Source organism: Lentzea alba, assembly GCF_047445655.1.
In the GTDB taxonomy this organism is placed as follows: Bacteria; Actinomycetota; Actinomycetes; order Mycobacteriales; family Pseudonocardiaceae; genus Lentzea; species Lentzea alba_A.
Genome location: NZ_JAJAEG010000012.1, coordinates 197,213 through 254,883, shown reverse-complemented (window position 1 = coordinate 254,883; position 57,671 = coordinate 197,213). Strand labels below are relative to the sequence as shown.

The following is a 57,671-nucleotide window of genomic DNA, read 5'->3' as shown; positions in this document are numbered from 1 at the left end:
GGCGGACCTGGTCGCGCAGATCGTCGGCGGCACGGCGATCAAGACCACCGAGACCTTCACCAAGGCGCTGGGCGGCGTGCTGTTCATCGACGAGGCGTACACGCTCACCTCGCAGGGCAAGGGCGTTGGGCACGACTTCGGCCGGGAGGCCGTCGACACCCTGGTGAAGCTCATGGAGGACCACCGCGACGACGCGGTGGTGATCGTCGCGGGCTACTCGCCGGAGATGAACGCGTTCCTGCAGTCCAACCCCGGCCTCGCGTCGCGGTTCACGCGCACCATCGAGTTCGAGAACTACACCACCGACGAGCTGGTGACGATCGTCGAGCAGATGTGCTCCAGCCACCAGTACCAGGTGCCGGAGGAGACCAGGAACGCCCTGACCATCCACTTCGGACAGATGGCGCGCGGGGACGACTTCGGCAACGGCCGGACCGCGCGCAAGGTGTTCGAGGAGATGGTGGACCGGCAGGCGTTCCGCCTCGCGAACGAGCCGGACGCGGACGACCAGAGCCTGTCCCTCCTGCTGGCCGCCGACGTGCCGGGAGGCGTCACGCTCGGCGACGACACCGCCCTGGCATCGCTGCGGTCGCGACTGGACGCGATGATCGGCCTGTCCGGCGTGAAGGAGGCGATCAACGACCTGGTGAACCTGATCGCCACCGCACGGCAGCGGCGGCAGGCCGGACTGCCGGTGCCCGCGATCAGCAACCACCTCGTGTTCGCCGGCGCGCCGGGCACCGGCAAGACGACGGTGGCCCGGCTCTACGGAGAGCTGCTCGCCGCTCTCGGCGTGCTGCAGAAGGGTCATCTGGTCGAGGTGGCGCGCGCGGACCTGGTCGGCAGGTACATCGGGCACACCGCGCACCTCACCGCGGAAGCGTTCGAGAACGCGCGCGGCGGCGTGTTGTTCATCGACGAGGCCTACGCCCTGACGCCGGAGAACAGCCACGGCGGCGACTTCGGCCAGGAGGCCGTCGACACGCTCGTGAAGCTGATGGAGGACCACCGCGACGACACCGTTGTCATCGTCGCGGGCTACTCCGCGGAGATGCGGAACTTCCTGAAGTCCAACCCCGGACTGGAGTCCAGGTTCTCCCGGCACATCGAGTTCGAGAACTACAGCACCGACGACCTGGTGACGATCACCCATCGGATGGCCACCACGAACGGGTACGAGTGCACGCCGGAAACCGTTGCCGCGCTGCGGGAGCACTTCGGCGGCGTCGTGCGCGACGCGACGTTCGGCAACGCCCGCTACGCCCGGCAGGTGATGGAGAAGATGATGACCCGCCAGGCGGGACGACTGAGCAGGACGGGCGCGCCGACGGTCGACGACCTGCGCCTCCTGCTGCCTCCGGACCTGCCCTGACCTTTGTCCCGCAAGGCTTGCCGCTGCGTGCCGGGCGGCACGGACGAGCAGGGCCGGCGCACCGGCCTGACCTGCCCCGGCCGTGCCGCGCGACGACCTGCTGCCACCACCGGATCTCCCCCGATCTTGTCCCGCAAGGGTTTGCCACCGGTGGCCAGTCGAGACGGCCGGCACGACGCGCGCCTCCGCTCGTGGCAGGATGTGGCCCTCACATCGATGACATGGTGTCCAGGGTCAGCACCTTGCCGCGGGAGGAGCTCAGCTGCGTGGGTGCGACTGCGTTCGGCGACTTCCTCCGCTTCTACCGGCTGCGTGCCGAGCTGACGCAGGAGGAGCTCGCGGAGCGGACCGGCGTCAGCGTGCGCGCGATCAGCGACATGGAGCGCGGCCGGGCGAGATGTCCTCAGCGGCGGACGGTGGAGTTGCTGGCAGGTGGGCTCGCCCTGCCGGCGGACGAGGCGGCGGAGTTCGCCGAGCTGGCTCGCGCGGGACGGCGACCGGCGCCCGCCGAGGACCACGCCGAGCTTCCCCAGGCAGGTACCGCGTGCATGTTGCCGCCGGTGCTGACCCAGCTCACCGGGCGGGAACAGGAACAGCGGGCGCTGGACGGGTTCGCGCTGGAGGCGGAGTCGTCGGCGAGCTTGCAGGTCACGGTGATCCACGGCCCGCCGGGCGCGGGCAAGACGGCGCTGGCCCTCGATGCGGGGCACCGGCTGGCCGGACGGTTCAGCGGCGGCTGCCTGTTCCTCGACCTGCACGGCATGGACGAGCCGATGCCACCGCACTGCGCGGTGCAACGGCTGCTGCGCGGGTTCGGGGTGGACGAGCGGAGGATCCCCGCGGACCCGGACGAGCGGCTCGCTCTCTACCGGTCGTTGCTGCACCAGCGGCCCGTGCTGATGGTGCTGGACAACGCCGCGAACGAAGCACAGGTCCGGCCCCTGCTGGCCACCAGCCCCGGGTCGATGGTGGTGGTGACGAGCCGCAACACGCTGGTCGGGCTGGACTCGCACCACCGGGTCGACCTGGGCCTCCTCGACGTCGACCGCGCGGTCGAACTGCTCGGCGTGGTCGCCGGTGTGCGACGGGTGGAGGCGGAACCGCAGGCCGCGAGGCGGGTGGCGATGTCGTGCGGCGGCGTGCCGCTGGCGCTGCTGATCGCGGGCAACCGGCTGGCGAGCCGGGCGCAGTGGACGATCGAGCACCTGGCGGACCAGCTCGCCGACGAGGGGCGCCGGCTGTCCGTCCTGACGGCGGGCGACCTGCAGGTGCGGGCCGCGTTCGAGATCTCCTACCACCAGCTGCACCCCGCGGCGGCGACGGTGTTCCGCCGGCTGGCGCTGGTGCCCGGTGACGATGCCTCCGTCGAACTGGCCGCGGTCCTGTCCGGACAGTCGGCCGACCGGGCGGAGACGGCGCTGGAGGAGCTGGCCGACGCCAGCCTGATCGGGCTCGGCGAGACCCCCGGCCGCTACACCAGGCACGACCTGCTGAGGGTGTTCGCCCGGGAACGGCTTGAGCTGGACGAGCAGCCGGAGGATGTGCGTGCCGCCTCGGTGCGAATGCGTGACTGGCTGCTCGCGGTCGCGACGAAGGCCGCTCTGCACTTCGACCACGACCGCGAGGAGGTCACCGCCGAGATCGACGGGCCGGACCCGGTGCGGGACCGCGACTCCGCGAACCGCTGGCTGACCGCCGAGCTGCCGAGCTGGCTCGGGGCACTGCGGACCGCGGCCGCGTGCGGCGAGCACCGGAAGGTGCTGGACCTGGCACAGGCTCTGCACTGGTACTCGGACCTGCGCGGCACCGGAGCGCTGTGGCGCGAGGTGTTCACCGCGGGCGCCGCCGCCGCGAAGGCGCTGGGCGACGTCCGGGCGGAGGCCGAGCAGCTCAACTACGTGACGTGGGCGCTTTACACCCTGTGCGGGAGCCCGGTCGAGGCGCTGGAGACGCACCACCTCGCCGTGGCGGCGGCGAACCAGGTCGGCGACGAGCTGCTGGAGGCGTGGGCCGTGTACTACCGGTCGGCCATCGAACGACGCCTGACCTCACCCCGGGAGGGCGCGCCGTTCGCCAGGAGGGCCATCGAGCTGTTCGAGCGGGTGGGCTACGCGCTCGGCCACAACCTCGCGCTGTCCCTGCTGGGCTCGCTCCTGCACTCGGCGGGCGAGTTCGACGAGGCCGTGGCGGCGAGCCGGCGCAGCGTCGCCCACTTCCGCGCTTCGGCCGCCGCTCCCGGCAACGAGGAGCTGCTGTCGATGGTCCTCTCACGACTCGCCGACAGCCTCGCGGCGTCGGGTGACGTGCCGGCCGCACTGGACCTGCTGGACGAGGCCGAAGCGTTGTTCCGCAAGCACGAGGTGAGCGCCGGGGTGGCGCGCGTGCGGCATCTTCGCGGGCGTGCGCTGATCAAGGCGGGCCGTCTCGCCGAGGCCAGGGAGCACCTGGTGGCCGCGCTGAGGGAGGAGCGCCTGTCCGAGGCCAGGGTGGACACCATGGTCATGCTCGCGGAACTGGCCGACGAGAGCGGCGACACCGCGCAGGCCCGGGAACATCGCGTGCGTGCGCTCGCCGAATGCGGGCGGTACGACACGCCGGAGATCCGTGGCATCGCCTGCCGGCTGGCCGACCAGCTGGGTCTCGCCGTGTCGGAATCGGCCTGACCGCACCGATTCCGGCTCCGGCTACCCGCACTCGGCCGAACCTGGAGATCACGCCGGCACGAGTGCCCAGACCGTCTCGTCGCTGCGCCCACCGTGGAACGGCTGCTGTTCCAGGATCGAGGCGGTGCCGTTGTGGACCTGCCGCACCGCCAGCCCGCTGGCCCGGTTCACCAGTCCGTACCGCAGGTCGGCGCTCCGGACGAGAGCCCACTCCTGTGTGGAGGATGAGCTGTACGGCAGGTTCACGAACAGTTCCGGCAGGACCAGTGAGCGGAGCATCAGGCCCGCAGGGGAATACGAGAAGATGAGGGCCGTTGTCATTCGCGCCTGCATGAACGGCGCGTGCTCCGACTGGAAGTGACAACGGTCAGCTGATCCACAGCGGATCGCCGCGGTCGAAGCCCTCGGGACGGCACCTCGCCGGTTCCGAGTGCTTCACCCGGCCGCTCACCACCCGGCCGCGGTCACCCCGCGGCCTGCCAGTGCCTCAGTCATGGCGATCGTCGCCTTGTGCACACGGGACTTCATCGTTCCCACCGGCACGCCGACCGCCGCGGCCGCGCACTGCCGGGTGGAGTCGAGCCGGTAGACCTGCTCCAGGGCTTGGCGCTGCAACGGCGTCAGCTTCGCCAGGGTCTCGTCGACGAGGCACCGTTCGATGACCTCGTCAGCGAAGTCGGTGTCACCGGGCAACAGGTCGAAGTCGTCGTCACCGAACACGACCGGCCGGGCCTTGTCCCGGCGGGCGAGGTCGACGATCAGGTTGCGCGCCACGGTGAACAGCCACGGCCGTGCCGCGAAGCCTTTCGTCGCCAGCAACGTCTCGCTGTTGCGCCAAGCGCGGAACATGCACTCCTGCACCACGTCCTCCGCGCGGTGCGGATCACCCGGCAGCAGGCGGCGGGTGAACCTCAGCAGCGGCGCGCGGTGCTCGACGTGCAACTCGACCAGGAACGCGTTCACGGAAACGGCCGGGACGCGGTCCGCCGGCACGGTCACGGGGCCCGCATGGGTGGCGGCTGCCCTGGGTGCCACGGTGACCTCCCTACTTCGACGGGTCCATTGGGGATGCCACAAGTTGCAATGCCGGGGGTGCCCACGGCCAGGCACAAGGACCGGCAGAACCTCGGCCGGCCGGGTTCTGCCAGTCCTCCCGCATGGCCGCGGGAGGGCGTCCGGGATTGCATCGGCACTGGAGATTTGGGGAGGTGACGAGGTGATCGACGGCTGCTCCACGACGTTCTTCGCCTTCGCCGAGGAACGTCCGGGCAACGGGTGGCGGCGGCACGTCGGCCGGCAGTGGCCACGGTTCAGGCCCGAGATCGCGGACGACCTGATGGCGGTGTCGTGGCGGATGGCCGTGCTGGACCTGGAGCTCCCCCACCTGGCGCCGATCTGCGCCGAGCTGACCAGGGAGGCTGGACTGCACGACCGCACGCTCTCCGCGCTCCTCACCCACGTGGATCCGCCTCCGGCCGTGGTGGGCGGCAGGCAGGGCACCGCAGGACGAGCGCTGGTGCGCAACCTGGAGCTCGGCCTGGACCGGTACGAGTCGACGCTGTGGCTGAGCAGGCTCGGCTCGCGCCGCGTGCTGGGCACCACCTCGGGCCTGTGGGGCCTGCTGGACGGGATGAACGAGAACGGGCTGGCGGTGTCGCTCACGTCCGGCGCGACACTCCGGCACGACGTGGGCCTCAGCGGGCCGATCCTGGTGCGGCACCTGCTGGAGCAGTGCACCACCGTCGCCGAGGTCGACCTGGCGATGCGTAGCTGGCGAACGGCGACCACGCACGACCTCGCCGTGCTGGACGCGGAAGGCAACCGGACCGCCTACCGCGTGGCGCCGCGCACCCCCACCCGGCGCGGCCTGACCCAGCACTGGGCCACGACGACCGAGGGCGTGGCCGCGATGCGGCGCCCACCCCGCTTCCGGACCGACTACGCCATCGGCGGCGGCACGCTCCACACGGCCGTCTACCGCCCTGCCGAGGGCACGGCGACGTTCCTGTGGCCTGGTGGGTCCAGGACCTGGGGGTTCGACGACTTCGAGCCCGCCGAGATCGTGATCGAGTACGGGCCGGACTGACCCGCGGAGCGGCAGGGTCGCGGCAGATCCACGTGCCCGCTTGGTCCACTGTGGACGGACTGGCCGCCGAGCGGTCCAGCGGACTGGGTGAGGACGGGAGGGATCCCGTCGGCCCGGTGCGCGCGTTCCGCACGCGGCTAGCCCACGGCAGCCACCAGTCGCTTGGCCTGCACGACAGCCTTGCTGGAGCCCTTGCGCGCCGCCACACCGGCAAGTCCGTCGATGTCGCCACCCGGCTTGAGCTGCTGGGCCAGTTCGACGGCGAGCTCGATCAGGTCAGCGACCCTGTTGTGCGTCCACAACCTCGGCAACGCGGCCACCAGGAGGTCCCAGATCTGCCGAGGTGCGCCGGAACGAGCGACGTCGCGCAGGCCCGGCACGATCCGGTTCAGCGCCAGCTCGCCGCGAGAGAGCAGCAGGCCGACCACGACGCCGAGCGCCTTGCCGTCGAGCTGGTCGCGTGCCGCGAGGGTGAGCAGGGCGTCGACGGCGTGGGCGCGGTTGACCGTGAGCTCGGCGCCGAGCCCGTAGGCGAGCGCCAGGTCCATGCCGACGCCGATCGGGCCGTCCGCCTCGGCGAGCATCGGCAGCAGCGGGCCGTCGGACCCCTTCGAGTCACGCCGGTGAGCGAGGTGCGGCACGAAGTGGGCGGCGACGACCTCGCGTTGCGCCGGCAGCACCGCGGGCCACCACTCGATCATCGCGCCCCACTCGTCGTGGCCGTGCCAGAGGTGTTCCGGCTCCAGCAGGCCGGGCGTGGCCGTCACGAGCAGCCGGTGCTCCGTGGTCGAGGCCTGGTAGAAGCTTTCGGGGGTGGTGCGCGTGCGTTCGACCAGCGTGACCACCGGGTCGGTCCGGTCCTGCAGCCACTCGCGCAGCAGCCGTCCCACGTTGCCCTTCAGCGACGCGAACGCCTCGGGGGTCACGTCGCGCGGCAGCCGGTGGTAGGCCTGTTTCAAGTCGCGCGGCCACGGTTCCCAGCCGTCCGCGTCGGCCTTGGCCAGGCGTTCGAGCAGCACGACGGGGTCGAGCAGGCCGGACAGCTCGGTCGGGGTGGAGACCAGGGCCGGGCGCGGCGAGCCGACCAGGCCTTTCGTGATCTCGTGCAGACGTTTGGCGAGCTGTTCGCCGACTGAGCCGGCTTCGGCCCGTTTGAGCTGCTTGAGCCACGTGCGCGCGGACTCCAGCACGGATCCGACCGGGCCGGTCACCCGCGGTCGCGCGGAGGCGTTGGCGATGATCGCCATGAACTCCGACCGTGCATCGCGCTGCGCGTGTTCGGAGTAGTACTTGTAGGCGCCGCGGTTGAGGATCCACGGGTACTTGTCGTAGATCGGCTGGAACGCCTTGGCGATCGCTTCCCGGTCCTGCCAGGCGAACCGGACGATCGCCTCGATGATCCGTTCCGCGGTGACGGCCTCGATGTGGGCGCTGTTGCGGCCGAACAGCGACCGCACCTCGCGCGTCAGCTCGTCGATCGTGGCGATCGGCTCCGGCCACGGTCTGCTGACGAACGGGGCGAGGGTGACAGCGTCGTCCCTCGTCGTCGTGGCGCCGAGCTGTGCCGCGAGGTCGGCGGGCAGCTGTTCGGCCAGCGCCAGGACCTCGGCGGGGTCGCTGATCTTCGTCAGGTGCTTGGCCACCAGCTTGACCGCCTGGCCGCGCAGGTCGTCGGACTCGTGCGCGAACAGTTCGGCGGCGGTCAGCACCACTTCGCCGGGGTTCGTCCTCGCGTGCTTGCCGAGCCAGGTCAGCTGGGCGCGGATCAGCTTCTTCTCGGTGCGTCCGAAGACCCAGCGGCTCGCGTCGCACAACAGATCGAGGTCGAGCTTTCCCGCCTCGTCCAGCCGCTTCAGCTGGTTCTGGGCGAGCGTGGCGACGGTCGAGCGCGAGTCGGGCAGCATCGCGACGTAGTCCCGCGCGTGATCGGCCATCTCGTCCATCGTCACCTGCAGAACTTCGTGCAGCGCGAGGAAACCTTCCATCTCCCTCGCGCCGCCGCCCTGCTGGAGCCGGGCGAGACAGCCGTCGAGGAGGACGGTGCGATCTGCCCGGTCGCGCAGCAGCAACCGCCACTCGCGGACGTTCGCGAAGATCACGCCCGAGCCCACGACCTCCAGCATGCGAGGAATCAGCACCTCGAAGGCGGGCGGGAAGTTCACGTGCCCGCCGCGTTCCATGAAGTGCAGCAGGAAGCCGTCGGTGTCCGGTGGGTTGTCGCCGCAGAACGCGACGATCACCCTGAGCAGGTCCTGCCGCCGCGTCTCGCGGGTCGGCATCTTGGCCGCCAGCCGCGTGACGAGGTCGGGCAGCCACGGGAGGTCGCGGTGCCGCAGCAGACCGATCACCAGGGCGATCCCGTCCTCCGGGCTCGTCCGGTGGTACCAGATCTGGTATCTGATGAGCCACGGCGCGAGCGTCGAGGCGTTCGGCAGCAGTCCGGCACCGGCGATCGCGAGCGCCTCGCGGTGGTGCCAGCTGTTGTCGCCCGCGCGATGCTGCTTCTCGTACGCGACAAGCTCTTTCGCGAGACCCTTGCGTTCCTGCGGGCTGAGCGGTTCGAGCGCTCGCGCCAGGGCGCCGTGCAGGTCCGCCTCGATCAGCGCCCGGATGTGGTCGAACGTCACGCCTTGCTCCTGACCATGTCCACTGCCAGCACGTGCTTGCACTTGCCACGCCCGCCCCGGTACTCGGCCCACCACTGGCAGGTGCACGCGTTGCCGCTCACCCGGTGTTCACCGACCAAGGCGGTGTCGCCGTCCCAGCTGACCGCATTCTGCTCCACGAGTGCTTTCGCGTTGCGCAGCCTCGGGTTCATCGCCTGGACGTCCGTGCCCTCGTACGGCAGTTCGCGGTGGAAGTACGAGGCCTCCGCCAGGTCGTAGCCCACTCGCCCGGCCGTGCCGAGCTGTGCCAGTGCGTCCCTGACCCGTTGAGTGGTGAGCCCGGATCGTTCGGCGAGATCAGCGATGTCCACCCGTGGCTCGAAGTCGAGGAGGGCGCCGACGAGCTCGGCGTCGGTGTCCGCGTCTCCGGCGGCCAGGCCGTCGAGGACCGCACCCTCACCGGACAGGCCGCGGTTGACCTCCGGCGAGAGTGTGAGCGTCAGTCGTTGGGCGCCGAGGTCGATCTCCCAGCCGCTCGCGACCGGCTTGCCGTCGGCAGGCGGGCCGTAGAGGCGCACGGCTTTCGCGAAGCGCAGCAACGGGATGAGGGTTTCGAGACGGTTCGGGCCGGCGAGGCACACCGCGTTGGCCGAGGCCGTTCCGCTGAGCCGCAGCGACCTGCCGGACGGGACCGCCCACACTGCCGCGCGGCCCTTGGGCAGCGTCTTGAGGAACCGCTGCGCGTCCGCCGGGGAGAGCTCGGCTTTCAGGTCGAACCGCGAGGTCAGCACCTGGGTCTCGGCGAAGCCGCGCAACCAGCGGGGCGGCAGCGGCACCTTCTTCTCCACGACCGCGCCGTCGAGCGTGCCGAACTCGACCTGGTCCGGCCCGACGGTCAGGTGCAGCGGATCACCTTTGGTGACACGGGCGAGCGCGCGTCGAAGCGGTTCGTTGACGTCGACGTTGGTGGTGCCGCGGTCGTGCACCTCTCCGTCGAGCGCGTCGGAGAGCACGTCGAGCCGGGCGTAGACGCCGCAGCAGCCGGAGAACGACTCGAAGCGCAGCCGGTCGCCGTTGCAGGTGACGACGGGGTCGCGCAGCCGCTCGTTGGTCGGCTGGAAGTACCGCGCGCCGGCGACCTTCGCGATGGCGAGCAGGGCCGTGGCGGCCTGCTGCGAGTCACCGAGGAACCCGGTGAAGAAGCGCGGGTTCGGCGCCCGGCCGCCCGACGTCTGCAGGCCGAGGGCGCGCTTGGACTCGTCGAGACGCGAGTCCGCCACGTACGCGTACGAGTGCATCGGCACACTCTAGGGAACACACGTTCGACGTGCGGCGAAACGATCGAACCAGGTACGGGCGGAGGTAGGTCGACGAGGTGGAGTGGGAGATCCCCTGCGACACCGCGACCGTGCCGTGGATCGGCAAGCGCTCGACGCGGGCCGAGGTCCGCGCGTTCTACGCCGAGGACGTGCCGAAGTACCTGACGCCGAACCGCTTCGACGTCGACGCCACGCTGATCTCCGGCGAGTTGGCTGGTCGCTCAGGCCGTTCAGAGGTAGCGGCGCAGCAGGTCCTCCTCGGTCTCCCTCCGCACGATCGGCCTTGCCACGCCGTCGTTGACCGCGATGATCGGCGGGCGGCAGACCTGGTTGTAGTTCGAGGCCAACGCGTGGTGGTAGGCACCCGTCGCGGGCATCGCGAGCACGTCGCCCGCGTGCACGTCCGCTGGCAGCACGCCTTCCGCCAGCACGTCACCGGCCTCGCAGTGCCGTCCGACCACGGTGCACGGCTGGAGCTTGCCGCCGCGGCCGATCAGGCGGACCGCGTACTTGGCGCCGTACAGCGCGGGGCGCGGGTTGTCGCTCATGCCGCCGTCGACGGCCACGAAGGTTCGGTTTTCGCCGTGCTTGACCGCGCAGACCCGGTACAGCGTGACGCCGGCGTTCGCGACGATCGACCGTCCCGGCTCGATCAGGATTCGCGGGACGGGGACGCGGTGCAGCGCGCACTCGTAGTTGAGGGTGCCGCGGACCCGTTGTGCGAAGCCGAACAGGTCGAAGGTTGATTCCGTTGGCAGGTAGGGCGCGCAGAAGCCGCCGCCCAGGTCGAGCTGCTCGATGCGGACACCGCATTTCGCGATCAGGTCGACCATGCGCCGCACGGTCTCCTCGTAGGACGCGACGTGCCTGACCTGCGACCCGATGTGACAGTGCAGGCCGACGAGCCTGAGCGACGGCTGCTCGGCCACCCGCAGGATCGCCTCCAGGGCGGCGCCGGTTTTCAGTGAGAAGCCGAACTTCTGGTCCTCCACACCGGTCGCGATGGCCGCGTGGGTGTGCGCGTCGACGCCGGGCGTCACGCGGATCATGACTTCCTGGCCGTGCGTCGCCAGGGCGCCGAGCTGGGCGATCTCGTCGAACGAGTCGACCACGATCCGCGAGACGCCGTACTCCAGCGCGGCTTTGAGGTCTTCGCTGGTCTTCACGTTGCCGTGCATGACGATTCGCTTCGCCGGGAAGCCGGCTGTGCGGGCCAGCGCGAGCTCACCCGCGGAGGAGACGTCCAGCGACAGGCCTTCCTGCGCCATCCACCGGTAGACCTCGGGGCACGGCAACGACTTCCCCGCGAACACGACCTCGGCTTCCGGCAGCGCTATTGCGAACGCTCGGGCGCGACTGCGGACCGTTGCCTCGTCCAGCACCTGGCACGGCGTGCCGAACCGGGCCGCGAGCCGCGTGGCGGGGATTCCACCGATGACGAGGTCCGCGCCGGACAGGTGCGTTCCGTCCGGCCACAGACCCTCTTCCAGCACCGGCTCGGTGGAGCATCCGATGCTGGGCAGCAACTCCGCGAGTGTCATGACTCGATTGCACGCTCGCTGGACCTGGGTTCCCAGGGCTCGGACGAGACTCTGACACGCTGGGCGCCCACCTTGACGCGATCCTGACGATCTCGGTGGCGGTCGCCACACTCCGCCCTGGCTCAGTGCAGGCAGCACCCCAGCGGCGTCGCCGGTGCCTCGACCGACTCCCGCGCGGCTTCCTCGATCTCCGCCGGCTTCCCCAGCCAAGACAACAGATCTCGGCGCGTCAGATCCCCCACTGCCCCACCTTCCCCCGAAGTGTCCGCCTTCGACGCTACCGATCAGGGCGAGGTGGAGCAGTGGGGCTGACCCCAAGGATCTACGGCCGGGTCCACACCGCCACGTAGTCGACGGCCATCGAACGCCCCGGCACCGTCTGCGGAACCGGGGTCCCGCGCCCGGCCACGCCGTTCGGGAACGCGCCGCCCATCGCCACGTTCAGCAGGATGAAGTAGCCCTGGTGCGAGGTCATGTTGTTCCACGACGTCGCGTCCATCTGGTTCTGCCGCACGACGTGGTACTGCTGACCGTCGACGTACCAGCGCAACTGGTTCGGGCTGACCGAACGATCCCACTCGAAGCGGTAGGTGTGGAACGCCGACTGGCACGACGAACCAGGGCACGCACGCGACGCGCCGAGGCCGTTCGTCTCGTTGCACGGCCCGCCGGGGTTCACGCCGCAGTGCAGCACGCCCCAGACGCTGTTGATGCCGTTGACGTTCTCCATGACGTCGAACTCGCCGATGCTCGGCCAGTTCCAGTAGTTGCCGCGGTACGGCGCGCCCAACGCCCAGAACGCCGGCCAGTAGCCCAGCGCGGCGGTACCGGTGACGTTCGGCATCTGGATGCGGCCCTCGATGCGCAGGACGCCGCCCGCGGGTGCCTTGAAGTTCGAGCGGCGGGTCTCGATGCGGGCCGAGGTCCACTCGCCGTTGGCGGCGCGCAGCGGGACGATCCGCAGGTTGCCGGTGCCGTCGAGGCGCAGGTTGGCGCGGTCGTTGGTGTAGCGCTGGATCTCGCCGGTGCCCCAGTTGCCGGGGCCGCCGGGGTAGCCGTGCCCGGTGTCGACGATCCAGTTGTTGGCGTTCGGGGCGGAGTTGTTGGGGCCGTTGAAATCGTCCGACCAGGCCAGCGTCCAGCCGGGCGGGGTGGGCGGGACCGCTGCCTGGGCGACGCCGGAGAGCGGCAGGACCAGCAACAGCCCGAGCAGGGCGTACCGCAGTTTTCGAGCCACGACGATGACCTCTCTGTCACGATCGTGCGGCGGCGGACCTCTATGGAAGCGCTCTCACAGGATCACGTCAACCGGTCAGAGCTCCAACCGGTAACCCATTCCCGGTTCGGTGATCAGATGCCGCGGGTGCGCCGGGTCGACTTCCAGCTTGCGCCGCAGTTGAGCGAAGTAAACCCGCAGGTACTGGGACTCGTTGACGTGCATCGGCCCCCACACCTCCTGCAGCAGCTGCTTCTGCGAAACGAGACGGCCCGGATTGCGCGCCAGGATCTCCACGAGCCCCCACTCGGTGGGCGTCAGGTGCACCTCGCGACCGTCCCGGCGCACCTTCTTCACCGCGAGGTCCACGACGAACGACGACGTCTCGACCACCGGATCCCCGACCTCACGAGCCAACCCACGGCGCACGGCCGCACGCAACCGGGCCAGCAGCTCGTCCATCCCGAACGGCTTGGTCACGTAGTCGTCAGCGCCCGCGTCCAGCGCCTCGACCTTGGCCGAGGAGTCCGTGCGGGCGGACAGCACGATGATCGGGATCGTCGACCAGCCGCGCAGGCCCGCGATCACGTCCACGCCGTCGATGTCCGGCAGGCCGAGGTCCAGCACCACCACGTCCGGCTTGCCCTCCACCGCGACGCCCAGCGCGGATCTGCCGTCGTAGGCCGTCATCACGTCGTATCCCCGCGCGCTGAGGTTGATCCTCAACGCGCGGACGATCTGCGGTTCGTCATCGACCACCAAAACGGACGTCATGCTGAACTCTCCTCATGAGCGGGCAACGAGATCACGACCGTGAGCCCGCCACCCGGTGTGTCTTCCACGCTGATCTCACCGCCCATGGCGGCGGTGAAGCCCTTCGCGACGCTCAGCCCGAGCCCGACGCCGGGTGTGGCGTCGCGGTCACCGAGTCGTTGGAACGGCGCGAAAACCTTGTCCCCGGCCTTCTTCGGCAACCCGCGCCCGTGGTCCACGATCCGCAGCTCCACGAACGAACCGTGCCGGCTGGCGCGGATCGCGACCGGTGACGGGCTGCCGTGCCGCAACGCGTTGTCGACCACGTTCGCGATCACGCGCTCCAGCAGGCCCAGGTCCGCGAGCACCGGCGGCAGGTCCTCGTCCACCGACACCGTCACGTCTCCCGCGACACCGGCGAGCGCGCGAGCCACGACCTCGTAGTAGCCGACGGGCCGCAACACCGGCTCGACCGAACCGGTGGCCAGGCGGGACGAGTCCAGCAGGTTGTCCACCAGGCCGGTCAACCGGTCCGCGGACTCCTCCACCGTCTCCATCAGCTCCGCAACGTCCTCTGAGGACAGTGGCAGCGACGGGTCACGCAGACTCCCGATCGCCGCCTTGATCGACGTGAGCGGCGTGCGCAGGTCGTGGCCGACCGCCGACAGCAACGCGGTGCGCAGGTCCGCCGTCTCGGCTTTCCGTTGGGCGTCCAGGGCTTCCGCGGCCATCCGTTGCTGACGCAGGGCCACGAACGTCTGCCCGGCCGCCGCTTCGAGCACCCGCTGGTCACTCGCAGGGAGGACACGGCCGGTCAGCTTCAGCCGCACGTCGGCGGTGACCGTCACATCGGTCTCGGGCCCGAAGTCCCGCCCGGCGCACGCCACGTTCGTCCAAACCCCGTCCCGTCGCTCGACGAGCGCGACCGATTCGAGGCCGAAGTTCACCCGGATCTTCTCCAGCAGCCGGTCCAACGGGAACGGCGAGGCCAGCACCGTTCGCGCGTAGGAGGCGAGCAGCGCGGCCTCGGTCCGCGCCCGCGCGCCCTGTTCCGCCAGCCGCGCCGCGCGGTCCACGGTCAACGCCACCACGGTCGCCACGATCACCATGGCCACCAACGTGATCACGTTCTCCGGGCTCTGCACCACCAGGCTGTAGTACGGCTCGGTGAAGAAGTAGTTCAGCAGGCCGGCGCCGAGAACCGCGCAGAACAACGCGGGCCCCAGCCCGCCCGCGATCGCCACCACGCAGGTGACCAGCAGGAACGCCACCAGGTCCGTCGAGAAGTCGAGTTCGTCGCGCCACAGCATGCCCAGCAACGTCACCAGGACCGGCAACGCCAGCGACAGACCCCAGCCGGTCAGCCTGCGCCGCAACGACAGCGGCTCGTGGCCGGTCTTCCACCGCAGCCCGCGCCGCGACTCGTCGTGCGTGACCATGTGCACGTCGATCGCACCCGACTCCTGCACGACGGCCGCACCGATGCCCTCGTCGAACGCCCGCGCCACCCGTGACCTGCGCGAAGTCCCCAGCACGAGCTGGGTCGCGTTGACCCCGCGAGCGAACTCCAGCAACGCCGTCGGCACGTCGTCGCCCACCACCGAGTGGAAGGACGCCCCGACGTCCGCGGTGATCTTGCGCGACCGGGCGATGTGCTCGGGAGTCGCGCCGGTCAGCCCGTCGCCGCGCAGCACGTGCACGACCAGCAGCTCGGCCCCGGCCCGCACCGCGATCCGGCGCGCCCGGCGGATCAACGTCTCGCTCTCCGGCCCGCCGGTGATCGCGACGACGACCCGTTCCCTGGTCTCCCAGGTGTCGGTGATCTCCTTCTCGCTGCGATACCGCTGCAGCGCCACGTCGACCTGGTCGGCCACCCACAGCAACGCCAGCTCGCGCAACGCCGTGAGGTTGCCGATCCGGAAGTAGTTGCCCAGCGCGGCATCGATCTTGTGCGCGGCGTAGATGTTGCCGTGCGCCAGGCGCCGCCGCAGTGCTTCAGGGGTGACGTCGACCAGCTCGACCTGTTCGGCGCGGCGGACCACCTCGTCGGGCACGGTTTCCCGTTGCCGCGCACCGGTGATCCGCTCCACCACGTCGTTGAGCGACTCCAGGTGCTGGACGTTGACCGTGGACAGGACGTCGATGCCCGCTTCGAGCAGCTCCTCGACGTCCTGCCAGCGCTTCTCGTTGCGCGAACCCGGCACGTTGGTGTGCGCGAGCTCGTCGACCACCGCGACCTCGGGCTTGCGCGCCAGGATCGCGTCAACGTCCATTTCGGACACGTCGAGGTCGCGGTGCCGCATCATCCTGCGCGGCACCACTTCCAGGCCTTCGAGCAACGAGGCGGTCTTCTCGCGGTCGTGGGTCTCGACGAGCCCCACGACCACTTCGGTGCCGCGCTCCCGGCGCCGGTGGGCCTCGCCGAGCATGGCGAAGGTCTTGCCGACGCCGGGAGCGGCGCCGAGGTAGATCCTCAGCTCACCCCGGCGACCGTCAACTGGCGCTGTCGATGGCACGGTTCAGCGCCGTCACGTTGACGGTGGTGGTGAAGGTGCCTTCGGTGCCGGCAGCGACCAGCTCCCGCACCTTCTCCACGGACAGCCCGGACGCGCGCGCCACGCGGGGCACCTGCAACGCCGCGTAAGCCGGGCTGATGTGCGGGTCGAGACCGGAAGCCGAGGCCGTGACGGCGTCCTGCGGCACCTGGTCCTCGGCAACGCCCTCGCGCTGGGCGATCTGCGCACGCCGCTCGTTGACGATCTTGGTGTAGTCCTCGTTGAGCTCGCCCTTGTTCGAGCCACCGGACGCGGGCAACGTCGCAACGGACGGCCGTGGCACGAAGTACTTGTCGCCCTCGCGCACGACCGCCACCAGCGTCGTGTCCGTAGCCTCGGCGTTGGCGTGCAGGCCCGGAAGCCTCGACACGCCCCACACCGCCATCGGGTACAGCACTCCGAGGATGACCGTGAGCGCGAGCAGGATCCGCAGACCCGCCCACGACTGCTTCAGAAAGTTGTCCATTGTCAGCCGATCCCGGGGATGAGTCGCACGAGCAGGTCGATCAGCCAGATCCCGGCGAACGGCGTCACGACGCCGCCGAGGCCGTAGATCAGCAGGTTGCGCCGCAACAGCGCGCTTGCACTGGACGGCCGGTAGCGGACGCCCTTCAACGCCAACGGGATCAGCGCCACGATGATCAGCGCGTTGAAGATCACCGCCGACAGGATCGCCGACTGCGGCGTGGCCAGGTGCATGATGTTGAGCTTGTCCAGCGCCGGGTAGATCGCCGCGAACATGGCCGGCAGGATCGCGAAGTACTTCGCCAGGTCGTTGGCCACGGAGAACGTCGTCAGCGCACCGCGGGTGATCAGCAGCTGCTTGCCGATCTCCACGATCTCGATGAGCTTGGTCGGGTCCGAGTCGAGGTCGACCATGTTGCCGGCCTCCTTCGCGGCCGACGTGCCGGTGTTCATCGCGACGCCGACGTCCGCCTGCGCGAGCGCCGGTGCGTCGTTCGTGCCGTCACCGGTCATCGCGACCAGCCGGCCGCCCTCCTGTTCCTTGCGGATCAGGGCCATCTTGTCTTCAGGCTTGGCCTCGGCGAGGAAGTCGTCGACGCCGGCCTCCTCCGCGATGGCCTTGGCGGTCAACGGGTTGTCGCCGGTGACCATGACCGTCCGGATGCCCATCGCGCGCAGCTCGGCGAAGCGTTCCTTCATGCCGGGCTTCACGACATCTGAAAGCCGGATGATGCCGAGCACCTTGCCGTTCTCCGCGACGACGAGCGGCGTGCCGCCCTGCGCGCTGATCTCGTCCACGATCTCGCGGGCGGTGTCGGTCAGCTCGAACGCGGACGCCGCGCCCTTGCGGATGATCCGGTCGCCCAGGTCGATGCCGCTCATCCTGGTCTGTGCGGTGAACGGCACGAACTCGCCGGTCTTCTCGTGCTCGGACGCGGGCCGCCCGCCCGCGAGCTCCAGGATGCTGCGGCCTTCCGGGGTGTCGTCGGCCAGGCTGGCCAGCCGGGCGGCCGCCACGAGCTCCTCCTGCGACGTCGGCCCGACCGCGATGAACTCGGTCGCGCGCCGGTTGCCCCAGGTGATCGTGCCGGTCTTGTCCAGCAGCAACGTGTCGATGTCACCGGCCGCCTCGACCGCCTTGCCGGACGTCGCCAGCACGTTGCGCTGCACCAGCCGGTCCATGCCCGCGATGCCGATCGCACTGAGCAGCGCGCCGATCGTGGTGGGGATCAGGCACACCAGCAGCGCGGTCAGCACGACCACCGACTGCTCGCCACCCGAGTAGATCGCGAACGGCTGCAGCGCCACGACGGCCAGCAGGAAGATGATCGTCAGTGTGGACAGCAGGATCGTCAACGCGATCTCGTTCGGCGTCTTCTGCCTCTCGGCGCCTTCGACGAGAGCGATCATCCGGTCCACAAAGGACTCACCGGGCTTCGTCGTGATCTTGACGACGATCCGGTCGGACAACACGGTCGTGCCACCCGTGACGGCACAGCGGTCACCGCCGGACTCCCGGATGACGGGCGCGGACTCGCCGGTGATCGCCGACTCGTCGACCGTCGCGATGCCCTCGATCACGTCGCCGTCGCCGGGGATGACCTCACCGGCCTCGACGACGACCAGGTCACCGATCTTGAGCTCGACACCGGGCACCACGGCACCGTTGACGAGCCGCGCGACGGCGTCCTTCTTGGTCTTGCGGAGCGAGTCCGCCTGCGCCTTGCCACGGCCCTCCGCCACGGCCTCCGCGAGGTTCGCGAACAACACGGTGAACCACAGCCACAGCGCCACCGCGACGGTGAACACGCTCGGCTCGGTCGCCGCGAACACGGTGACCAGCAGCGACCCCATCCAGACGACGAACATGACGGGGCTGCGCAACTGGTGGCGCGGGTGCAGCTTCCGCACCGCCTCGGGAATCGCGGCGGCGATGCCAGGTTTCGTGGTCACTGCAGTGCCTCCGCGATGGGACCGAGAGCGAGAGCGGGAACGAAGGTGAGCGCGGCGACCAGGACGATCGAGCCGGTGAGCAGCGTCGCGAACAGCGGCCCGGTCGTGGGCAGCGTGCCCGCCGTGACCGGCACCTTCTTCTGCGCCGCAAGGAATCCGGCCAGCGCCAGCACCGCGATGATCGGGATGAACCGGCCGAACAGCATGCACAGCCCCAGCGACGACTGGAACCAGTCGCTCGTCACCGTGATACCGGCGAACGCACTTCCGTTGTTGTTCGAGGCCGACGCGTACGCGTAAAGGATCTCCGACAGGCCGTGCGCACCTGGGTTGTTGAGTGCCGCTTGTGTGCTCGGCAGGATCGCCGCGATCCCCGCACCGATCAGCAACACCGTCGGCATCGCGAGGATCGACACCGCGGCGGCCGTGACCTCCTTGCGCCCCAGCTTCTTGCCCAGGTACTCGGGCGTGCGGCCGACCATCAGCCCCGCCAGGAACATCGCGATGATCGCCATCACCAGAATGCTGTAGATGCCCGTGCCGACCCCGCCCGGCGTCATCTCGCCGAACAGCATGTTCAGCAACGCGCCGCCGCCACCGAGCCCGGTGTAGCTGTCGTGCAACGAGTTGACCGCGCCGGTCGAAGTGCCGGTCGTGGCGTCCGCGAAGATCGCGCTGCCGGCGACGTCGAACCGGAGCTCCTTGCCCTCCAGCGGCCTGAGGCCACTCGCCTCCGCACCCCAGATGACCGCGAGCATGGCGGTCCAGATGCCGGCCATGACGCTCAGCAGCACGTACCCCTGCTTGTTCTGCCCGACCAGCCTGCCGAACGTGCGGGTGAGCGCGACCGGGATCACCAGGATCAGGAAGATCTCGATGAGGTTGGTCCACTCGTTCGGGTTCTCGAACGGGTGCGCCGAGTTCGCGTTCAGCACGCCGCCGCCGTTGGTGCCGAGCTCCTTGATGGCTTCCTGTGCCGCCACCGGAGCGTTCGCCACGGTCTGGCCGTCGACGTCCACTCCGGACTTGAGGCTCATCGTGACGCCGAGCGCGATCAGCACGATCGCTGCCGCGAACGCGATCGGCAGCAGAATCCTCAGCGTGCCTCGGGTGAGGTCGACCCAGAAGTTGCCGAGCCGATCGGTTTGGTGACGGGCGAAACCCCGGATGAGGGCGATGGCCACCGCGAGCCCGACCGCCGCCGACACGAAGTTCTGCACCGTCAGGCCGATCATCTGAACCGCGTGTCCCATGACGGCTTCCGGCACGTACGACTGCCAGTTCGTGTTGGCCACGAAGCTGATCGCCGTGTTGAAGGCCATGCCGGGCGGGACGTTGCCGCGGTCGAAGTTGAACGGTAAGAGCGTTTGCGCGCGTTGGACGACGTACAGGAACACGATGCCGACGAACGAGAAGCCCAGCACGCCGTACGCGTAGGTGCTCCACTTCTGCTCGGCGTCCGGGTCGATCCGCGCGAACCGGTAGATGGCTTTCTCCAGCTTCGAGTGGTTCTTGTTCTGGAACACCCGAGCCATGTGGTCGCCGAGGGGCCGGTACACGACCGCCAGGGCCGCGACGAGGATGCCGACCTGCAGCAGGCCGGCCACGAGAGGTGACATCAGAACTTCTCCGGCCTGACGAGTGCGATGAACAGGTAAACGATCAGCCCGAGCGCGATCACGCCGGCGACGGCGTTCGCGACAAGTCCCGTGCTCACAACTTCTCCAGTCCGCGCACCGTCAGGCCGAGCACGACGAAACTCCCGATCAGCAGCAACGCGTAGGCCAGGTCGGCCATGACGCCGCTCCCTTCAACGACAGGTTTTCTTGATGACGCTCGGAAGCGTGCAACAGGAAATGCCTGATCAGGCGGTGCCTGACAACGTCCTTACGGGCGGGGGCGCGGCTTTTACGCGTTCTTGAGGCCGGGGAGACCTGGGTCTCATCCGATAGGGCTCATCGCGGTGACCGTGTGTGAGATCGTCGGCCGGTGACGCAAGACGAAGTAGCCGACCAGATGCCTGTCGAGGGTCTGGTCCGGGTCGGGGTGGACGGCGTCGACGGCGCCGGCAAGACGACGTACTGCGACGAGCTGGCTTCGATCCTTCGCGCCCGTGGCCACACGGTGGTCCGAGCGTCCGTGGACGACTTCCACCACCCACGCGCTCACCGCTGGCAACGCGGCCGGACCTCGCCGGAGGGCTTCTTCCTGGACAGCTTCGACCACGAGCGGTTCACAGCCGACCTGCTCATCCCGTTCGCCGCCGGGCTGCCGTTCCGCCGCGCCAGCCACGACCTGGCCACGGACGCGTACGTCACGCCACCCGCCGAGTCCGTGCCAGCACCCGCGATCCTGCTGGTGGACGGCATCTTCCTGCACCGCGACGAGCTCGTGGAGCACTGGGACTTCTCGGTCTTCCTCGACGTCCCGTTCGAGGTGTCCGTGGCGCGCATGGGCAGGCGCGACGGCTCGCCGACCGATCCGGGCGATCCCCGCAACCGCCGTTACGTCGAGGGACAACGCCTCTACTTCGCGAAGTGCGACCCGGCCGCCCGAGCCACCCTCGTGATCGACAACAGCTGAACCGTATCCGCATTACACTGCTAACAGGATTACGGACGCTGGAGGATCATGCGGCTCACCCGCGCCCAAGCCCGGCAGCGCAACCACGACGCGCTCGTCGACGCGGCCATGGACGAGATGGCGGACAAGGGCTACGCGGCGGCACGGCTCGAGGACATCGCGGAACGGGCCGAGGTCACCACCGGCGCCATCTACTCGATCTTCGGCAGCAAGCAGAAGCTGATGGTCGCGGCCGCCGAGCGGCTCGCCGGTGACTTCGGTGCCGAGTTGGCGCCTCTGGAGGAAGCCGAGCTGTCGCTTCCCGAGGTGCTGCGGGGCGTTGCCACGGCCTACTACCGGGCGTTCGCCGGGCCTGAAGCGCGGCGGCGGTTGACGTTCGAGCTCGAACTCTTCGGCCTCCTGCTGCGCGACCCCGCGGCCGGCCGGAAGCTCGTCGACGCGATGCCCCAGCGGCCGGAGGACCTGATCGCCCGGCTGTTGACCGGCCGCCGGCTCACCGAACGCCCCAGGGCCGCGAAGACGACCGCCGACCAGGCACGGCGACTGGCCCCGGCCGTCGCCGCGCTGCTCAGCGGGCTCGTGCAACGGGCGGTCGTCGAACCGGACTCGGTGGACGAGGACTACTGCGCCGACGCGGCCGTCGCACTCGCCGCGCTCGTGGGCTGAGCCAGCCGCGACACCACGGCCAGAGCGGCCGCCATCTGCAGCGACACCAGTTGGCGCAGCGGAAAAGCCTCGCCTGCCACGGCGTTCTCACACCACTCGTCGAACAGGTCGTCGACCTCGTCCAGCGCCTCCCGCAGCGGCAACGGCACGGCGCGCTTCTCGGACTCCACGACCAGCTGCCTGCGCAAGACGCCGGCCGTGCGCAGCCGCAGCATGTCCACCACGCTCTCCGCGGCGAACACCTCGGCCGTCGAAGCGGTTCGCGTGCCCACCATCGCGGCGATCGCCTCGTGGGCCGTCGCCAACGACACCGCGTGGTCGAGGAAGTCGGCTGCGGCGGGCGGCATCGGCGACGGGACTCGCAGATGGGGCTGGATCCGCTGCCGCAGCCCGGTCAGCAGGGCCGCGTCTTCCCGCAACTGCTGCGCGGTCGCCCGCAACACCTCGGCGTAGGACTGCCCGGAGTCACCGGCGTCCGAAGCGCGCGGGTCGTGCCAGAACGGCACCTCGGTGATCAGCGTTGTGGTGCCGTACTTCTCGGCGTAGTGCGTGCTGGACCCACCGTGCCGCGCCTCGGATCCGTTCGCGTTGGCCGCGATGATCGCCTCCGCCGGCGGCATCAGGTAGACCGCCGGACCGGCCTGCGGCCACCCGAGCGTGTCGACCGACCCCAGCGAGAGCGGAACTCCCAGCCCGGCCGCGACCTGGGCGAGGTCGTCCGCCACTCCGGGCACGTCCTTGCTGAGGATGAAGAAGACGCCGCCGAAGTCCGCGTTGTGCAGGGAGTACTGGAAGTGCGGCCGCAGCTCGTCGATCACCCTGGCCAGCGCCTCGCTCTCGGGCAGGGTCGCGTCGAAGTAGGCCCGCTCGTCGAGCACCGGGAACGTCCACTCGGGCTGGTCGCACATCGCCGGCCGGTAGAACTCGCTGTGGTAGTGGCGGATCGTGTGCGGGCCGGCGAACCACCCTTCGTTCAGCCGGGTGCCGTCCGGGTCGATGCACGGGATGAAGTGCCAGGTGAAGTCGATGCCCTCACGCAGCTCCGGGGTCTCGGCGACCAGCCGCGCCAGGTACTGGACGGTCAACAGGCCGATCGGCTCGTTCGGATGCGGGCACCCGATCACCAACGCGTTGCGCGCGCCGTGGCCGACCGACAGCAACCGCAGCGGCTCGCCCTGCCGGGACGTGCCGATCCGGCGCACGCGACAGACCAGCGACTCCGCGACCAGGGCGTCCACGGCCGCGTTCAGCTCGTCAACGGTGCACACGCGGTCGATCTCCGGCACACGGGCCAGGTGGTCGGCGAACTCCATGACGGCCTCCGTAATCCGACTACTTCCGTAATCAGATTATCCAACCTCAGGAGGTCGGCGCGGTCAGCTCGTTCAGCACCCGATCCCGCAACCACACCGCGAACTCATCGGCGGGCAACGGCTTGCTCAAGCAGTACCCCTGCACGATGTCGCACCCCAGAGCCGCCAGAGCGGTCCAGGTCTCCTCGTCCTCCACACCCTCCGCGACAACCTCCAGCTCCAGGTTGTGCGCCAACCCGAGCAACGACCGCGTGATCGCACCGCTGGAAGAATCCGAACGCATGTTGGTGGTGAACGACCGGTCGATCTTCATCTCGTGCACCGGCATAGTGCGCAGGTAGGCGATCGACGAGTACCCGGTGCCGAAGTCGTCGATCGACAACCGCACCCCCAACGCGCGCAACCGCACCAGCACATCACTGGCCCGCACCGGATCCGCGATGATCGCCGACTCGGTGATCTCCAGCGTCAGCACGTCCGCGGTCCGGCCGTGGCGCTCCAGAAGAGCCGAAACCTGCTCGGGGAACGTCGAGTCGTGCAGGCACTGGGCACCGACGTTCACCGAGATCGGCACGTCCCAGCCGCTCAGCTGCCACGCGCGGCACTGAGCCAGCGCATGATCCAGCACGTACTGCGTCAAAGGCTCGATCAGGCCGGTTTCCTCGGCCGCCGGGATGAAGCGGTCCGGGCCGAGCAGCCCGAGCCGCGGGTGCTGCCAGCGGCACAGGACCTCGGCGCCGCAGACGGTGCCGCTGCGCAGGTCTGCCTTGGGTTGGTAGTGCAGCACGAGTTCGCCGTGGTCGATGGCTCGGCGCAGCTCGCTGATCACGGTGAGCTGGGCTGCGTTGGCCGAGTCGAGGCCCGGCTCGTAGACGGCGGTGCCCTGGCGGGCGCGCTTGGCCGCGTACATGGCGATGTCGGCGTGTTTCAAAAGCTCGTGGGCGTCCAAGGAGTCTGTCGGGTACATGGCGACGCCGATGCTGCAGCCGACGTCTACGGTCAGGCCCTCCAGCACCACGGCCTCTTCCAGCGCGCGGTGCACTCGGTCGGCGACGACCAGCGCGTTCACCGCCGTGCCCACCGAGGGCAGCAGGACGGCGAACTCGTCGCCGCCCAGGCGGGCCACGGTGTCGAGGTCGCGGACGGCGCCGGTCAGGCGGTTCGCCACGTGTTGGAGCAGGCGGTCGCCGAACGCGTGGCCGAGGGTGTCGTTGATCGGCTTGAAGCGGTTGAGGTCGATCAGGAACAGGCCCAGCGGCTCGCCGGACTGGTTCGCCAGGCGGATGGCCTCGGAGGTTCGCTGGGTGAGCAGCGTGCGGTTGGCGAGGCCGGTCAGGGCGTCGTGCATCGCCTCGTGTTCGCTCTTGGCGGCCTGGCGGAGGATCTTGCGGCGGTGGCCGAGGAGGACGACGCCGCACAGGCCCACGAGGCCGAGGTCGATGACGAACGCGATGGCGGCGGCTAGCTGTAGGCGGCTGTTCTTCTGTTCGGCGGCACGGAGGTAGTCCGTCGTCTCCAGGCGTTTGAGCTGCACGACCGTGGAGAGCTGCTTGCGCAACGACACCAACGTGAGCTCGGCCTGGTCGGCGTTCTGCGTCACGGCGACGGTGTCGCCGCGGTCGCCGGCCGCGACGGTTTCGCGCAGCAGGGTCGTGTAGTCGCCGTAGAGGTTGCCGACGGTCGTGGCGGCGCGGACGTCGGCCGGGCCGCCGTGGTCGCGCAGCCAGCGCAGGCTCTCGTCGGCGGCACCGGCGGCGTTGGCCACGGGCTGGCGCATGACGGGGGTGCCGGAGCGGATGTAGTCGACGAGGGCGTGGTCGGCGACGTCGACGTTCTGCACGACGAGGCCCCAATGGTCGTTGATCTCGTTCAGCTCGTGCAGGTGCGTGGCGGCGCGTTGCATGCTGAGGCTCGTCCACAGCGCGAGGCCGGCCAACACAGCGAGACCGATCGTCAAGCTGACGACGGTCGTCTGTGCGGTGGTGCGGGCTTCGACCCAGTTGGACAGCATCACATCCAGCTCAGCGAGACGGGATATCGCTTTCCAGCGAAGTAGCTATTGGTACGCAGCCAAAGGATGGCACGCAAGCCGACACATCGGGCCACTGTGCGCTAACCTCCTGCGCTTCAGGCGATCAACTGATTGGGCATCCCCATGGTTCGCGTCATTCGCGTCGCCCTACCTGCGCTTTTGCTGGCGGTGTCGGGGGTGACCGGATGCAGCACCGCGCACACATCCGATGACCCGCCCACGGTCGGATTCGTCTCGCAGAACACCTCCAGGGACTTCTCCAAGGAGATGAGCGAGGGCTTCCGGGCGGGCGCGACGATCGTCGGCGGGGTCAAGACCGAGGTCACGGGGCCGGACACGCACGACGGGCTCAAGCAGGTCGAACTGCTGCGCGACCTGGCGACGCGGGCCAAGGGCGGCATCGGACTGTCCGCGGTGGCGCCGGAGCTGGTGGCCGAGCCGATGGCGCAGGTCGTCGGGCAGGGCGTCCCGATGATCGCGGTGGCGGGCGGGCAGATCGCACCGGGCACCGGCGTCAAGCTGCTGATCGAGAACGACAACTACGAGCTGGGCCGGATGCTCGCCGACGCGACGGCCGACAGGCTGCCCGCGGACAGCACGGGCAAGATCGTGATCGGCAGCAACTCCCCCGCGATGCCCGCGCTGGACCAGCGCGCGGCCGGGTTGCGGGCGCGGCTCGTCGAACGACTGCCGAAGGTGCAGGTCATCGGCCCGCTCGACACCGGGCGCGACCTGCCGGCGAACCTCGCTACGTGGCAGCGACTGGCCGACGCGAACACCGACGCGCTCGCGTTGCTGGGCGCCGGCGACGTCGACGCGATCAACCTCGCCGCCGTGCACGCCGCGAGGAACGCGAAGTGGCAGGCCGGGGCGTTCAGCCTCGACCCGAAGGCGTTGCAGGGCGTCAAGGACGGGCACCTGTTCGCGTCGGTGTCGGCCGAGCACTTCCTCAAGGGCGCGGTTGCCGGGTGGCTGCTCGCCGAGCACGCCAAGAACAGCCGCAAGCTGCCGGAAGGCTGGTTCGTCGCACCGGGCCTGCTCGTGCAGGCCTCCAATGTGGACGAAATCATCCGCCGCCAATCGACTGAGACGACCCGGCTTGAGGCCGCACGGCCGCGGATCGACGAGCTCACCTCACGTTCCGAGCAGCACCTTCGTCCACTCGACCAGGCGCGCTGAGCCGTTTGCACGGTGGATCTTCCACACCGGTGACAGGAAGCTGATCTTGAGCGAGCATGTCGGCCACTCCCTGCCTTGGAGGCCGCATGATCAACCGAAGGACACTCGCAAAAACCGTTGGTGCCGCGCTGGCCGTGTCAGCCACGACCGGCGTCGCCACAGCTGACACAGAGCACTCGCGCCGCGGCCGATACCTGATCCGCGGCGGCGCGGTCGTCACCGTCGACAAGGCGCTCGGGGTGCTGCCCCGCGCGGACGTGTTGATCGACGACGGAAAGATCGAGGCCGTCGGGCGTGACCTGAACGCCCGCGGCGCGAAGATCGTCGACGCCACCGACATGATCGTCATGCCCGGCTTCGTCAACACCCATCACCACATGTGGAGCGCGATCGGCCGCAACTACGTGGCCGACGGTTTCCCGTACTTCGCGGCGAAGCGGGCGACTTCCCTGCTGTACGAGGCGAAGGACGTCTACCGCAGCGTGCTGCTCGGGCTGGCCGAGCTCGCCAACGCCGGTGTGACCACCGTGCACAACTGGTCGAACAACACCCGCTCCCCCGCGCACGCCGACGCCGAGCTGCGCGCGCATCGCGACGGCCTGCTGCGGGCCCGTTTCTCGTACGGGCACGTGGACCAGATGCCGCGTGACGTGCCGATGGACCTGACGGACGTGGATCGCGTACGACAGCAGTACTTCGCGGGCGGCACGGCGTTCGACGGGCTCGTGCACCTGGGCATCAGCCTGCGCGGGCTGTCGCAGAGCACCGAGCCCGCGTTCTTCGCGGACATGGACGCGGCGTTGCGGCGCGGCCTGCCGATCGCGATCCACGCCGGCCAGGCGCCACCGCGGATCGTCGACGCCGCCGACTACGAACGACGGGGCTGGCTCGGCCCGAAGACGTTGCTGTGCCACTACATCACGGCACTGGACAGCGACATGGAGATCATGGCGCGCACCGGCACGCCGCTCAGTTGGGCACCACACTCGGAGTTCCGGCTCGGCGCAGGCGATCCGCGAGACGCGCTGCGGCGCTTCCTCGCGGCCGGCGTGCTGGTGTCGCTGTCGTCGGACGCCACCTCCATCGCACCGTCGGACATGTTCGAGACGATGCGGCTCATCCCGGAAGCCGGCTTCCGGAACTCGCTGGAGATGGCGACGATCAACGGCGCTCGCGCGTTGGGGCTCGGGGACATCACGGGATCGATCACGGTCGGCAAGCGTGCGGACGTCATTTTGGTGCGCACCAACGACATCAACCTCGCACCGGTCGGACTGTTCGAGACCACGCTCGTGCAGGCGGCCACTCCGGCCAACGTCGACACGGTGTTCTCGGACGGCCGGATCGTGAAGCGCGGCGGACGTCTGGTGGCGTACGACGTGGAGCAGATCGTGCGTGATGCGAAGACTTCCTCACTCCGCATCCGCACGGCGGCCGGCGGGATCCTGACGCCTCCCGCGAACTGAGAGCTACCGGAGGCGTTCGACGTCCAGCACGGCGCGGGTGAACGCCTCCGGTGCCTCCTGCGGCACGTTGTGGCCGATGCCGTCGAGGATCCGGTGCTCGTAGCGTCCGGTGAACCGGTCGCGGTAGCCGGCGCCGCTCTTGTTCGGCCCGTCGAAGTCGCTGGCGATCGTGATCGTCGGCACGGTGATCACCGGCCGGCTCTGCAGCTTGCGCTCGAGGCCGTCGTAGCGGTGCTCGCCGTCCGCGAGCTGCAGGCGCCACCGGTAGTTGTGGATGACGATCGCGACGTGGTCCGGGTTGTTCCACGCCGTGGCGCTCTGGGCGTAGGTGGCCTCGTCGAAGTTCCACTGGGGCGAGGCGAGCTTCCAGATGAGCTTGTTGAACTCGTAGGTGTTCTGGGTGTAGCCCTTCTCACCGCGGTCGGTGGCGAAGTAGAACTGGTACCACCAGCCCAGCTCGGCCTGCGGGCTGAGCGGTTCCTGGTTCGCCTTGAGGCTGATGATCAGGTAGCCGCTGACCGACACCAGCGCCTTCACCCGCTCCGGCCACAACGCCGCCGTGACGCAGGCCGTCCGGGCACCCCAGTCGAATCCCGCGAGAGTGGCCTTCTTGATCTTGAGCGCGTCCATGAACGCGATCAGGTCGCTCGCCACCGCGGCCGGCTGCCCGTTGCGCTTCGTGTGTGCGTGCAGGAAACGCGTGGGCCCGTAGCCCCGCAGGTACGGGACGAGCACCCGGTGGCCCTTCGCGGCGAGCGCGGGCGCCACGTCGACGAAGCTGTGGATGTCGTACGGCCAGCCGTGCAGGAGGATCGTGACCGGGCCGTCCGCCGGGCCCATCTCGGCGTACCCGACGTCCAGCAGCCCGGCCCTGACCTGCTTGATCTTGCCCCAGGACGGAGTGCTCGCCTGCGCCGTTGCGGTCGCGGTGACGAGTGGGGCCGCGACGCCTGCCACGGCCAGTGCCTGCGAGAACTGCCTCCTGCTGATCATGTCCTCGACGGTATTGCCGTGCTCCGGGGGCTCGCGAGCGTCACGTGACGGTCTCGGAGTACGTCATCAGTGCTTCCTTGAGCTCGGCGCGGGCCGTGACGCCGAGTTTGGGGAAGATCCGGTGCAGGTGCGTGCTGACCGTGCGGTGCGACAGGTGCAGGCGCTCGCCGATCTCCTTGTTCGTCAGGCCGTCCGCGGCGAGTTTGGCGATCGTCAGCTCGTGCTCGGTCAACTCGCCGTTCGCGTTGCGGGATTCGCCGGACGCCCTCAGTTCCTCGCGGGCTCGTTCTGCCCAGTCCTTGGTGCCGAACGCGTCGAACGCCTCCGCAGCGGCCTTGAGGTGCGGCCGGGCGTGGGTGGCTCGGCGTTGCCTTCTGAGCCAGGCGCCGAACGCCAGTTGGACGCGGGCACGGTCCCACGGGGAGCACTTGGCGTCGAGTGCGTGCGTGAAGCAGGCCTCGGCCTCGTGGTCCCTGGCCAGCAGGGCTCGGGCGTATCTCAGGCCCGCTGCCAGGGCAGGTGAGCTGGTGGCGGTGTCGAGTTCTTCCACCAGCTTGCAGGCCTCGTCGGTGTTGCCGCTTCTGGTTGCGGCTTCGACGAGTTCGGGCAGGACGTACCTGCGGATGGCCAGCTGGTAGGCGGGGTCGGCCGGGTCGTGGATGCGGCGGACGGCCGCGTAGGCGTCGGCGTAACGGCCTTCGCCCAGTGCGGCGAGGGAGCGGGCCAGTTGGACGGTGGCGAGGACCGGGCGGGCACCTGCGGCCAGGCCGATTCGTTCGGCTTCGGCGGCTTTCGCGGCTGCGTGGTCGTAGTCGCCTTTGAGGGCCGCGATTTCGGCCTGTACCGCTGCCGCCAGGCCGCGCATGTAGGGCTGGTGGGTTTCTTCGGCGAGTTTGGCGGCTTCCGCGGCTGGTGGTTCGGCGTTGGCGATGTCGCCGAGGCGGGTTCGGCTCCAGGCTTCCACGGCCAGGGCACGGGTGAGGAGGCCGAACTGACCTTGTGCGCGCAGACCACGTTGTGCAGCAAGGGAAAAGCGGACGGAGTCCTCGAAGGCGCCTACCTGGAGGGCGGCACTGCCGAGCAGGCGGAAGGTGGCGGGGTCGTCCGGCGCGCTCGTTCGAAACGCTTCGACAACGGCATCGCCTCGTTCAACCGGCGCCACGTACGCGGCCATCGCCAGCATTCGCGGGTCTTGCGGGTCGATCGGCAGCCTCCGTGCGACGGACGTGATCCGTTCCCGGACCGCCGCACCGGGCTCCACCCAGAAGCACCGCATGGCGACGCTCCAGAAGATCCGCATCCCGAGCTCGACATCTCCGTCAGCCACCACGGCCTCGGCCAGCGCCGCCAACTCCCCCGGCCCGGCCGCGCCCTCGCCCACGCCGTCGTCGAACGCAGTCGGCAACCACGTCACCAACGCCCGTTCGCGGCCCGAGAGCTCCAGCCCGTGCACCTCCAGCAAGATCCGTTCGACGTCATCACGACGTCCCGCCTCCGCCGCCAACTCCGCGGCCCGCAGCAGTCGGCGGGCTCGCTCGCAGCCGTCACCGAGACAGGCGGCCCGTTCCAGCGCACTGACCGCCGCGGCCGCGCCACCACGTCGCAACGCCCGGTCCGCGGTTTCTTCGAGGAGGCGGGCGATGCGCTCGTCGTTGCCGACGACAGCGGACGCCAGGTGCCACGCCCGTCGATCCGGCTGGTCGGTGGTGTCCGCGAGCAGCCGGTGGCCTTCACGGCGTTGCGCCGGGGTCGCCGACTGCACGATCGCCGACCTGATCAACGGGTGCCGGAACTCGCCGTCCCGATCGACCAGCCGGGCCTCGACCGCGGGCTCCAGGTCCACCGGCTCACCGCCGAGTGCCGCCAGGAGCAAAGAGGCCCGCACCTCGTCCGGCAGCTCCGCGACGCGCGCCGCGAACGTCTCCTCCAGGGAGTTGCCGCCGAACGGGAGCTCGGTGAGCGCCAACGGGTTCCCGGCGGCCTGGGCGAGCACGCTCTCGCGGCGTGCGGAGTCCAGGTCGGGCGCGACCGCGACGAGAAGCGCCTGAGCGTCAGCTGGTGGGAGCGGTTCCAGGTGCAGTGTGGGCACACCGGCGAAGATCGGCGTTCGGGCGGTCGCGACCAGGACCGCGCCGGTCAGGCGGCGGGCCACGAAACCCAGGACGTCCTGGCTCGCCTGGTCGAGCCAGTGCGCGTCGTCGACGAGGACGACGGGCCTGGCCGCGCTCAACAGTTCGAGCGCGGCCAAACCCACGAGATGAACGGGCGGCGCGGGTCCGTCGGACAGTCCGAAGACGACTTCGAGGGCAGCGCGGCGCACGCCGGACAAAGTGGACAGATCGAGGAACGGGTGCAGGATCTGGTGCAGCCCGGAGTAGGGCAGGTCCTGCTCAGCCTCGACGCCGACGACGAGGTGGCCGGTCAGCGTCCTGAGCAGCGCGGACTTGCCCACTCCTGGCTCGCCCACGACGAGCAGGGCGCCCGTCAGCGCCGCCAGCCGCTCCCGTTCTCGATCCCGTCCGACCAGTGACACCAGCCCGACACCCCGTTCGTTGATCCGTCTGGACCAGGGTGTCAGAAAGTCCAGACCGCGCGCTTGCCCGGACCCACCACCAGCGTGGAGTTGCCGAGGCGTTCGACGTGCTGCGCCACCGCGCGGTTCAGCTCGAACTCCACCCGCTTGAGCCCCGTCCGCCCCATCGGCACCTCGTCGAACCGCATCGTCGTGCCACCGCGCGAAGCCTCGACCCCACCGGGGAACGTCCGCACCGCGAACCCGCCGGCCCGCAGCAACGGCTTGGTCGACGCCAGGTCCCGCGCGGTCACCGCGATCCGCACCAGCGTCACGTCGCGCATCAGCTTGTCCTTGTACCGGTCCGGCAGGTAGCGCTCGCGGCCGACGTCGCCGGGGAAGCGCGCGGGCTGGGTGTTGCCGCGCGGGTCGGCGAAGTACTCGTCGCGGTACTCCATCGCCCAGGCGCCGAACCTGTCGTACTTCTCGAACGTGAACAGCGCGTCGAACCACGGCACCGGCTTCTGGTCGCCGAAGTCGCGGGTCTGCAGGAACTCGATCGGAGTGTGGCCGGCGGCGGTCAGGCGGGACTTGATCGTCCCGATGTCACCGTCACGTTCGGTCGAGAGGCCGAGACCGGCCGCGCCGAGCTCGCCGTCCTGGCCGCCGACGTCGCCGATGCCGAAGATCTCCAGGTAGGTCTCGCGGCCGCGCAGGTACCGGCCGGTCCAGACGCTGCCGTCGACACCGGTGGTGGTGCGGACCTCGAAGTCCGCGAACTCACGGAGGTAAGCCGAGTGCTCGATCGCGTCCGCGGTGGAGCGGTCGAACGTTCCCCAAGCGTGGTTGTAGAACAACAACTGACGCTCCCCTGCGTGCGTGGGTCCCGCCGTGGCCAACGCGAGCAAGGCCGCCAAGATCATGCAAAACATCCGTCGGATCCCCATGCCTGGGATCGTAGGACGAGGGCGCTCAAGCCACGCTCAAGTCGTACAAAGGGGACATAGTGTTTGACACCGCACGATGGTCGGTTCTCGCGCCGTTGCTGCAGGCCGCCACCGCCGGGCGTGATCTGCTCGACGACACGATCCGCAGGCTCACCCCGGAGGCCGTCACGCAGGTCGTGCTCGCCGAGATCGGTGACGTCAAACCGGATGTCCGGCTGGAGCTGCACTTCGACGGCGAGACCACCAGCCATCTGAACACCGCCAACGAGCTCGTGGTCGCGCTCCACCTCACCGACGTGGTGCGGGTTCTGTTCGGCACAGAAGAACGGTGGCCGAGCCTCGCGGTCCGCACTCCGGCTGGAGATCTCGACGCCGACCCTCGAACCTGGTTCGCCGCCAGGAACGGCATCGGGCAGGAGGTCGACGCGCTGCTGTCCGCACTGAAGGCCCCGCAGCAGGACCTCGGCTCGCTCGCGGTGGCGTTCGGTTCGGACAAGTGGGGCGACCTGCACTGGTACACCCAGCACTACGAACGCCATTTCGCCCGCTTGCGCACCGAACCCGTGCGGGTGCTGGAGATCGGCATCGGCGGCTACGCCGACCCGGACCGCGGCGGGGCGTCGTTGAAGATGTGGCAGCGGTACTTCCGGCGCGGCCTGGTGCACGGTCTCGACATCAGCCCCAAGACCGTGAGCGGTCCGCGGATCATGACGATCCAGGGCGACCAGTCCGACGCGGGCTTCCTCGACGAGCTGGGCCGGCGGCTCGGCCCGTTCGACGTGGTCATCGACGACGGCAGCCACCTCAACGAGCACGTGCGGATCTCGTTCCACGCGCTGTTCCCGCACGTCCGGCCGGGCGGGCTCTACGTGGTCGAGGACCTGCAGACCGCGTACTGGCCCCGCTGGGGCGGTCATCCCGAGGCTGCCGAAGGCACCTCGACGGGAATGCTCAAGTCCTTTGTGGACGGACTGAACCACGCGGAGGTGCGAGATCCTCGCGGTGGGGGTTCCTACACCGAACGGAACATCAGCGGGATCTCGTTCCACCACAACATCGCGTTCGTCGAGAAAGGACTCAACGCCGAGGAGGGCGGGCCGGAGTTCCTCAGGACGCTGAACTAGTGCCGCACTAGGCAAGACGAGCCATCCTGTCCCACGCCGGCGACGACGCCCCCGCCGCCGACATCGCCAGCTGGGTGATCTCCGGATCGGCCAGCGGGAGTTCCGTCCTGGTCGACATCCACGCGGCTGCCCGCCGAGCCAGCGCGGGCAGCCGCGGGTCGTCCGCAGACCACTCGAACGCCGCGTCGTAGTCGCGGTAGATCTGCCGGAACTCGGGATCTGCCAACGCTTCGCGCTTGTCCGCCAGCCACACCGCGGCCTCGGCAGGAGCCACGGTCTGCATGAGCATCCAGACGTCGCGCTCGATCCGCACGCCCCGCTCGCTGACCCCGATCTCCCGCAACAGGTCCAGCACCGCAGCCGCCTCCGGGCTCACGAACAACGCATTCCCCGCCCGCAGCCGCCCGACCCGTTCCCGCGCCAGTCGGATCTCCTCCTCGCGCTGCCGGAGCGCCTCGTCGATCTCGGTGATCGACGAGGCGAATTCCTCCTCGTCCGCGGCGAGCAGTTCCTCGACGCGCACGAGCGGCACCCCGGCCTCGGCGAGCGTGCGGATCTTGACCAGGTCGATCGCGTCCTGCGCGCCGTAACGCCGGTAGCCGGAGTGGTCGCGCTCAGGCTCGGGCAGCAGCCCCACCTTGTGGTAGTGCCGCACCGCTTTGATCGTCACGCCCGCGTACCGGGCGAGCTGGCCGATCGTGATCATGCCGCGATCATCCCACCCGGCCGAACATCCGTCCCGCGAGATCGACCCCGATGATCACGCCGTCGGAGTCGCGCGTGAAGAACCCGCGCTGCCCGGTGAAGGCGCCCTCGGTGATCACGTACTCGTCGCGCGGCAGCAGTCCCATCGGGAACGGCGCGTGGTCGGCCGGCAGCTCCATCTCCGCCGACTCCCGGATCTCGGACCGGATCAGCACCTCCAGCACCAGCCCGGCGCCGGTGTCGTCGATGGTCATCACCATCGCGTCGTTGTCGTACTCGCCCGCGACCTCAGCAGCCGCCGAAGCGTTGTACGGCAACGGCTCCGGATCACGGTCCAGCACACCGACGTAGTGCTCCAGCGCACGGCGGACCATCGCCTGGTTGAACGGAATCCCGTCGGGCCCCTGGTTAGCGATCGACACGACCGCGAAGTTCCTCTCCGGAACGATCAGCAGCTCGGCGAACTGCCCGTTGGACGAGCCGCCGTGCCCGATCGCCTGCACCCCGTCGATGTCGCGCAGGAACCAGCCGACCCCGATCGCGTCCCCGAGGTTGCTGCCGCGCAACACCGCCGTGGGCTTCCGCATCTCGCCGAGATCGTCGCTCGCCAGGTGAAAACGCGCCCACGCCAGCAGATCCTTCACCGACGCCGCGATGCCACCGCCAGGGTTGTTGGCCCGCCAGTGCCGCCACGGCCGCGCGATCTCGCCCTTCTCGTGCCCGACCGCGAACCGCCGCGTCATCACCGCGTCCCGGTCGAAGTGCGTGTTGCCCAGCCCGAGCGGTTCGAGCAGCAACGCCGTCATCGCCTGCTCGTAGGTCTGCCCGGTGGCGTTCTCGATGATCCGCCCGGCCAGGTTGTACCCGGACTGGCTGTAGGAGGGCCGCTCACCGACCTCACCGATCAGCTTCAACGTCGCGAGCTCGGCGACGTGCCGGGCCAGCGCGTCGTCACCCTCACCGGTGTCGACGAGCGTGCCCCAGTCGAGCCCGGACGTGTGGTTGAGCAGCTGCCGCACGGTGAACTCGCGGTCGTCGGCCAGCTTCAGCTCCGGCACGTAGGTGCTCACCGGCGCGTCCAGCGAGACCCGGCCGTCCTGGACGAGCCGCATGATCGCGGTCGCGGTGTAGGTCTTGGTCACCGAACCGAGCAGGAACAGCGTGTCCTCGTTGACGGGCAACGGGTTCTCGGTACTGGTCACGCCGTGGCAGAAGAGGTGCTCCTCGCCGTCGTGGAAGACGCCGACGGCGGCGCCGGGGATGTCGAAGTGGCGGGCGGTCTCCGCGATGAAGTCGTTGTTCATGAGAGGAACTCTCGAACCTTGACCCTGGGTCAAGGTCAACCTTCAACTCCGAGTGATCTGGGTCATGGCGACCTCGGCAGCCTTCCTGACGCGCGGATCGAGGTCGGCGAGCAGCGGCCGCACGTGCTCGACACCAGCGGGATCACGCAGGCGCCCGTAAGCCTCCGCGGCACGGGCCCGGACCAGCGCGTCGGTGTGCTTGGTCCAGTGCTCCAGGCTCTGCCGATTCCAATCCGGCTTGTGGCCGTGCAACCACACGTAGGCGCGCAGGATCCGCGGATCGTCCGAAGGACACCAGTGCCCTGGATTGTCGATGCGGGCCAACGCACGCCCGGCCGCGTAACGAACCGCCTTGCGGTCGTGACGGAAGAACAGGTGCCAGAGCGTCGGCACCGCGCGGGGATCACCGATGCGCCCCAACGCGTGTGCTGCCCCTCCGGCGTGCCGGGTGTCGCAAAGGCGGATCAGCGGCGTCACGGCACGTTCGTCGCCGTGCCGGACCAGCACGCGTGCCGCCCGGTCTCGCACCATCACATCCGGGTCGTCACACGCCATGATCACCGCATCGACGACCTCGGCACCCCCGATCCGGTCCAGCGCCCACAGCACGTAGGCCCGCACGTCCGCACTGCTGTGCCCGAGCAACCTGACCAGTGCCGGAACCGCATCAGCGGAGCCGATCTTGCCCAGCGCCTCGATGTGGTGGTGCGGAAACTCAGCGTTCTGCGCGGCCTCGCTCAACGGGCCCACCGCCTCGACGACCCGCAACTCGCCCAGCGCGAACGGAGCTTCGTACCACCACGTCGGGTCAGGCAGCGCTTCGATCAACCGCGGCACCACGTCCGCCGCATTCCGGTGCAACCACGCCCGGTCGTTGCGCCACGGCACGTCCCACGGGCTGAAAGCCCACTCCTGCAAGGCAGCTTCCGCGTCCGGCCCGCCGATAGCGGTCAGCCTGGCCCTCGCGGCGAGACGAGCCCAGCGCTCCTCGGGCCTGAGCACGACCGTGCGCAGAACCTCGATCTCTTCCGCCGACGCCTCACCGCTGAGCGACTCGATCGCGGCGACGGAGGAACCCTCGGGGCCGTCGAGAACCTTGCGCAGCAAGCGTTCCCGGTCGAGAAGCCCGGCTCTGCGAGCGGCCAGCACGGCGATGCGGTTCTCCCAGTCGTCCTCGGAGTCCCACCACTGTTCGGCCAGCTCCGCCACCGCCGGTGTGTTCAAGTTGATCGGCCTGGCAAAGAGATCGTCGATCGCCCACTTGGTCTCGTGTCCTGGCCGCTCTCGGTAGTCGGCGAGCAACTGAGGCAGCATGCCCGCGTCCATCAGGACGACCGGTTGCCACGAGCTCTCCGGCGGATCTACGACCTCGCCGGCCGCCAGCGCTTCGTTCACCAGCGCCGCGTCCGGCACGAGATGCACCTTCGCGGGCGTGGGCTTCGACCAGCCCGGATCCGGCTGCAACGCCTCCACCGCGCGGAGAACCCGCCAGGGAATCCCCTGGCGGGTCAGGTCCACTCCGGTACCGGGAACCGCGTGCAGCCACGCCGCCTGAACAGCCGCCCACCCGCCGTCACGTTCCTCGACGATGCGGGCGACCCGCTCCAGGTAGTCCGTGAACAACTCGCTGGTTCGAGTGAGCTGCCCCTGGTGTGCCCGCCGAGCGATCCGGCGTGCCTTCGCGATCCCCATCAAGCCATTGAACCCGAGTCAGGTCACGGCACCCAGTGGTTTCCGGTCACCGTGATCATCACCTGCAGCTGGATGCTCGACGCGAAGTAGTCGTCGCTCCCGATCGGCGTCTGCACCATCTTGTTCCACAACGAGTCCAGCCAGGCCTGGCTGCCGGGATCCGTCGTGGCCGCCACCGCGAACGGCGCGAAGAACGCCGCCGACACGTCGCTGGACAGCTGCGTGCCGTTGAGCTGGTAGCCGACGCGGATGTTCCCGGGGTTGCCGCCGAACTTGGACCGAGCCCACGTGTTGAGCTTGCGCGCGGCGATGAGGGACTTGGAGTCACCGCCGGTCGCCGCGTCCGCACCGATCCGCCACGGCACCCGGCAGGCGTTCCACCAGTACTTGCCGTCGCCCAGCTCGTCCTCCAGCACCTTCCCGGCCGGTGGGCGCGGCGTCGAGTTCGTCCGCTCCACGAAGTCGGGCAGCAGACCCGTGGAGGGCGCGAAGTTCTGCTGCATCGTGGTCATCAGGTTCTGGTGGGCGTTGCGGATGGTGTCCCACGCCGAGTCGCCGGTGGCCTTGCGGAACGCGCGGAAGTGGTCGGCCATCCAGTCCGACGACCGGGTCACGTAGTAGCGCGGGTCCGACGAGTTGGCCCAGTCGCCGGGGCGCAGCAGGTTCGTCGACGGGTTGACCAGGCTGCGCTTGATCGCGTTGATGTGCCTGATCGCGATCTGCTTGTAGTTGTGGGTGCCGGAGCTGCCCCACTGGCGGTCGGCGAGCAGCAGGCCGTACGCGACGTCCATGTCGCCGTCCGTCGCGGAGTCGCTGCCGTTGACGCTGACGCAGTCGTCGTTCTGCTCGGACGCCATCAGGTCGGAGTCGATGACCGACGGGTGGTCGTTGCGCCACTTCACGAAGCCGTCGAAGATCCTGCGCGCGTCCGGGTCGACGCCGGCCATCGTCGCGACGATCACCATGCCGTAGCCCTGTGCCTCGGCGACGTAGGTGTGGTCGGCGTCGGCCGCGAGCACCTGGGACCACGCGCTGTTGCAGTTGTGCCGCAGGAAGGCTGACTTCCAGCGCTGGTAGTAGTCCACGACAGCGGCGTCCAAAGTGGACGTGCCGCCGGACGGACGGAGGATCCCGGCCGCGTAAGGCTGCTTCCGGCTGCCGAACGGGTAACCGAGCCCAGGAACAGGCGGAGTGGTCGTGGTCGTCGTCGTCGTGGTGGTCGGCGGTGTGCCGCCACCCACGCCGTAGACCTCGAACTCCCACAGCGAGTATCCCCACGCCGTTCCGCGCGCCGTGCCGTAGACCCGCACGTACCGGCCGGAGCCGGAGAGCGTCAAGTCGTCGACTCCACCGTCACCGGCAGCCGTCGAGTACACGTCGGTCCACGCCGAACCGTCGGCGGACGTCTGCACGCGGTACGACCTCGCGTACGCGGCCTCCCAGTTCAACCGGACCCGGCTGATCGTGTGCGCCGAGCCCAGGTCGACCCGCAGCCACTCCGGGTCGTGCCCTTCCGCGGAGGCCCAGCGCGACGACGTGTTGCCGTCGACCGCCTTGCCCGCCTCGAAGCCGGCCCCCTCGATCGAGGAGGCGGTCGCCGCCTTGCCGCGGGAGACCAGTGGATCCGCCGCCGATGCACTGATCGTCCCTGCCGCGAGCAGACCGAGCACGAGCCCGGCTGCCCCTAACGCCCAACGTCTGCCGCCCACGACCGCCTCCAGCAATTGGTTAACAAAGCTTCCAATGCGAGTTCGGCGACGGTAAGCAGGTCACACCCCCTGGACAAGAGGTGCAGACCTCTACCACCCACGAAAACGGTTACAGCGGCCGGATGTTGCTCGATCGGACAGTGATCAATCAGTTCCAGACCTCGCGGACGGCCTCAGCCACCGACGCGGCCTGCGCCAGCCCCGCCTCGGCGGCCGGCCGGCGCCGGGCCGGGTCCAGCAGGTTCGACCCGATCGCGGCCAGCGCGGCCTTGTCCGGGCTCACCACGATCGACGGCACCCCGAGCCGGGCGGCCTGCGCGCCAGGAGTCGCCGCCGGGCTCGCCGCCCGCGTCAACGGCGCCACGACCACGACCTTCGAGTACCCGGCGGCGAGATCCACGTTGGCCGCGGACCGCATCCCGCCGTCCATGTACCGGCGGCCGTTGATCGTGACCGGCGGCCACACCAGCGGCACCGCGCAGCTCGACGCCACCGCCTTCACCAGCGGCACCCCGCTGTCCCGGTCGAAGGCCACGAACTTCCCGTCCGCGGTGTCCACAGCGGTCACCTTCAACGCCCGCGCAGGCCAGTCCTCAATGGACAGCCGATGCTCGAACACGGCCAATCGAGACGCTTCGGAAGGCGTCCGGGCCTTCAACGCGGCACGACCCAGCCGCGCGCGTTTGGCCGCGGCGGTCCCCGGCATCACGTAGGAGAGCGCATACCTGAGGACCATCCAGTTGGTCAGCCGCGCCGGGATCTCCCCATCGGGCGGCAACAGCTGGCCCTCGTACAGGTCACTCAACGAGGCACCGCCCGCCAACTGCGTGGCCACCACCGACCCGGCCGACGTCCCGACGAACAGGTCCGCATCTGTCAGGTCGACACCCTCAAGTGCGAGCCCGTGCAAAATCCCTGTCTCCCAAGCGATTCCGGTGACACCGCCGCCACCCAGGACCAACGCCCGCTCTCCAGCCATGCCGCCCATCCTATGGAGTGAGACGAGTTCCTGGTCCATGGTCGACCTTGGTAGCCTTTACGGCGAAGCCGAGAAGCGCTGCAACGGGCCGTTCGACGCCTGCCACGCTCGGCCTTGCACCACCGAAACAAGGGCGCTTCCGACATTTCGGGAGCGCGCATGGGTGATCTCCAGTCACTGCTGAACCAGCGGATCGCCGTGCTCGACGGCGCCTGGGGCACGATGTTCCAGCAGGCCAAACTCTCCCCCGCCGACTACTACGGCACCGAGTTCGGCGACCACCACCTGGACGTGGCCGGAGACCCGGACCTGCTCAACCTAACCCGCCCGGACCTGGTGCTCGACGTGCACCGGCAGTACCTCGCGGCGGGCGCGGACATCACGACCACGAACACGTTCACCGCGACCACCATCGGCCAGGCCGACTACGGCCTCGAGCACCGGGTGCGCGACATGAACATCGCGGGCGCCCGGCTCGCCCGCCAGGCCGCGGACGAGTTCGGCGGCCGCTTCGTCGCCGGCTCCGTCGGGCCGCTCAACGTGACGCTGAGCCTCTCTCCCAAGGTCGAGGACCCCGCGTATCGCGCCGTCACGTTCGAGCAGGTCAAGGCCACCTATGTGGACCAGATCTCGGCGCTGGCCGAAGGCGGCGTCGACCTGCTGCTCATCGAGACGATCTTCGACACGCTCAACTGCAAGGCCGCCATCACCGCCGCCCGCGAGGTCGCGCCGGACCTGCCGCTGTGGATCTCGGTGACGATCGTCGACCTGTCCGGCCGCACGCTGTCGGGCCAGACCGTCGAGGCGTTCTGGAACTCGATCGAGCACGCGAAACCGCTGGTCGTGGGCGTGAACTGTTCGCTGGGCGTCGAGGAGATGCGCCCGCACGTCACGGACCTCGCGCGGCTCGCGGACACCTACGTGGCGTGCCACCCGAACGCCGGACTGCCCAACGCGTTCGGCGGCTACGACGAGACGCCGGACCAGACCGCGGCGCTGCTGCAGGACTTCGCCGGCAAGGGCATCGTCAACGTCGTCGGCGGGTGCTGCGGCACCTCTCCGTCGCACATCAAGGCCATCGCCGAAGCCGTCAGGGACAAGACCCCGCGCGAGGTCGTGAAGCCGCGCAACACCACCAGGTTCAGCGGCCTGGAGACGTTCGAGATCGGCGCGGACACCGGCTTCGTGATGATCGGTGAGCGCACCAACGTCACCGGCTCGGCGAAGTTCCGCCGGCTGATCGAGGCCGACGACCACCAGGCCGCCCTCGCGGTGGCGCTGGACCAGGTGCGCGGCGGCGCGAACCTGCTGGACGTCAACATGGACGCCGACCTGCTCGACGGCGAGCAGGCGATGACGACGTTCCTGAACCTCATCGCGACCGAGCCGGAGATCGCCCGCATCCCGGTGATGATCGACAGCTCCCGCTGGGGCGTGCTGCAGGCGGGCCTGAAGTGCGTGCAGGGCAAGGGCGTCGTGAACTCGATCAGCCTCAAGGAGGGCGAGGAGCCGTTCCTCGCCCAGGCGCGCACGATCCGCGACTACGGCGCCGGCGTCGTCGTGATGGCGTTCGACGAGCAGGGCCAGGCCGACACGACCGAACGCAAGGTCGAGATCTGCGGCCGCGCGTACGACCTGCTGACCCAGAAGCTCGGTTTCCCGGCTGAGGACATCATCTTCGACCCGAACGTGCTCGCGGTCGCCACCGGCATCGAGGAGCACAACGGGTACGCCAAGAACTTCATCGACGCGTTGCCGCTGATCAAGCAGCGATGTCCGGGCGCCCGCACCAGCGGCGGCATCTCGAACCTGTCGTTCTCCTTCCGCGGCAACGACGTCGTCCGCGAGGCCATGCACTCCGCGTTCCTGTTCCACGCCGTCAAGGCCGGTCTGGACATGGGCATCGTCAACGCCGGCCAGCTCGTCGTCTACCAGGACATCCAGCCGGAGCTGCTGGAACTGGTCGAGGACGTCATCTTCAACCGCCGTGAGGACGCGACCGACCGGCTCGTGACGCACGCGGACACCGTCAAGGGCCCCGGCCAGAAGCGCGTCGTGGACCTCTCCTGGCGCGAGGCCACCGTGGCCAAGCGCCTGGAGCACGCGATCCTGCACGGTGTCGTCGACTTCATCGAAGAGGACACCGAGGAGGCCCGGCAGCAGGCCCAGCGGCCGCTCGACGTGATCGAGGGCCCGCTGATGGACGGCATGAAGGTCGTCGGCGACCTGTTCGGCGCGGGCAAGATGTTCCTGCCCCAGGTGGTGAAGAGCGCCCGCGTGATGAAGCGCGCGGTCGCGTACCTGGAGCCGTTCATGGACGCCGAGCCCAAGGCGACGGCCGGCGGCAACGGCAAGGTCGTGCTCGCCACGGTCAAGGGCGACGTGCACGACATCGGCAAGAACATCGTCGGCGTCGTGCTGGGCTGCAACAACTACGAGGTGATCGACCTCGGGGTGATGGTCCCCGCGGCGAAGATCCTCGACACCGCGATCAAGGAGCACGCCGACGTCATCGGCCTGTCCGGACTGATCACGCCGTCGCTGGACGAGATGGTCTCGGTCGCCGAGGAGATGCAGCGGCGCGGCATGAAGCTGCCGTTGCTGATCGGCGGCGCCACCACGTCCCGCCAGCACACCGCCGTGAAGATCGCCCCGGTCTACGACGAGCCGGTCGTCCACGTCCTCGACGCGTCGCGCGTCGTCGGCGTGGTGTCCGACCTGCTGGACGACCGGCGCGGGCACGAGCTGAACATCGCGAACCGCTTGGAGCAGGCCCGGCTGCGCGAACAGCACGAGAACCGCAAGCAGGTGGCGTTGCTCAGCCTCGAAGCCGCTCGCGCAAACGCGGAAAAGGTCGATTTCACGGAATTGCCGACGCCGGCATTCACCGGAACCCGCGTCATGACGCCGACTCTGAGCGAACTGCACGAGTTCATCGACTGGACGTTCCTGTTCCTGGCCTGGGAACTCAAGGGCAAGTTCCCGGCGATCCTCGAGCAGCCGGTGGCGCGCGAACTCTACGACGACGCGACCACGTTGCTCGACGAAATCATCGCCAACGACTCCTTTGAGGCAAAGGGCGTCTACGGCTACTGGCCCGCGCATTCCGACGGCGACGACATCCTGCTGGACAACGGGGTGCGGATCCCGATGCTGCGCCAGCAGACGCAGAAGCCCCTGTCGCGCCCGAACCGCAGCCTGTCCGACTACGTGGCCCCGGAAGGCGACCACCTCGGCGGCTTCGCGGTCACGATCCTCGGCGCGGAGAAGCTGGCCGCGCACTACGAGGCCCGCAACGACGACTACCGCGCCATCATGGTGAAAGCGCTGGCCGACCGGCTCGCCGAGGCGTTCGCCGAGTGGATCCACCTGCGGGCGCGCCGCGACTGGTTCGAGCCGGACGCGCAACCGGACATGGCGGACCTGCACGCCGAGAAGTTCCGCGGCATCCGGCCCGCGCTCGGCTACCCCGCCTGCCCGGACCACACGGTGAAGCGCGAGCTGTTCGACCTGCTGGGCGCGGAGGAACTCGGGGTGAGCCTCACCGAGTCGTTCGCGATGAACCCGGCGGCGAGCGTGAGCGGCCTGATCTTCCAGCACCCGGAGGCGAAGTACTTCACCGTCGGGCGCCTCGGGCGTGACCAGGTCGAGGACTACGCGCGCCGGTACGGCAAGCCGCTGGCCGAGGTCGAACAGTGGTTGCGCCCCAACCTGGGATACGAACCGGCCTGACAGTCCGGCCTGACAAGTTCCGGAACGTGAAAGCGCTTCCCGGTATTGGGGTGCGTTATCCCTATTTGGCACCGTGCGATGTAGCATCGGCCGCTCCGAAGAGATCATTCACCCGTCGGTCGAGCGAGCCCGAGGTCATCCATGCGAGCTGCGGCGCTGGTGCTGGGTCTGGTGCTGTTATCCGGGTGCGGTGGTGCCGCCGGGACGGAAGCGCTGCCGCACGTCGGTTTCGTCGTCAAGCGCACCGGTGGGTCCTTCGCGCAGGAGATGACCAGCGGGTTCCACGAGGGCGTCGGCCGCATCGGTGGCGTCAGCGCGACCGTGACCGGACCTCCGGGGCAGGACGGGCACAAGGAAGTCGAGTTGTTCCGGGATTTGACGCTCGCCGCGAAAGGCGGAATCGCCGTCGCCACGTCCGAACCGGCGCTGATGGCACCGTCCATCGGTGATGCGCTGAGTCAACACGTCGCCGTGGTCGGTGTGGACATGCGACTCACCGCGAGTTCCGGCGTAAAACTTCACATCGGTAACGACAACTACGAACTCGGCGAAAAGCTGGCTGACGAGTTGATGCGCCGATTGCCCTCGGACGCGACCGGGACTGTGGTGCTGGGAAACACCGCGCCGGGACTCGCCGGCTTTGACGACCGGGCCGACGGCATTCGGGGGCGATTCGCCGAGAAGTTACCGGGAGTACTCGTGCTGGGGCCGTTCGACACGCAACGCGACGACGAAGCCAATCGTGACGCGTGGCGCCGGCTCGTTGCCGCGAACCCGGACGCCCTCGCGTTCGTTGGGACCGGAGACTGCGACGGGGTGAACCTCGCGGCGATCAGGACCGAGAAGGCGGCGAGGTGGCTGGTGGGCGGTTTCGGGGTCGACCCGAGAACGTTGCAGGCGGTGCGGGACGGCGCGATGGTGGCGACGATCTCACCTGAGCACTACCTCAAGGGCGCCGTGGCAGGCTGGTTGCTCGCACGCCACGCGACAGGTGTGGCGGCGCTGCCGGAAGGCTGGATCGAGACGCCGGGGCTGACGGTGACCACCGGGAACCTGGACTCGATCCTGCACCGGCAGGAGTCCGAAAAGGCGCGCAGGGAGTTCTTCCAGCCGCAGATCGACAGCTTCGTCGAAGATCCGACGAGCTGGGTGCGACCGTTGGAGCAGGCACGGTGAGGCTTTGGGAAGGCCGCGCGACCGCACGGGTGGCGACGGTGGGGCTGACGGCAGGGCTGCTGGTCCTGGCCGGACTGGCGCTGTGGAGCAGCATCAGCGCGCAGGCCACGACCGCGCACGTGCGGGCGCTCAACGACTCCAGCGAGCGGTGGAGCCGCGTGCTGGAGCACATCAACGTCGCCGACAACGCGTTGCGGGACCTGCAGGTCGCGCGCACCGAGCAGACGATCGAGCCGTTGCAGAACTCGGTCGGTTCCGCGCGCGGTGAGCTGGAGTGGCTGCGCACGCAGGGCCAGCCCGAGGACGTCGAAGACGCGACGAAGTTGTTGCCGCTGTACGACCAGACCACGGACATGCTCCGCAAGGTGATCGACAACGGCGACCAGCTGCAGGCCGGCCAGGCGGACCTGGCGCACTCGTCGTTGCGCCGCCAGATCTCCTCGACGATCGGCGCCAAGCGGCTCGACACCACCGAGTACCTGCGCGCGGCCGACGAGAAGAACGCGAGCCTGCGGGTCGCGCAGATCATGGCGTTCGTGCTGGACGCGTTCCTGGTGGGACTGTTCGGCATGGTCCTGCTGGGACACCGCCGCAAGATCCTGCGCCAGGCCGCGAAGAACGAGCACGAGGCGCACCACGACGCCCTGACGGGTCTGGCGAACCGGACGCTGCTCGCGCGGCGGATGGAACAGGCCGTCGTCAAGTCGTCGAAGAAGCACGAGCCGCTGGCGTTGCTGATCGTGGACCTCGACCGCTTCAAGGAGGTCAACGACTCGCTCGGGCACCACACCGGCGACCTGCTGCTGCGCCAGGTGGCCAACAGGTTGTCGTGGGCGGTGCGCGACACCGATCTGGTGGCCCGCCTGGGCGGCGACGAGTTCGCGGTGCTGCTGCCCGGTGTCGGCTCGGCCGAGAACGCCCGCATGGTCGCCGAGAAGATCCTGACCGCGCTGGCCATGCCGGTCACGCTGGAGGGTCTGGAGCTGGAGATCGCGGGCAGCATCGGTGTGGCGCTGTGCCCGGACGACTCCATCGACGGCCACGAACTGCTGCGGCACGCGGACATCGCGATGTACGCGGCCAAGCGCGACAAGTCCGGGGTGGCCGTTTACGACGCCCGCCTGCACGAACGCGGTGCCTCGCAGCTGACCGCGGTGACCGAGCTGCGGCACGCGATCGACCGCGGCGAGCTGTTCCTGCACTACCAGCCCAAGGCGTTGGCCGACACGGGCGCGGTGTGCGGTGTCGAGGCGTTGGCGCGCTGGCAGCACCCGACGCGCGGGCTGGTGCGGCCGGACGAGTTCATCCCGGTCGCCGAGGAGAACGGCCTCATCGAGCCGTTGACCCGGTACGTCATCGACGCTGCTCTGCGGCAGTGCCGGGCGTGGTCCGACGCGGGCTGGGAGGTGCCGGTCTCGGTGAACGTGGGCGCGGCCTGCCTGCACCACACCGAGTTCCCGGGCGACGTGGCGTCGTTGATCAAGCGCCACGGCCTGCCGGCGCGGTTGCTGACGCTGGAGATCACCGAGTCCGCGATCATCTCGGACCCGGACCGCGCGGTGGAGGTGTTGCGGGGCTTGACCGAGCTCGGCGTGCGACTGTCCATCGACGACTTCGGCACCGGCTACTCGTCGATCTCGTACCTGCGCAGCATGCGGGTGCACGAGATGAAGCTCGACCGGTCGTTCGTCACGCACATGTGCACCGACGCCGGCGACAGCGCGATCGTGCACGCCCTGGTGGCGCTGGCCCGCAACTTCGGGCTGCAGGCCGTTGCCGAGGGTGTGGAGGACCAGGACACCTGGACCGCGCTGGCCGAGGCCGGGTGCGACGTCGTGCAGGGGTACTTCCTCAGCGAGCCGTTGCCCGCCGAGGAAATCGTTGCCTGGCTAGGAGATCGGGCTGCGGCTCACGCGTAGGGCTGGTTGTCCCGCCACTGGTTGATGAACGGCTTCATGAACTCGACCATGGCGGGCAACTGGTCCGCGCACGAAAGGTACGCGATGACCCTGATGGCACCGACGGCGTTGACGAACTTCAGGACGTTCTCGTCGAGGTGCCTCAGGCCGTTCTTGTCGGCGCCGCGGTTGTAGGCCGCTTCGAGCTCTGGGCCGAGCGCGGCCAGGTCCCACTCGACGGGGCCGAACGTGATCAGCTCGAAGTCGCTGAACAACGGACCGTCGGTGCCCGCGAAGATGTTCGCGGGCGGTGAGTCGCCGTGGACGGGCTGCAGGTCGATGCCGGGGAACCTGGTGCGGAACGCGGTCTCGTCGCTGACGAGCGGTTCCAGGACCTCCCACTCCTGCTTGGCCCTGGCGAGGTCGGCCGGGTCGACGAGGTCGGGCTGGGCTTCGAGCCTGGCGAGGCCTTCGCGGACGAACCGCGGTTCCGCCGAGCCCATGAACGCCAGCTCGCCGGGGTAGTCGCGCAGGGCCTTGTGCAGGTCGGCGGTGAGCTCGGAGTTCCTGACGTAGTCCGGTTCCTGGCTCTTGTCCTCGTCGGTGAACGGCCAGAACGTGATCGAGAAGCCGTCCTTCTGCACGGGCTTGCGCGGTACGAGCGGGCTCGGCGCGATGACCGGGGTGCCCTGCTCGTGCAGCCACTGCGCCACGTCCAGTTCCTGCTGCTGGCGTTTGGCCAGGTCCTCGAGCGTGGTGGTGTGCGGCAGGACGGTCGGGATCCGGGCCACGACCGGCGACGGGGCAAGGTGCACCACGACTGAGAACAGTTCGTAGAGCACCTTGCCCTCGGTGATCTCAAGGCCGAGCTCGCGACCTGCTGCCACAGCGGCTTCCTTGGCCGCGTTGGTGCGTTGGGCGATCTGTTCAGGGGTCGCGAAGACTGTCATGGCACGATCGTGTCACGACCCGCCGATGATCCGCAGATCATTTACGCGCTTGCTGACCACGGCCGCGACCGCGCCGACCGCCATCGCGGGCACCAGCGTGACGAACCCTTCCACCGCGTTCTCGGCGTGCAGGGCGAAGGACGACACGAGCCCGAGGAACCAGGCCGACGGGTTGCCGAGCACCGAATGGGACCGCAGGCCGACGACGATCACGCCGACCGCGAACACGGTGAGCGGGATCGCGACCACCCCGACGAGTGGCGACAACAGCCCGATCGACGACTGCGCGGCGATGGCGAGCACCAGCCCGGCCCCCACGCACGCCAGCGAGCGCAGCCCCGAGCCCGGCCGGAGCAGCCAGGCGACCCATCCGACGAACAGCGCCCACACCGGCAGTCCGCCCAGAGCGACCGCGAACGAGGCGACGGCGGCGACGCAAGCGGCCGCGATCGTGATGCGAACAGGTGCCGCGGTCTTGACGGTGGGGCTCATCCGATTCCTCCGTAACGTTGCTAACAACTCTTGGTAGCGACGATAACACCGCTGCGTTATCAGCGCTACCTCATCCTGTTAACAGCGCTATACTCACCGTCATGGACACGAGAACGCGCATCTTGGAGGCCGCGGAGGAGCTGCTCGACACCTCCCCGGACCGCGACATCTCCACCAGGGCCGTGTGTGCGGCCGCCGGAGTCGGCGCGCCCGTGCTCTACCGGCTCTTCGGGGACAAGAACGGGCTGCTCAGCGCCGTGGTCGACTACGGGTTCGACCGCTACCTGGCCACGAAGCGGGAAGCCCTGCCGTCGGCCGACCCGGTGGCCGACCTGCGCAGCGGGTGGGACACGCACGTCGGCTTCGCCAGGGCGCACCCGACGGTGTACCGGATGATGTTCTCGCCTTCGTTCGACGCGGTGCCCGATGCCGCGAAGGAGGCGTTGCTGCTCCTGCGGCAGGTCCTCGAACGCTGTGCCGAGGCCGGTCGGCTGCGCATCGACCCGGAGACGGCCGCGCAGATCGTCATGTCCGCGAACGTCGGTGTCGCGCTGAGCATCGTCACGCAGCCCGAGACCTACGCCGACCCGACGCTCTCGACGCAGGTGCGCGACGCGGTCCACGCGAGGCTGCTCACGCCGGATCCGGACGCCGCGGCCCCGTCGACGGACGAAGCGAGTCTGCTCACCGCCTCGGTTCAACTGGCGGCGCTTCTCAGGACTCGTCGCACCGCGCTGGGCAAGGCGGAGACCGCGTTGATGCTCGAATGGCTCGACACGCTCGCCACGGGAGGCGTGTCGTGATGAGGTGGAATTGCTTTGCACAGCAATGGAATCGGCTGCCGTAACGCTCTTCTGCCGGGCGCAGATACCCAAGTGTCACCGCGCGCTTGGGAGGCGCCGTGCGGGTATTCATCTCATATGCCCAGGAAGACCGCCCACAAGCGGAACACCTGAAGCAGCGACTGCTGGATCTGGGGCACGCCCCCTGGTCCGACTCCGGCCTGCACGGCGGTCAGGCCTGGTGGGACGAGATCCTCAACCGGATCCGCGAGAGCGACGCCCTGCTGTTGCTGATCTCGCCCGCATTCCTCGCCTCGCAGGCGTGTCTGCTCGAACGGCAGTACGCGACCCTGCTCGGCAAGCACCTGGTACCCGTGATGGTGGCACCGGTGCCGCACCACGTTTTGCCTTCAGAGCTCGCGCCGCTGCAGATCGTCGACTACGTGCAGGCCAGCGAGGCTTCCGCGTACGCCTTCGCGCGCGCGGCGGCGACAATCCAGCCGGCGCAACAGTTGCCGCACCCGCTTCCCCCGCCGCCGCCCGTTCCACTGTCCTATCTGAACGGTCTACGTGATCGGATCGCCCGTCCGACGCTGACCATGGACGACCAGCTGAGCATCGTCGAGCAGCTGGGTCGCGGGACGCAGGCGGAGGACTCCGAGGAGCGCCGGGCCGCCCGCGAACTGCTGGAGATGTTCTGCCGCCGCACCGACCTCTACGAGTCGGCATCGCGCCGCGCACACGAACATCTTGTGCGCGGCCCGATCCCGCAGCCTCCACCCCAGCAGCTCGCGATGGCCGGTCCGCCGGTCGCGCGGCCTGCCACCGGAACGTCCACCACCGTCAAGGTGCTCGCCTGGATCGGCGCGGCCTTCATCGCGCTGATCGTGTTGATCTGGCTGATGATGCCCACCGAGCCTGTGTGCTACTTCGACACAGCGGTGGGCGCTTACGTTTGCTCCTGACGGTTCAGTGGTCGCAGCAGACGCGCTCGGCCCACTCCGGCTCGTGCCACCAGTGCTTGTTCTCCGCGGACGGGAACGGTTCGAGCGCGGCGGCGGTCGCGAGGAGCTGCGGCTGGTTCTGGTACGGCGCAAGCAGGTCCGGGATGTTGTGGACCTGTCCGCCGACCGCGACCAGCTTCACGTTCGCGGCGGTCTTGATGTCCGCCAAGGGGTTGCCCTCGACGAACGCGATGTCGGCCGGCGCACCGGGTTTGATCGTGCCGAGCGGCAGGCCGAGCCACTTCGCCGGGTTGCGGGTCGCGGTGATGAGCGCTTCCCGTGGCGTGAAGCCGTATTCGACCAGTGCGCGCAGGTTCATGTGCGTGGCGGTGGCCGGGCTGTCGAGCGGTGCGTCGGTGCCGCAGATGACGAAGCCGCCGCCGCGGTGGACCTTCAGGGCGAACTCGACCCAGCCCTGCAGGAGCGCGCGTGACGACGTGCCGGCCGGGGTGCCCTGGTTGTTGGCGTCGGCGAGGTTGCGCTCGTACTCCCACGGCGGGTACAGCACGCGGGTGCGTTCGTCGGTGGCGAGCGACTTGTCCTTGTCGTACAGGGCGCGCGACTGGAACAGGGTGGGCGTCATCGACATGCCGGAGCTGGTGAAGAGCGCGACCACGTCCTGGTAGGCGCGGCCCTGGCGAGTGATCGTGTGGGAGTAGCCGAGGCGGTTGGTGGCGCCGACGTGCTCCATGCCGTCCATGCCGATGTTGGCGGCCGGGTAGAGGTAGTGCGACGACAGCGGGACCTTCGACCGTTGCACGGCGGCTTTCTGCAGTTCGACGGGCAGACGCACGTAGGTCTTGATCATGTCGTAGCCGAGCTCGTTCGCGCGGCGGAGCTCCAGGTCGAGCTGGGCTTTGGAGAGCGTCGGGCGCATGAAGTTGTAGTAGACGCGGGAGCCGTCGACGGCCTCGCCGGTGGCGTAGAACCGGGGCCCGGTGAGGACTCCCGACGCGAGCGCCTCGCGGGTCTCGACCATCTGGTAGACCGGGTCGCCGGGCGAGCGGACGGTCGTGATGCCGTACGCCAGCCACACCAGGCCCTGGCGGGCGCCCCACTGGCGGCCGCGCAGGTGCCAGTGGTTGTGGGCGTCGATCAGGCCGGGGATGGCGGTGAGCTTGCTCGCGTCGACGTCGGCTTTGCCTTTGTGCGGCCGGATCTCCTTGATCTTGCCGTTCTCCAGGACGATGTCGACGTTGTGCTTGAGCTCGTGCGCCTCGCCGTCCCAGTAGGCGCCGACGCGGATCACCTTGCTGGCCGGGGCTTTCGGCCGGCGCCAGGTGAGGTCGTGCCGGATCGTGGTGACCTTGCCGTCCAGAGTGGACTTCCGGATCCGGCCGTTGTTCAGGTACACGAGCGCGTCGTTTCCGTGCCACGCCAACGAGTCCGTGACCTCGCGCGTGACCTGGCCCGGTTCGCCCTGAGGCGTGCCCTTGGCGTCGACCCGTACGACCCAGGCGACGCTCTCCACGACGAACGCGATGTGCTTGCCGTCCGGCGACCAGACGGGGCCGTCGTCGCCGCGCGTGGCGATCGACCGGAACGGCATCGGTTCCGCGTACTTGAGCTCGCCGGTGGTCAGGTCGATGCTCAGGATCTGGCTGGTGCCCTCGCGGAACCGGCGCGAGAACGGCTTCACCGCGGCCAGCGCGACCGTGTTGCCGTCCTTCGACCAGGTCGGCCGGCCTGGCTGGAACAGCGTGGGCGTGAGCTGACGGCGGCTCTGCTGGTCCGCGATCCAGACCTGACCGTCGTGGTCGAGGTAGGCGACCTTGGTGCCGTCCGGCGAGAACCGCGGCGCGGTCTGCGCGTGTGGTGCCGGCGCGAAAGCCTTGTCCTCCCCCGTTTTCAGGTCGCGCACCCACAGCTGCGCGACACCGCTGCGGTCGCTCGCGTAGACCAGCCTGGTCCCGTCCGGCGAGAAGTCCGGGTCGGAGTCGAAGTACTTGCCGTCGGTGAGCTTCGTGGCCTTGCCGTTGCTCAGCAGGTAGACGGCGTTCAGCGCGCGGAACGCGATCTTCGTGCCGTCCGGTGACACCACCGGGCTCGCAATCCCCTTGACCGGGCCGCCGGTGAGGTTCCTGGTGCGGGGCTGCCGCCTCTTCGTGCGCACCGGGACCGCGACCTCGAACGGGATGTCCTTTGTAGACGTTCCGGTGCGGAGCTTGATCTTGCCGTCCGCGGTGTAGAGAACGCTGTCGCCGTCCCAGATCGGCGCGAACCCGAAGACGTCCTCGTTGCTGGTGACCGCCGTCGTGCCGAGCATCAGGTCGGCCTGGCCGGGTCGGCTTCGCGTGTAGCTGGGCTGGTCGCCGGGCCCGAACGCGGCCCCGAACAGCTGGAACCCCGCGGGCGCCGTGACCAGTCGCTCCCGCTTGCCGTCCAGTGTCACGACGTCGATCGCGTTGTTGCCGACCGCGAAGATGATCCGCTTGCCGTCCTTGGACCACTGCGGCGCCGCGGCCTCGTCCGGCACCCCGGTGAGCTGCGTGATCGCGCCGGACTTCACGTCCAGCACGTGCACGCCGTAGCTGCCGGCGCGGTCGCTGACGAACGCGATCTTCGTGCCGTCCGGCGAGAAAGCGGGCTCGCGGTGGTCGTACCTGCCTTGTGTCAGCTGCTTGATGCCACCGTTCAGGCTGGTGACGTACAGGTGGTAGTTGCCGTCTCGATAGGACTGGAACGCGATCTGGTCACCCGGCCCGAAGCTCGGCAACGTGGCGTCCTGCAGCTCGTCGGTCAGTTTCCGCGCCCGGCCGCCCGTCGCCGGCAGCACCCAGATCGCGGTGACGAGGTCGATCGCGAGCCACTTGCCGTCTTTCGACCGCGACACCGAGATGTTGGTGCCCTGCGTCAGCTTCACGCCATCGGCACCTGCTTGTGCGGTACCGATGGTCAACGTGGACGCGGCGGTGGCGACGGCGGCCGCCTGCCCGGTGCGTGTCAGCAGTTCGCGGCGTGACAGATCCATGGCGTGGCACTCCCCCGGCGTTGATCCCCTAGGAGATCCACCCTGCCACCGCTCAAGCCGCGCACATCGGCCATTCGGTCTAGCGTCCGCTCCGTGGACTCGCCTCGACGTTCTTCTTGAGCCGCCCGAGGTCCGCGGCGATACTGCGCCGCACCTGCCACCGCATCAACGGCTCGGCCACCGCGAAGAACCCGCCGGGCGACCCGGTGGCCCGGATCGCCACCTTCGTCCCCTCGGGCACGTCCTCCAGCTCGTACCGCACGACCATCGGGAACGGCTTCTCGACCTTCATCTCGACGAGCCGGCCGGGTTCGTGCGCCGTCACGACATAGCCGTAGTCGAACGTGCGCCCCAGGAACTTCGCCGTGCGGACAACAGTCGCCCCTGCTTCGAGCGGCCCCGGCTGCTCAGGCCGGCTGGCGGTGATCCCACCCGTCCACGCGAGATCGTTGGCGGGATCGAACATGTACGCCGCGACCTCGCCCCGCGGCCTGCGCACGACGACCTCGGGCCGCACCTCCACGCTCATACCCGGACGCTAGTCCCACCAGAACGCCCACGCACCCTGCCCGACCAGGCGGTCCGCGTAGGCGTCCAGCGTGGGCGCGTCCAGGTTCGACCAGATGTTGTCCGGGCACAACGCGAAGTGCTCCGCCGCCACCAGCAACGCCTCATCCCGCGACTGCGGCGGCGCGGCCACGCTGAGGTGCAACGTGTCGTGCCCCTGCACCCCGACCACCCGCGCACCGAACCGCACCTCCCAGTCGCGGATGACGGCGACGACCTCCCCCATGTCACCGACGTAGTTCGCGGGCCCGGACCACCCCATCTCACCCAGCGCGTCCGCACCCCGATCCGCCGCCACGAGCCCGAGCCGCATCCGGGGATCGCCACCGAGCAGACTCGCCGCCAGCGCGAACGCCGCCCCGCCCGGATCCCCGGTGATCGGCAAGGCGGGCGCGAAGCCGGGCCAGTCCCGCCCGAACGGCGCCGTGACGTCGTCCTCTTCGTCTTCCTCGACGTACTCGTACCACCACTTCGGCAGCAGAACCGCGGGATCGTGCTCACCGGACCCCGCGGACACCAGCTCACCGCTGTCCCACGGCCCGTCCTGCCCCAGCACCAACGGCCACAGCCCGGGCTTCTCGCGTGCGATCGTCAGCCACTGGTCGGGCGTGGCCGGTCCGCGGCTCACCCACAACGCCGACGCACCGTCGCCGTGCACGATGTGGCCGGGCGGCAGTGCCAGCCCTTGGAGACGATCTTCGAGACTCACGCGCGCACGTTAGCGGGATTTGATGTTCATCGTGGCGAGCTCGACGGTCTCGGCGATCCTTCGTTGCCGGGTCTCCGGTTTGCGCGCCTGCACGACCCACTCGCTGATGAGCCGCTGCGAGGACGGCGCGAACGCATCGAAGTTCCGGCTTGCCGCGGGGTTGTCCGCGAGGGCGGCTTTGAGGTCGTCCGGGGTGCGGATCTCCCATCGGCCGGTGGCCTTGGCGTGGTCGATCAGCTCCTGGCCTTCAGGTGTCATCAGCCCGGCCGCGGTCATCCGCGCGGCCCGCTCGCGGTTCTTGGCGCTCCAGCCGCTGGAGGACCTGCGCGGGCTGAACCGCAGCGCCGAGCTGTGCTGGTCCTGCTTGCGGTGGTGGCTGTCGATCCAGCCGAAGCACAGCGCGTGCTCGATCGCCTGCTCGTAGCGGATCGTGCTCACCGGGCTGTCCTTGTGGTGGATCAGCAGCCACACCTCCTTCTCGCTGCCGGCGTTGCTCGCGAGCCAGGAACGCCAGTCGTCGGTGGTGGTGGCGAGGAACGTGTTCATGAACCCAGCATCGCCCGCAAAGTGCTCATCAACTGAGCACTTTGCGGGGGAGACGTGCCGAGGCTGGATGGTGAGCACATCTCGCGGACCGCGCCGGCGCCTTGATGCGGTGCGTCTTCCCGTAACTCGCCAGGAGCAGGTGCCGGGCGTGTGCTCGCAACGTGCCAGGCCAGGCGCCGAGCCCGCCCGAAACCCGCCAGGGCCAAATGTCGAGGGCCTCCCTTGGAACGCGCCAGCGACTGGATGCCGCGCGCCTCCCCACAGCACGCCAGGGCCAGACGCCGGGCGCACCGGAACTCGCCAGGGCCAAACGTCGAGGAGCTCCCTTGGTACGCGCCAGCGACTGGATGCCGCGCGCCTCCCCCACCACGCCAGGGCCAGGCGTCGAACGCACCGGAACTCGCCACGGCCAGATGCCGACCGCATCCCGTACGACGCACCAGGACCAGACGCCGAGCGCTTCCCCGAAACACACCCGAGCCAGACGCCGAGCGCCTCCCCGCAACGCGCCAGCGTCTAGATGCTGAGCGCCTCCCGCGGAACGCTCCAGCACCAGACGCTGAGCCCCCGCAACACGCCGGAGTCGGACGCCGAACGCATTCCGCGGAATTCGCCCGCACCAGACGCCGAGCACCCCCGCAACGCGCCCACCGGCAAAGCCACAGCAGCGCCTAGAGGACGAGGGCGCCTTCGATTCGGGCCACCATCGCGTCCTCGGAGTCCACGACCACGCCGTCGGCCTCGGCCACCTCGCGGCTGATCGCCAGCACGGCGCGCGGGAAGGACGCGGCGTCCTCGGGTGAGCGGGCCGCGAGGATCTTCATCGAGCGGCGCAGGGCTTCGAGGATGACGGGCTCGATCTCCTCGTCGGTGCCGGCGGGCACGGACGGGCGGGCGCCGCCCAGGACGGTGCGGAGGTCGGGTGAGAGGTGGGACATCGCGCGCAGGCCGGCGAAGCGTTCCTCCAGCACTGGGCCGGGGTCGGCGTGGGAGACCAGCAGCATGGCGCCGTACACGGCGGTGCGCAGCGTGCGGCTCTCCTCGTCGGTGTAGAAGATCATGGGCCCCACCCTATGTCGGCTCGTCGGGACGTCGGTCAACGGTTGTGGCCGTTCCGGCTCTTGTTCCGGAACGGCGGGCGCCGGAAGCGTGACCTGCATGAAAACGTTAAGCAGGTCGCTCACAGCGGCCGCGGTCTTGATATCAGGACTCGTGGTCCCGGCTGCGGTTGCCTCTCCAACGCAAACTGGGACCGTCCTCATCACCGGTGACCGCGTGAACGTCGTCACACTGCCGGGCAAGCCACCTAACGTCGTGATCAAACCCGCGCCCGGACGCGAGCGGATGCCGTTCCTGAAGCAGGTCGACGGGCAGAGCGTGTCGGTCATCCCGTTCGACGCTCAGCAGCTCGTCATCAACGGCGTGCTGGACGCGAAGCTGTTCGACGTCACCAAGCCACCGCACAAGGTCATCATCCGGTACACCGACGACCAGCTCAGGTCCGCCACCCCGACCGAGAACCTGTGGCAGCAGATCAACCCGCACGCCCCGAACCAGGCAGCGACACTGCCCGGCATCAAGAAGGTCTCCCCCGACCGGCTGCTCAAGCCGCTCGACCAGGAGAGCGTCCAGCAGATCAAGGCACCGAAGGCCTGGCAGAAAGGCCTCACCGCGAAAGGTGTGAAGGTCGCCGTCCTCGACACCGGCGTGGACCAGAACCACCCGGACCTGAAGGGCCGCATCAAGGCCACGAAGGACTTCACCAGCGAAACCGACGCCACCGACGAGCACGGCCACGGCACGCACGTCGCCGGCATCATCGCGGGCTCGGGACCGGAGCCCGGTACGGCACCGGACGCGGACCTGTTGATCGGCAAGGTCTGCGGGCAGTACTTCTGCGAGGAGTCTGCGGTCATCGCGGGTATGCGGTGGGCGGCCGAGCAGGGCGCCAAAGTGGTCAACCTGAGCCTCGGCGGCGAGGCGACGGACGGCACCGACGACCTCAGCCAGGAGCTGAACGCGTTGAGCGCCAAGTACAACACGCTTTTCGTTGCCGCGGCGGGCAACGAAGGGCGCACCGAGTCGGTCGGCAGCCCGGCGGCGGCGGACGCGGCGCTGGCGGTCGCGAGCGTCACGAAGGACAGCCAGCTCAGCTACTTCTCCAGCCGCGGCCCGCGCATCGACGGCGCGGTCAAGCCGGAGATCAGCGCTCCCGGTCATGCGATCAAGGCGGCGCGAGCGCAGAACACCGGCATGGGCTACCCGATCAACGACCGGCACACCCTGGCCAGCGGCACGTCGATGGCCACCCCGCACGTCACCGGCGCAGCGGCGATCCTGGCCGGCCAACACCCGGACTGGTCCCCCGCACGCCTCAAGGCCGCGCTCACCAACACCGCGGACCCGTTCAACGCCAACGTGTTCGAGCAGGGCACCGGCGTCGTGAACATCGACAAAGCCACGAAGACCCAACTCACCGCCGAACCGGCGACGTTGAAGGACCAAGGCACGATCACCTACCGCAACGACAGCGCGAAACCGGTCAAACTCACGATCACCAAGCCCGACGACGTAGAAGCCGACCGGACCACCATCGAAGTCCCGGCCAAGGGCTCCGCGACCGCGACGTTCAAGACGAAGAGCGACGCCGGCCTGATCATCGCGCGGGACAACAACAACGTCATCCGCACAGCGATCTCCACGAGCAAGAAGACCGAACCCACCGCCAAGATCAAGGTGCAGACGATCGACCGCAAGGGCTCGCCGAACGGCACCGGCGGCTACGGCTTCATGGTCGCGATGGCCAACCACACCAACAAGAAGCTCTACGCGGGCGGCATCGGCAACGGCCGCGCGCTGCAGGGTGAGATCCCGCAGGGCCGCTACACGGTCTACTCGTGGGTGCCGAGCCCGATCGACGGCCGGCCGCCGTGGGAGCCGTCGCAGACCGTCGTGGCGCGGGACGTCACGGTCGGCCCGGACGGCGCCGAGGTCACCCTCGACGCGCGGCAGGGGCAGCGACTCCAGGCCACGGTCAACGGCGCCAAGGGCACCGGCCTCATCGGCACGAGCCTGGGCACGGTGAACGGATCGGCGTTCGCGAGCCAGGGC

43 protein-coding genes (2 of these 43 running past the window's edge) are annotated in these 57,671 nt (G+C 69.3%); 14 read left to right on the top strand and 29 right to left on the bottom strand.

Features of this window, described 5'->3' with window-relative positions; all coding sequences use genetic code 11:
* Both LFM09_RS21790 and LFM09_RS21785 read left to right on the top strand, forming a co-directional pair.
* A protein-coding gene (locus tag LFM09_RS21790) for a right-handed parallel beta-helix repeat-containing protein (protein ID WP_414098361.1) crosses the window boundary here: on the top strand, positions 1 to 1,372 show its 3' portion. Its footprint begins 1,913 nt before the window's first position; 1,372 of the gene's 3,285 nt are visible here — the last part of the coding sequence; the start codon falls outside the window, past its left edge; its stop codon occupies positions 1,370 to 1,372.
* A 266-nt stretch (positions 1,373 to 1,638) separates the two neighbouring features.
* Positions 1,639 to 4,035, top strand: a complete 2,397-nt coding sequence (locus LFM09_RS21785; RefSeq protein WP_414098360.1) for an ATP-binding protein — start codon at positions 1,639 to 1,641, stop codon at positions 4,033 to 4,035.
* A gap of 48 nt (positions 4,036 to 4,083) precedes the next feature.
* On the opposite strand, the gene LFM09_RS21780 is transcribed toward LFM09_RS21785, so the two are convergent.
* Positions 4,084 to 4,356, bottom strand: a complete 273-nt coding sequence (locus LFM09_RS21780; protein ID WP_414098359.1) for an RICIN domain-containing protein — start codon at positions 4,354 to 4,356, stop codon at positions 4,084 to 4,086.
* 126 nt (positions 4,357 to 4,482) lie between these two features.
* Complete coding sequence (locus LFM09_RS21775) at positions 4,483 to 5,070, bottom strand: sigma-70 family RNA polymerase sigma factor (protein ID WP_414098358.1); 588 nt, start codon at positions 5,068 to 5,070, stop codon at positions 4,483 to 4,485.
* 181 nt (positions 5,071 to 5,251) lie between these two features.
* Here LFM09_RS21775 and LFM09_RS21770 point away from each other — a divergent pair, with 181 nt between their 5' ends.
* Positions 5,252 to 6,121, top strand: coding sequence for a carcinine hydrolase/isopenicillin-N N-acyltransferase family protein (locus LFM09_RS21770; protein ID WP_414098357.1), 870 nt, complete (start codon positions 5,252 to 5,254; stop codon positions 6,119 to 6,121).
* Between the two features lie 137 nt (positions 6,122 to 6,258).
* On the opposite strand, the gene LFM09_RS21765 is transcribed toward LFM09_RS21770, so the two are convergent.
* The 10 genes from LFM09_RS21765 to kdpF all read right to left on the bottom strand — a co-directional run bounded on the left by LFM09_RS21765 (position 6,259) and on the right by kdpF (position 20,246).
* Positions 6,259 to 8,748 (bottom strand): DUF6493 family protein, encoded by a 2,490-nt coding sequence (locus tag LFM09_RS21765; RefSeq protein ID WP_414098356.1) that lies wholly within the window; start codon positions 8,746 to 8,748, stop codon positions 6,259 to 6,261.
* Positions 8,745 to 10,025: an SWIM zinc finger family protein gene (locus LFM09_RS21760; protein WP_414098355.1), complete on the bottom strand. Its 1,281-nt coding sequence runs from the start codon at positions 10,023 to 10,025 to the stop codon at positions 8,745 to 8,747. The genes LFM09_RS21765 and LFM09_RS21760 overlap by 4 nt, the downstream gene beginning before the upstream one ends.
* A 251-nt stretch (positions 10,026 to 10,276) precedes the next feature.
* Positions 10,277 to 11,587, bottom strand: a complete 1,311-nt coding sequence (lysA, locus tag LFM09_RS21755) for a diaminopimelate decarboxylase (RefSeq protein ID WP_414098354.1) — start codon at positions 11,585 to 11,587, stop codon at positions 10,277 to 10,279.
* Positions 11,588 to 11,909: 322 nt separating this feature from the next.
* Complete coding sequence (locus LFM09_RS21750) at positions 11,910 to 12,824, bottom strand: glycoside hydrolase family 16 protein (protein ID WP_414098353.1); 915 nt, start codon at positions 12,822 to 12,824, stop codon at positions 11,910 to 11,912.
* A gap of 75 nt (positions 12,825 to 12,899) precedes the next feature.
* On the bottom strand, positions 12,900 to 13,577 hold the full coding sequence (locus LFM09_RS21745) for a response regulator (protein ID WP_414098352.1): 678 nt from the start codon (positions 13,575 to 13,577) through the stop codon (positions 12,900 to 12,902).
* The gene (locus LFM09_RS21740; protein WP_414098351.1) at positions 13,574 to 16,072 is read right to left on the bottom strand and encodes a DUF4118 domain-containing protein; all 2,499 of its coding nucleotides are present in this window, start codon (positions 16,070 to 16,072) and stop codon (positions 13,574 to 13,576) included. The genes LFM09_RS21745 and LFM09_RS21740 overlap by 4 nt, the downstream gene beginning before the upstream one ends.
* Positions 16,050 to 16,577 (bottom strand): potassium-transporting ATPase subunit C, encoded by a 528-nt coding sequence (locus LFM09_RS21735; RefSeq protein ID WP_414098350.1) that lies wholly within the window; start codon positions 16,575 to 16,577, stop codon positions 16,050 to 16,052. The genes LFM09_RS21740 and LFM09_RS21735 overlap by 23 nt, the downstream gene beginning before the upstream one ends.
* A gap of 2 nt (positions 16,578 to 16,579) precedes the next feature.
* Positions 16,580 to 18,529 (bottom strand): potassium-transporting ATPase subunit KdpB, encoded by a 1,950-nt coding sequence (gene kdpB, locus LFM09_RS21730; RefSeq protein ID WP_414098349.1) that lies wholly within the window; start codon positions 18,527 to 18,529, stop codon positions 16,580 to 16,582.
* Complete coding sequence (kdpA, locus tag LFM09_RS21725) at positions 18,526 to 20,148, bottom strand: potassium-transporting ATPase subunit KdpA (RefSeq protein ID WP_414098348.1); 1,623 nt, start codon at positions 20,146 to 20,148, stop codon at positions 18,526 to 18,528. The genes kdpB and kdpA overlap by 4 nt, the downstream gene beginning before the upstream one ends.
* A complete protein-coding gene (gene kdpF / locus LFM09_RS21720) occupies positions 20,148 to 20,246 on the bottom strand; it encodes a K(+)-transporting ATPase subunit F (protein ID WP_090063996.1) in 99 nt (32 codons plus the stop codon). The genes kdpA and kdpF overlap by 1 nt, the downstream gene beginning before the upstream one ends.
* A gap of 272 nt (positions 20,247 to 20,518) precedes the next feature.
* Between kdpF and LFM09_RS21715 the strand changes: the two genes are divergently transcribed.
* Entirely contained in the window at positions 20,519 to 21,112 is a 594-nt protein-coding gene (locus tag LFM09_RS21715) for a uridine kinase (RefSeq protein ID WP_414098347.1), read from the top strand.
* A 48-nt stretch (positions 21,113 to 21,160) separates the two neighbouring features.
* Positions 21,161 to 21,778: a TetR/AcrR family transcriptional regulator gene (locus LFM09_RS21710; protein WP_414098346.1), complete on the top strand. Its 618-nt coding sequence runs from the start codon at positions 21,161 to 21,163 to the stop codon at positions 21,776 to 21,778.
* On the opposite strand, the gene LFM09_RS21705 is transcribed toward LFM09_RS21710, so the two are convergent.
* Positions 21,733 to 23,091: a M14 family zinc carboxypeptidase gene (locus tag LFM09_RS21705; RefSeq protein ID WP_414098345.1), complete on the bottom strand. Its 1,359-nt coding sequence runs from the start codon at positions 23,089 to 23,091 to the stop codon at positions 21,733 to 21,735. The genes LFM09_RS21710 and LFM09_RS21705 overlap by 46 nt on opposite strands.
* Before the next feature lie 46 nt (positions 23,092 to 23,137).
* Positions 23,138 to 25,102, bottom strand: a complete 1,965-nt coding sequence (locus LFM09_RS21700; RefSeq protein ID WP_414098344.1) for a putative bifunctional diguanylate cyclase/phosphodiesterase — start codon at positions 25,100 to 25,102, stop codon at positions 23,138 to 23,140.
* A gap of 198 nt (positions 25,103 to 25,300) precedes the next feature.
* Between LFM09_RS21700 and LFM09_RS21695 the strand changes: the two genes are divergently transcribed.
* A complete protein-coding gene (locus LFM09_RS21695) occupies positions 25,301 to 26,302 on the top strand; it encodes a sugar ABC transporter substrate-binding protein (protein ID WP_414098343.1) in 1,002 nt (333 codons plus the stop codon).
* Between the two features lie 86 nt (positions 26,303 to 26,388).
* Positions 26,389 to 27,768: an amidohydrolase family protein gene (locus LFM09_RS21690; protein ID WP_414098342.1), complete on the top strand. Its 1,380-nt coding sequence runs from the start codon at positions 26,389 to 26,391 to the stop codon at positions 27,766 to 27,768.
* A gap of 3 nt (positions 27,769 to 27,771) precedes the next feature.
* Here the strand turns inward: LFM09_RS21690 and LFM09_RS21685 are convergent, their stop codons facing one another.
* From LFM09_RS21685 to LFM09_RS21675, 3 genes are read right to left on the bottom strand one after another with little or no spacing between them, the layout of a single operon-like run.
* Positions 27,772 to 28,761: an alpha/beta fold hydrolase gene (locus LFM09_RS21685; protein WP_414098341.1), complete on the bottom strand. Its 990-nt coding sequence runs from the start codon at positions 28,759 to 28,761 to the stop codon at positions 27,772 to 27,774.
* Positions 28,762 to 28,801: 40 nt separating this feature from the next.
* Positions 28,802 to 31,294: a LuxR C-terminal-related transcriptional regulator gene (locus LFM09_RS21680; protein ID WP_414098340.1), complete on the bottom strand. Its 2,493-nt coding sequence runs from the start codon at positions 31,292 to 31,294 to the stop codon at positions 28,802 to 28,804.
* Between the two features lie 41 nt (positions 31,295 to 31,335).
* Entirely contained in the window at positions 31,336 to 32,196 is an 861-nt protein-coding gene (locus LFM09_RS21675) for a DUF5829 family protein (RefSeq protein ID WP_414098339.1), read from the bottom strand.
* A gap of 83 nt (positions 32,197 to 32,279) precedes the next feature.
* On the opposite strand from LFM09_RS21675, the gene LFM09_RS21670 reads away from it, so the two are divergent.
* Positions 32,280 to 33,344: a class I SAM-dependent methyltransferase gene (locus LFM09_RS21670; RefSeq protein ID WP_414098338.1), complete on the top strand. Its 1,065-nt coding sequence runs from the start codon at positions 32,280 to 32,282 to the stop codon at positions 33,342 to 33,344.
* Between the two features lie 7 nt (positions 33,345 to 33,351).
* Here the strand turns inward: LFM09_RS21670 and LFM09_RS21665 are convergent, their stop codons facing one another.
* From LFM09_RS21665 to LFM09_RS21645, 5 genes are all read right to left on the bottom strand, one after another.
* Positions 33,352 to 34,050, bottom strand: a complete 699-nt coding sequence (locus LFM09_RS21665) for a MerR family transcriptional regulator (protein ID WP_414098337.1) — start codon at positions 34,048 to 34,050, stop codon at positions 33,352 to 33,354.
* 7 nt (positions 34,051 to 34,057) lie between these two features.
* A complete protein-coding gene (locus LFM09_RS21660) occupies positions 34,058 to 35,353 on the bottom strand; it encodes a serine hydrolase domain-containing protein (RefSeq protein ID WP_414098336.1) in 1,296 nt (431 codons plus the stop codon).
* A gap of 42 nt (positions 35,354 to 35,395) precedes the next feature.
* Complete coding sequence (locus LFM09_RS21655) at positions 35,396 to 37,045, bottom strand: HEAT repeat domain-containing protein (protein ID WP_414098335.1); 1,650 nt, start codon at positions 37,043 to 37,045, stop codon at positions 35,396 to 35,398.
* A 23-nt stretch (positions 37,046 to 37,068) separates the two neighbouring features.
* Complete coding sequence (locus tag LFM09_RS21650) at positions 37,069 to 38,754, bottom strand: glycosyl hydrolase family 8 (RefSeq protein ID WP_414098334.1); 1,686 nt, start codon at positions 38,752 to 38,754, stop codon at positions 37,069 to 37,071.
* A gap of 148 nt (positions 38,755 to 38,902) precedes the next feature.
* The gene (locus LFM09_RS21645) at positions 38,903 to 39,733 is read right to left on the bottom strand and encodes a patatin-like phospholipase family protein (RefSeq protein ID WP_414098333.1); all 831 of its coding nucleotides are present in this window, start codon (positions 39,731 to 39,733) and stop codon (positions 38,903 to 38,905) included.
* A gap of 159 nt (positions 39,734 to 39,892) precedes the next feature.
* Between LFM09_RS21645 and metH the strand changes: the two genes are divergently transcribed.
* The 3 genes from metH to LFM09_RS21630 all read left to right on the top strand — a co-directional run bounded on the left by metH (position 39,893) and on the right by LFM09_RS21630 (position 46,560).
* Positions 39,893 to 43,465, top strand: coding sequence for a methionine synthase (gene metH, locus LFM09_RS21640; RefSeq protein ID WP_414098332.1), 3,573 nt, complete (start codon positions 39,893 to 39,895; stop codon positions 43,463 to 43,465).
* Positions 43,466 to 43,606: 141 nt separating this feature from the next.
* A complete protein-coding gene (locus tag LFM09_RS21635) occupies positions 43,607 to 44,641 on the top strand; it encodes a sugar ABC transporter substrate-binding protein (RefSeq protein ID WP_414098331.1) in 1,035 nt (344 codons plus the stop codon).
* Positions 44,638 to 46,560: a putative bifunctional diguanylate cyclase/phosphodiesterase gene (locus LFM09_RS21630; RefSeq protein ID WP_414098330.1), complete on the top strand. Its 1,923-nt coding sequence runs from the start codon at positions 44,638 to 44,640 to the stop codon at positions 46,558 to 46,560. The genes LFM09_RS21635 and LFM09_RS21630 overlap by 4 nt, the downstream gene beginning before the upstream one ends.
* Here LFM09_RS21630 and LFM09_RS21625 read toward each other — a convergent pair.
* Positions 46,551 to 47,489, bottom strand: coding sequence for a phosphotransferase (locus tag LFM09_RS21625; protein WP_414098329.1), 939 nt, complete (start codon positions 47,487 to 47,489; stop codon positions 46,551 to 46,553). The genes LFM09_RS21630 and LFM09_RS21625 overlap by 10 nt on opposite strands.
* A 12-nt stretch (positions 47,490 to 47,501) precedes the next feature.
* The gene (locus tag LFM09_RS21620; protein ID WP_414098328.1) at positions 47,502 to 47,981 is read right to left on the bottom strand and encodes a DUF1097 domain-containing protein; all 480 of its coding nucleotides are present in this window, start codon (positions 47,979 to 47,981) and stop codon (positions 47,502 to 47,504) included.
* Between the two features lie 101 nt (positions 47,982 to 48,082).
* On the opposite strand from LFM09_RS21620, the gene LFM09_RS21615 reads away from it, so the two are divergent.
* Positions 48,083 to 48,784 (top strand): TetR/AcrR family transcriptional regulator, encoded by a 702-nt coding sequence (locus LFM09_RS21615; RefSeq protein ID WP_414098327.1) that lies wholly within the window; start codon positions 48,083 to 48,085, stop codon positions 48,782 to 48,784.
* 98 nt (positions 48,785 to 48,882) lie between these two features.
* Complete coding sequence (locus LFM09_RS21610; protein WP_414098326.1) at positions 48,883 to 49,728, top strand: toll/interleukin-1 receptor domain-containing protein; 846 nt, start codon at positions 48,883 to 48,885, stop codon at positions 49,726 to 49,728.
* 4 nt (positions 49,729 to 49,732) lie between these two features.
* Here LFM09_RS21610 and LFM09_RS21605 read toward each other — a convergent pair whose 3' ends face one another.
* The 5 genes from LFM09_RS21605 to LFM09_RS21585 all read right to left on the bottom strand — a co-directional run bounded on the left by LFM09_RS21605 (position 49,733) and on the right by LFM09_RS21585 (position 55,621).
* A complete protein-coding gene (locus LFM09_RS21605; RefSeq protein WP_414098325.1) occupies positions 49,733 to 52,738 on the bottom strand; it encodes an amidohydrolase family protein in 3,006 nt (1,001 codons plus the stop codon).
* Positions 52,739 to 52,817: 79 nt separating this feature from the next.
* A complete protein-coding gene (locus tag LFM09_RS21600; RefSeq protein ID WP_414098324.1) occupies positions 52,818 to 53,267 on the bottom strand; it encodes an SRPBCC family protein in 450 nt (149 codons plus the stop codon).
* Between the two features lie 9 nt (positions 53,268 to 53,276).
* The gene (locus tag LFM09_RS21595; RefSeq protein ID WP_414098323.1) at positions 53,277 to 54,014 is read right to left on the bottom strand and encodes a DUF4253 domain-containing protein; all 738 of its coding nucleotides are present in this window, start codon (positions 54,012 to 54,014) and stop codon (positions 53,277 to 53,279) included.
* Positions 54,015 to 54,023: 9 nt separating this feature from the next.
* Positions 54,024 to 54,560: a YdeI/OmpD-associated family protein gene (locus LFM09_RS21590; protein ID WP_414098322.1), complete on the bottom strand. Its 537-nt coding sequence runs from the start codon at positions 54,558 to 54,560 to the stop codon at positions 54,024 to 54,026.
* A gap of 671 nt (positions 54,561 to 55,231) precedes the next feature.
* Positions 55,232 to 55,621: a hypothetical protein gene (locus LFM09_RS21585; RefSeq protein ID WP_414098321.1), complete on the bottom strand. Its 390-nt coding sequence runs from the start codon at positions 55,619 to 55,621 to the stop codon at positions 55,232 to 55,234.
* Between the two features lie 214 nt (positions 55,622 to 55,835).
* On the opposite strand from LFM09_RS21585, the gene LFM09_RS21580 reads away from it, so the two are divergent.
* Positions 55,836 to 57,671 carry the 5' portion of a S8 family serine peptidase gene (locus LFM09_RS21580; RefSeq protein ID WP_414098320.1) on the top strand. The gene runs 984 nt beyond the window's last position, so the window shows 1,836 of its 2,820 coding nt (coding positions 1–1,836); its start codon is at positions 55,836 to 55,838; its stop codon lies off the right edge, out of view.

Coding starts and splice junctions, on each gene's coding strand:
- LFM09_RS21685 (WP_414098341.1), bottom strand. CDS start 28,761: ATGATCAGCAGGAGGCAGTTCTCGCAGGCACTGGCCGTGGCAGGCGTC.
- LFM09_RS21625 (WP_414098329.1), bottom strand. CDS start 47,489: ATGACAGTCTTCGCGACCCCTGAACAGATCGCCCAACGCACCAACGCG.
- LFM09_RS21690 (WP_414098342.1), top strand. CDS start 26,389: ATGATCAACCGAAGGACACTCGCAAAAACCGTTGGTGCCGCGCTGGCC.
- LFM09_RS21710 (WP_414098346.1), top strand. CDS start 21,161: ATGCGGCTCACCCGCGCCCAAGCCCGGCAGCGCAACCACGACGCGCTC.
- LFM09_RS21645 (WP_414098333.1), bottom strand. CDS start 39,733: ATGGCTGGAGAGCGGGCGTTGGTCCTGGGTGGCGGCGGTGTCACCGGA.
- LFM09_RS21665 (WP_414098337.1), bottom strand. CDS start 34,050: ATGATCACGATCGGCCAGCTCGCCCGGTACGCGGGCGTGACGATCAAA.
- LFM09_RS21705 (WP_414098345.1), bottom strand. CDS start 23,091: ATGGAGTTCGCCGACCACCTGGCCCGTGTGCCGGAGATCGACCGCGTG.
- LFM09_RS21675 (WP_414098339.1), bottom strand. CDS start 32,196: ATGATCTTGGCGGCCTTGCTCGCGTTGGCCACGGCGGGACCCACGCAC.
- LFM09_RS21700 (WP_414098344.1), bottom strand. CDS start 25,102: ATGCTGTCCAACTGGGTCGAAGCCCGCACCACCGCACAGACGACCGTC.
- LFM09_RS21615 (WP_414098327.1), top strand. CDS start 48,083: ATGGACACGAGAACGCGCATCTTGGAGGCCGCGGAGGAGCTGCTCGAC.
- LFM09_RS21780 (WP_414098359.1), bottom strand. CDS start 4,356: ATGACAACGGCCCTCATCTTCTCGTATTCCCCTGCGGGCCTGATGCTC.
- LFM09_RS21600 (WP_414098324.1), bottom strand. CDS start 53,267: ATGAGCGTGGAGGTGCGGCCCGAGGTCGTCGTGCGCAGGCCGCGGGGC.
- LFM09_RS21655 (WP_414098335.1), bottom strand. CDS start 37,045: ATGGGGATCGCGAAGGCACGCCGGATCGCTCGGCGGGCACACCAGGGG.
- kdpA (WP_414098348.1), bottom strand. CDS start 20,148: ATGTCACCTCTCGTGGCCGGCCTGCTGCAGGTCGGCATCCTCGTCGCG.
- LFM09_RS21620 (WP_414098328.1), bottom strand. CDS start 47,981: ATGAGCCCCACCGTCAAGACCGCGGCACCTGTTCGCATCACGATCGCG.
- LFM09_RS21660 (WP_414098336.1), bottom strand. CDS start 35,353: ATGAACAACGACTTCATCGCGGAGACCGCCCGCCACTTCGACATCCCC.
- LFM09_RS21745 (WP_414098352.1), bottom strand. CDS start 13,577: ATGACGTCCGTTTTGGTGGTCGATGACGAACCGCAGATCGTCCGCGCG.
- metH (WP_414098332.1), top strand. CDS start 39,893: ATGGGTGATCTCCAGTCACTGCTGAACCAGCGGATCGCCGTGCTCGAC.
- LFM09_RS21585 (WP_414098321.1), bottom strand. CDS start 55,621: ATGATCTTCTACACCGACGAGGAGAGCCGCACGCTGCGCACCGCCGTG.
- LFM09_RS21635 (WP_414098331.1), top strand. CDS start 43,607: ATGCGAGCTGCGGCGCTGGTGCTGGGTCTGGTGCTGTTATCCGGGTGC.
- lysA (WP_414098354.1), bottom strand. CDS start 11,587: ATGACACTCGCGGAGTTGCTGCCCAGCATCGGATGCTCCACCGAGCCG.
- LFM09_RS21760 (WP_414098355.1), bottom strand. CDS start 10,025: ATGCACTCGTACGCGTACGTGGCGGACTCGCGTCTCGACGAGTCCAAG.
- LFM09_RS21605 (WP_414098325.1), bottom strand. CDS start 52,738: ATGGATCTGTCACGCCGCGAACTGCTGACACGCACCGGGCAGGCGGCC.
- LFM09_RS21590 (WP_414098322.1), bottom strand. CDS start 54,560: ATGAACACGTTCCTCGCCACCACCACCGACGACTGGCGTTCCTGGCTC.
- LFM09_RS21735 (WP_414098350.1), bottom strand. CDS start 16,577: ATGGACAACTTTCTGAAGCAGTCGTGGGCGGGTCTGCGGATCCTGCTC.